This window comes from Paraflavitalea sp. CAU 1676 (genome assembly GCF_029223285.1).
Taxonomy (GTDB): Bacteria; Bacteroidota; Bacteroidia; order Chitinophagales; family Chitinophagaceae; genus Paraflavitalea.
Window position 1 is genome coordinate 230,686 of the sequence record NZ_JARHUJ010000002.1, and the last position, 57,671, is coordinate 288,356.

Here is a 57,671-nt window from a genome sequence, read left to right on the forward strand (position 1 = left end):
TGAATAATACGTTGTATTTTTATGCAGACGATGGCACGAATGGTCCTGAACTCTGGAAAAGTGATGGAACCGGCGGCGGCACACAAATGGTAAAGGATATTGTTGCCGGTGCTGCAGGAAGCGCTCCGTCCAACCTTGTCAACACCAATGGTACCCTGCTATTTTGTGCCACTACTTCAGCGGGCAGGGAGCTTTGGAAAAGCGATGGTACAGCTGCCGGCACGGTGATGGTGAAAGATTGTAATCCGGGCAGCGGCCATGGTATGACGGTGGGCAATGAGTATGTCGGTACGCTAAAGAACCAGTTATTGTTTACCGCCGATAATGGCATTGATGGCGCCGAACTCTGGATGAGTAACGGAACGGAGGCTGGTACCGCAATGGTAAAAAACCTTAATCCGCTTGCCAGCGTGAGTGGGTTCGAATCTTATACGGGGTTGTATCCTTTAAACGGTGTTATGTATTTTGTTGGCGACGACGGTATTCATGGCACTGAATTGTGGAAGTCTGATGGTACTGCAGCCGGGACTAAGATGGTGAAAGATATCAATTCGGGAGCAAATGGGAGCGGTCCTTCTTCCATTGTCATTTGGAATGGCTTTCTGTATTTTGCTGCATACGATGTGGTGAACGGACAGGAACTATGGAAGAGTGATGGTACGGAAGCCGGAACAGTATTGGTAAAGGATATATATCCAGGTTTGTCAGGCTCCTTTCCAGGGTCTATAACAGTTATGGGCAATGCGATCTATTTTAACGCCACCAACGGTAATACAGCCAATGGTACAGAGTTGTGGAAGAGTGATGGCACCGCTACCGGCACGGTGATGGTGAAAGATATCTATCCCGGTACCAATTCGGGATCGCCGGGTTACCTGACTGTGATAAACAATACCTTATATTTTGCCGCTACAGACGCCAATGGCAAGGAACTTTGGAAAAGCAACGGCACCGCTGCAGGAACGGTGATGGTAAAGGATATCTATCCCGGCGGAAGCAGTTCGCCCAAATACCTGGCCAATGTCAATAACCGCCTTTATTTTAATGCCACCACCGCTGCTGCGGGCAGTGAGCTTTGGTCGAGCGACGGCACTGCAGCGGGTACCAATATGCAGGTGGATCTTTGTCCGGGTACCTGTTCGGGCGATCCTCGTTATATAATTGAGCTGTTTAGTTTTCCCTTCTATGTAGGATACCACCCTTCTCAGGGCTATGAATTCCGTACGATCACTTCCTTTGAAAATGGTATCCTTCGGGATATTAATCCTGGTGCCGCCGGCAGCGATCCTGAAGACTTCATCAAGATTGGCAATACCATCTATTTTACGGCAGAAGATGGAGCCAATGGCCGGGGATTGTGGAAGCATGATGCCGTTACGGGCATTTCGCTGGTGAAAAACATTGCACCGAATCTTACTGGCGGGCCCAGTGCTTTATTTGATATCCAGGGGCGCGTCTTCTTTGCCGGTAGTGGCGGAGCTGCAGGTCCGGAGCCCTGGCGCAGCGACGGCACAGAGGCTGGAACAATTATGCTACAGGATGTGACTGCGAATGGAGGAAGCGACCCGGTGTCCTTTGCTGAGGCCAATGGGAAGTTATTTTCGATCATGACGGATGAAGCCCATGGTACCGAATTGTGGGTCGCCGATTTGATGGCTGCGCTTCCTGTATCGTTGCTGGAATTTAATGGCCGGCTTGTGCAGGATGATGCTTTGTTGCACTGGAAGACCACTGGCGAAGTAGGTACGCATTCTTTCGAGATCGAACGAAGCACCGATGGCAGGAGCTATTCGACAGTGGGGAGTGTAGCGGCCGCCAACAGTCCCGGTATTCATACCTATGCGTATGACGACCGCCACATTAACCTGCCTGGGGTAACCAAGCTTTATTATCGCCTGAAGCAAATAGATATTGATGGCCGTTTTACCTATTCGGGCATAGTGATGCTTTCCTTGACCAATACTCAGCCTACTGTATTGCTGTATCCGAATCCTGTTGTTAATGAACTCCGTGTCACCATTTCGGTGAACAGACCTGAAAAGATACAGGCGCGGGTTGTAGACAATGTTGGAAAGACGTTGATGCTGCAACAATGGAATTCTGATGCCGGGGCTACTTTGCGCTCGCTGGATATGAGTAAGCTGCCCAAAGGGGTTTATTTCCTGGAGCTGAAAGGGGAAACGATCAATGAAGTGAGGAAGGTGGTGAAGTAGGGGAGTGATTACCTGGGAGTGGACAATTATGGTCAATGGATATGTGATGTGTAATTGTTGTATTTATAAAAATCAATATTATGTCTGAAGCTATTCCTCAATTTGATCCTGTTAAGTATAAAAATACCACACACGACCAATGGCAGGCGGCAGCAGAAGCGTGGTATCGCTGGAGCCCAACGCTCAAGCAATGGCTGGGTAAAGCAACGGATAAAATGCTTGACATGGCAACGGTTAAACCCGGAGACCAGGTACTCGATATTGCTGCCGGAGCAGGTGAGCAGTCGATCACTGCTGCGCATAAAGTGGGAACTTCGGGGTATGTGCTTGCTACAGATATTTCTTCCAATATCCTGGAATTTGCAAAGCAAATGGCGCAAGAGGCCGGTGTAAAGAATATAGAAACGAAGGTAATGGACGGCGAAGATCTTACATTGGAGAATGAAACATTCGATGCTGTTATATCAAGGGTTGGGCTGATCTATTTTCCTGATCAGCAGAAAGCGTTAAAAGAAATGCTGCGTGTGCTCAAGCCGGGTGGCAAAGTGGCGGCTATTGTTTACTCTATGCCCGAGCATAATAAATTCTTCTCTCTACCTGTTTCTATTATCCGCAACCGGGCAAAACTTCCACCTCCATTGCCGGGGCAGCCTGGCCCATTCAGTTTGGGTGCGGAAGGTGTTATTGAAAAAGCGTTTACACAGGCCGGCTTCGTCAACGTGCAGTCCGAGCGAATCAACTCTCCTTTACAGCTTCCATCCGCCAAAGAGTGTGTTTTGTTTGAAAAAGAATCTTTCGGTGCTTTACATCAGATGATGAGCAGTTTATCCGATCCGGAGAAAGCTGCTGTATGGCAGGAGATTGAAAGCGAACTTAAACAGTTTGAGACAGCAGATGGTTTTACGGGTCCCTGCGAAATGGTGGTGGCTGTTGGAGAAAAACCATGAGTTTTAAAAGGTTCGCATAAACTTGCTTCCTCTCGATCGTTCTATTCAAATATCACTACGGTATTGGACGGCGGCATTTCGTGCCTGATCTTTTCGGGCCGGACCTTGTTGAAGGTTGCTTTTCCGAACTTGCTGAAGTCGGGATAGCGTCCAATCAAGGTGAACGTTTCAAAGATAAAGGGTAGTCCTTCTGCACCCAGTGGTGAATTGCTGTCGGCCAGATGCAGGTGCAGGTGCGGACCAGTCGTTTGTCCGGTGAACCCGAGCAGGGCAATCACCTCGCCTTTTTTGATCTTCTGTCCGGGTTTTACCTTTATTGAGCCTGGCTTCAGGTGTTCGTAGAATACATATCTGTTAGTTGTAAGTTTTAAGGAGATATAATTACCGGTAGCCTGTTCCGATCTGTAGACCGGATGGGCAGCCAGGGTGGCACTTTCGGGAAAATCGTCCCGAACGGAAGCTACTTCACCATCGGCAACCGCCAACACTTCTTCGGCGTAGCCAAGCCAGTTTTGTATGCTGTCTTCGTTACCTTCTGCATAATGGGCTGAGTCTATTTTAATGAAATCGATCGCGAAGCGGCCGGGAATGCGCTGTCTACCTTTTACTTCATACACCACACGGCGGTGGCCGCGTTGCCAGGAGGGGTCATAAACGGCCGTCCAGTTGCCTCCCTTTAGTGGATTGGCGAAGATCGTTGGCTGGGTGCTGGAGAGGGTAAGGGTATCGTGGTTCCTTTCCAGGTGATGGATAGAGTCGCCTGCTGCTTTGAAGCGAACGTGGTGAAAAATAGCCGGGAATTTACGGCGGCTTGTATTCGCCTCGATATACAAGATATGGGTAGCTGCGGGTTGTATGATGGCGCCCTTGCCTGGGTTATTGCGGGTGGCGATGGGCTGTAGGCGACTGTTCAATGCGGTTTGATCATAGTTTAGAAGGGTATCCTTATTGGCCAGGTTCAGTATGGAAAATCCTGTTATCTCCAGGTTGAGGGAAGAGGTGTTGGTGAAATGCATTTCATAAACGAGTGTGGGTTTATGATCGATTGTAACGGGTATGGGCTTTTGTAGTAGCTGTATTTGAAGGCTGCCGGGTGTAATGGTTTGTTGACCAAAGCTATACTTGGCGAGGCTCAGTATAAAAAAGGATAACAGGATAAAGTAGCTGCGATTCATCGCCAATGTTACGATTGTTTTTCGGCCGGGGCAAAAACGGTAAGAATAAGCTATTGGGTTTGCCGCCCGTAAACAGCCGTACGAATACGCATATTGCTGAATTGTGGGTGCCGGTGGATAGTTTACAGCGTCCGGCCGGCAATCCGGATATTCGCACTACGGCTGCGAATGAGGTATTGATCAGCAATGCCACTCCATCGTACACCAATTGGTTTAATAATTACATAATTTATGCGTATTACCATACGCTTACTGGTGCTACCGATTTTCACTATCCATGGACCAGGTTAGGCTATACCTTCGATTGGGCGCCTAATGGCCATGAAGTTGGGCTCAGCGAGTATGTATTGCGCGCGAAGACCGGTTGTTGGGTCAACAAGATGCGATCCGCCAGCAATTATTTCAAGGAGTAGAAAGCTGCCGGTACGAATTGTTGAACACTCAGCCGGGCAAGTTCCCTTTGTTGCCTTCTTGTTTCGTTGGTGTGCAGGCAGTTGAAATTACTACCGGACCTATTCATTACCCATTAGGAATGGCGGTGTATGTTTTTAGTTAACTTCAGTTAATGTAAACGTGCCAGAGTCAGCTTTTGGTGAAGTTGTTACATAAGTTCCGTTTGTAAGAACTCCGGTTGTTGCATTATAGGTAGCCGTAAAAGTTTGTACTGCTCCAATATTAGCCGCAAGTCCGTAGACACAGGTGGTAGTGCACGTCCACGTTCCGTTTGCGAGTTTCCAGGTGCCCACGCATAGTTGGCGTGTGCCAGCAATCACATTTTCGTAGGAGGCTGTGCCATCTGGTCTGATAGACCAGCTCCAATCTTGCCCGGAAGATGCATTCTGTTGCGCGCCAAGCCATAAACCTTGTATGGTTGGTGTGCACTTGAAAAGTGTGTCCGTTTTTGTAATTGGATCGGTGTCCTTCTTACAACTTGTTTGCGTTGTAAAGAGTATAAGGGTCAACAGCAGTGCGGAAAAGGAGCCCAATACTATTTTTTTCATGTTTGTTGTTTTACCCATCCAGTCGGGGTTGGTTTCCGGATAGGCGGATGAATGAATTTGAGTGCAAGTTAAGTAAGGGCGTATTTTCTTTTTGGACGAATGAGTAAGTGTGTAAGTTTTGTCCCTTTTTGTGTCAGTTCGGGCAGTAACTGCGCATTTCAGCGTAGCTAGAAGGCGTCAAATTGCTTTTTCATGGAACTTATTATAAGTGAGTTAAAATAACAAAAAACCGCAGCTTTTACTGCGGGCTGCTTGTTTCGTCGGGGATGCTGGAAAGACTTCGAACCTGTAGATAGTGGGTGCTTACTATGCATTGATCGGGACATTTGCCGGCAACTAAATCCAACGTTTTAAGGCAATCGTCGGGCCGTCGGATTGGGTTTACCTTTCAAATCGCCACTATTCGACGATATACGGCCCGCCAGTTTCGCCCCATCCCCACTTAGGCATAGGCTCATGCTGTTGTATGGGATTTTCGGGCAACCGGGAGTTGATAATGGCCAGTCTGCTTCCCCATTCCAGGTAACCAACAAAGGCCGATCTGAACTCCGGATCATTGGCCAGTCCTATTTCATCAGCTGTTTCGAGCAAGAGGTTTAACCAGCGTTTACGCAATTCTTCTGTAAGCATCTTACCCACATGATGGTGAACCATCTTTGCGTGACTGCCTCCATCCCCTTCGGTATAGAGCGCACCTCCACCAAATACTTCGGATATAAAATGCGCCACATGTTGCGCATGGGCCGGCGACATGTGCCGGAATACTTCCGACAGTTTTTCGTCTGCCTGGACCTTGGCGTAGAAACGTTCGGTGAGTTGTTCAAGTTTTTCGCGGCCTCCGGCCCATTCATAAAGTGTTGGGATAGGTTTCTTCATGGTGTTTACTTTTTCCAAACGATATCCGTCTGGTCGTAATGTTTCATTTCCTCAATATTATTATAAAAAGGTTTCACCAGGTTATAGAAAGGCCCAAATTCTTTGCTTTTCCTAAATCCCTGGAGGTGTTCGTCCTTACTGGTCCAGTGAATGATAACAATGTAGTTATTTGGCTGATCATTCCCGTGCAATAGGCGGTATTCGAGGCAATAAGGAGAAGCCTGCAGGTGTTTCGCTGCTTCGGCGTAGGCTTGCTCAAAAGCAGGGCCTTTATCGGCTGGAATGTTGTACCTGATCACCTCTACTGAAAAAGTCTTGTTGTTCATACTTTGTGTTTTATGATGCGATGCGGGCATATTCATATTGGTGCCAACTATTAGCAGCACGCTGAGTAAAGATTTCAAAAACATATATTTATTTTTACTGGCAAATTTGAGGGGAAACGGCTGCCGTAACAATACCTTACCAAAAAGTAGGCTTCGCTTCCTACTAGTCCATGAATTATGATACAATTAAATAATAAGACCTATACCTGTCCTGTTGATGTTACGCTTGAATTCATTAGTGGTAAGTGGAAGTTGTTGATCCTTTCTCATCTTCATCAGTTTGAGCGCAAAGGCTACAGCGCTATCCGGGAAAACCTGCCTGGCATTTCAGAAAAGATGCTGAGCCAGCAATTGAAGGAGCTTGAGAGGGACAAACTGATAGAGAAAGAAGTGCTTTCAAAAAAGCCGCTTCGGGTAGAGTACTATTTAAGTGCAGACGGGAAATCACTATCTCCGTTATATGAATTCATCAGTCAATGGGGTATAGATTTCCTGAAAAGGCACGGAATAGACTACGTTAAGGACCAGCATTTGTACAAATGACAGCTTGGTTGATTTCATTGCAAAGTTGCCCTCCAGTATTACCCAAGAAAACCCGCCCGATTTCATCGGGCAGTTTTGTTTTTTCGTGTGGACTGCTAGATTACCGGCGGTGATCTAGTCGCCCTTAGGTATTACCCAAGAAACCCTGTTTCGACTTCGTCGAAACTGTTTTGCTTTTTCGTCCACTCACCCGAGCAAGCTCGCTTCGTTGCCGAAAAAGCAAAACCCGCAGCTTTCGCTGCGGGTTTCTTGTTTCGTCGGGACGACTAGATTCGAACTAGCGACCCCTTGCACCCCATGCAAGTGCGCTACCGGGCTGCGCTACGTCCCGAAACCTTTTACAAAGTTACGAACTACGGGCTTCATCAGCAAGTAGTTACGATTGGGGGTGCAAATGTAATCCAATTTTTGATATTTCCCGAAAAAGGGAGGAATTTTTGCCAGAAAAAATCCCTAATTCTCTCTACTTCAGGCTGGAAGCGATTTTTCAACAGGCAAATAAATACTACTGCTTATAGCTTATTGTCTCGCCATTGTAGTCAATCTCATACTTGCCGCCGCTGAAGTCAGTTAATTCAATGTGGGAATTGTGCATTTTAAAGGGAGTTCCTCTATCAAGGCAAACAAAAATATCTGTTCCGCTATAACTCCAAAGCAAATTGCCTTTTCTGTCGATTCTTGCAACTGATATTTCTCCATGCGTAATGTATGAATCCTGATACTTGTGAATTGAAAAACAGGTGGCCCAGTCCGCTTCTGCCATCCAAATAAGATTAAGTTCAGGAATTGATAGGCAAAACACAGTATTACAACATCTGGTAATTAAATTGTCTCCGTCAATCAGGACTGCGTCGGACGTTACTGAAGTGGCACCAGCATCAGCGAGCAGAATGGCACTCGTAGTTTTTACACTGTCACGATAAATAATGATTGCATGTTGCGAAACTGACGTATAGCCGTTGCCAGCCCGATAAACTTTTTCGTATGACGTTGGGCTGTCTGAAGTTTCTGTGAACGAAGAATCGTCAAATACTTCAATTGTTAGATCCTTGTGTTGTAATGCCACTCTCATTCGTTCCCAATATAATGCCTACTTTATTATACTATTGTTCTTTTTTCACATTGTTGTTCAATACTTATAAAACGCTTTGATCTTACCGAGAAAGATGTCCTTTTTACGCCGGCTCACTTCCACTTCTTTATCATTGGACAGTATCACCGATCCTCCCTCACCGCGCAGGTACTCCTTTACATGCAGCAGGTTGATGAGATACGATTTGTGAATGCGCACAAACCCAGCATCCGACAGCAGCTCCTCGTATTCATGGATTGGTTTTGCAGATACCAGGTGATGCTCATCCGTGAAATAGAACCCGGTATAACTGCCCGATGCTTCGCAAAACAATATATCCTTCAACTCCACCACCTGAAATCCCTGCAAAGAGGGTATGCATAATTTCATTTCCTGCTGAGCAGGCGGTTTGTGCAGGTTGTGCAACAGCGTATGGATATTATCATTGATCGCATTGACAGAGATCCTTTTTATCGCCCTCTTTACCGCACCTATTAATAGATCTTCATCTATTGGTTTCATTAAATAATCTACCGCACTGTAGCGGAATGCCTGCAAAGTGTATTGGTTGTGCGCGGTAACGAAGATGATCTCAAATTGGATGGCTTCCAATTCGGCCAGTAAGTCAAACCCCGTTTTGCCAGCCAGGGAGATATCCAAAAATACCAATTGAGGTTCCAGCAGCTCTATTTTCTCTTTGGCCCCCTCTGCATCGGTACATTCCGCCACTACTTTTAACTCCGGGCAATATTCGTGCAGCAATTTGCGCAATGTATTTAATCCTCTTGGTTCGTCGTCTACCAAAATTGTTCGTATCATCGTGAACAGGTTAAAGGTTGAATTTCAAAATGGCAATGGTGCCGCTTTCGTTGCTTCCCGGGCTATCGGATCTATCTATCATTGAAAGTGATGCATTCATTTTATACTTTTCGTTGAGCACCGCCAGCCTCTCCTGTATATTGGCGATGCCCAGTGAACGATGGGCAGAAAGGTTGACTGTCTTTTTTTTCAGTGATTGCAGGTAACCCACGCCATTGTCCTCAATTTCGCAAATCAGCATACCGCCCGATCTATAGAAACGAATTGCTAGTTTTTTGTCGCCTTGTATTGGACGCACTCCATGCCAGATGGCATTTTCCACCAATGGCTGCACCAGCATCGGAGGCATTTGAACATGGTCGGGTATGTTGTTACTGGCATCGATGGTGTAGGAAAAATCAGCAAACCGCAGTTGCTCCATCTCCAGGTATTGCTGCAGGTGGTTGATACATTGGTTTACCGAGATGAATGTTTGCTGTGATTGTTCGAGATTGGTCCTGATCAATTGTGCAAATTTGCTGAGGTAGCGGCTGGCGTTTTGCTTTTCGTCGTCCAGTATCATTTCCTTGATACTGTTGAGCGAATTAAAGATGAAATGCGGGTTCATTTGGGCATGAAGCGCCTTTATCTCCAGTTCGGCCATCTGCGTATTGATCCGCGCTTTTTGCCGGATATCGTTGATCCTTTTTTTGTAAGCGAGCCATAGGGCCAACCCGGCCAGCGATGCAACAACAGCTAAAAACCACGCATTTTGCCAGAAAGGCGGACGGATGTACAAGTCTATTTCCCGTACCTGTGAGGGCCAACTGTTGTTATTGATAGCAACTTTTACCTGCAAGCGGTGTAAGCCCGGTGTAAGGTTGCTGATGATGATGCTTTGCTGTGAGCCTGTTTCATGCCACTCTCCGAACCTGTCCCGATCGGCGTCATTGTCGGCAAAGCGATAGGCGAACTGTTGCTGATAGGCATCGGTAAAATTGATGGCTGCCAGGTTTACGACTATACTGTTTTGGTTGTGGGATAGTTCTATTTTATTGCCAGGGTGGTGTATTATATCTCCTCCATGCGTGTCTATGCTTTCAATAAAGAAAGCCGGCGGCGCATTATTTTTGACGAGGCTGTCGGGATTGAACCGGACAATCGTATTATTGAATCCGCCATACAGTTGCCGATGGAGTGTATCGTAATAAAAGGAATAAGCGGTAAAGGCGCCTTCGGGCATATCATCGGCTATGCCAAATACTTCTATGTGTTTAGAGCGGATGTCATAACTGGCGAGCCCGCTTTCCGTGCCCAGCCATAGCTTGTTGCCGTGCAGGTGTACAGCTCTTATGGTATTATCGGGCAGTCCCTTGCTGCGGGTAATGTGCTCAATGATCTTTTGCGAAGGATCGTATATGGCCAGGCCGTTCCCGGCAGTAGCGATATATATGTTGCCACGCCCGTCAAAAGCCATCGCATTCACTTCTTTTCTGGCCGTCCTTATCTTCGGTAGTGTATCGATCAATGCATCAAATTGGGCTGTCCCTGCATTATACCGGCTGGCTCCATGGCCTGCGAACCAGATATTACCCCCGGGATCTTCGGTTATATACATTGGCGCAAGGATATTGAACAACCTATTGCCACTGTAATCGGCTTCGGTAAAGGTTTGCTCACCGGCCTTGCGGACATAAAATCGGTTATTCTTGTTGGCTGTTACATACCAGGTGCCGTTTGAACCATATAGTTGCCAGCTCACCCAGTTGTGGGCCATATCCCAATCCGGCAGGTTGACCTTTTTGTGTTGATAGTTATGGGTATTGATGCCGATCAGCGGACCGTACGTGCCTGCATATACACTATCGCCCCGCAACGACAGCAGATTAAAAACGATATTGGCATCATTGCCATATTGTGACAGGTCTATTCTTTGCACCGATTGCCCGCTACGCCGGTCGAACACATATACACCTTCGCCGGAAGAGGTGGCGAATATTTTATCATTGGCGATGGTCAGCATGCGTATCGCCGTATTGCTGCCGGCCGTTCGTTGATCGCGTTGGATGGCTATCTTTTCAATACTGCCGGTATTCTTTTTCTGCTGAAGCAAGCCATTATCGGTTCCAATCCATAAGCGGCCCTGCCTGTCGGTCAACATGGCTGTGCAGCGATATCCGGGTAAATACAATGCAGGAAGGATGGTGTAGGCGCTTGTCTTTTTATCGTAGTGCAAGCCGTAAAAACCTTTTTGTAAACCTGTAATGATCTGTGTTGAATCTGTAAGGCGGGTGATCTTGCTGCGCCAGCCAAAAAGTTTGTTTAACCCTGATAAGGCAGTTTGTATAGGGTGTTTTTTCTTATCCCGATGATCGAACCAGGCTAATTCGGTTGCCTGCTCTGCGATAACGCTAAATGCGTTGTTATCGCTGTGCATAAAATGCACCAATTGTTTTGCCGAACCGATCTGCTGGTATAAGGGGCTGTCTTTTTCTCCGATTGGGTGCCAGTCTTTTTTTGAAACATAGTAAATATAGGGCCCGGCTATGGTGGCTATTAATAACACTCCGGACTGTGGCGTAATGATACCGTCGCTGCGGCCAAATGGGGCATCCAGTTTTTCTGCGTCTTCCGGTTTGAAATGATCATACCGAAATACCAGTAGCCCGTTCTTATCAAAATGGTAGAAGCCTGAGGATGTGAGCACGAAGGTGTTGCCGGCCTCATCACCCGCGGTGCCGTAAACGTGGTTTTCAATATAAGGCCGGTTCAAAGGACCCGGGGGCACGATGAGGTTTCGTTGCTGCAGGGTCGTGGTATTAATGATGTGCAGGCCATTGCGGGTGGCCGCTGCCAGTTGATGGGGGCCTGTCCATTTCAGTTGCTTTACCTCATCGGCAGGCAGGCTATGCCGGCCGCTATCGGAATAGAATTTTAAGAAGTGGTTGCCATCAAAACGGTTCAATCCTTTCAGGGTTGCTATCCAGATGTATCCGTACGCATCCTGCGTAATGCCCAGTATGCGGTTGTCGCTGAGTCCGTCTTTGACTGTATAGCGGGTAAAGTCTTCTTCTTCAAAAGACTGCGCCTGCAATGAATTGCCTCCATACAACAGGATGAATAATATGATGATAAGACTGCGCAAGTTAGTTTAGTGGGGTGTCACCAATTGTGTCCTTAAATGTAGCCCGTTACCGGCAATCCTAAAACATTAAAAGGCCGTTTGCCGAAGAAAAAATGAAAGCCGCCGATGGTAAGATGGCGCGTTTTGCCCGGCTGGTTATACCATAGTTTTATTGGTATAGTCCCGTCCCTGCCATTATCAGCTAACTGTAAACCCTGCTTCACGATGCGTGTTGTTTTTGTTACCGACAAAAGGTCAATCGCCTGGCGGCTTGCCCTAACCGGAGTTCTCCTGGCAATTTCCCTGTTGTGTGCGGGCCAATTATATATAGGCCCCGGCGCGCAGTTGCAGGTTACCGGTAATGCGAGCCTTACGCTGAAGGATATGGACTTAGTTAATAACGGCCAGTTTTTGGCCGGGAACGGCACCTTCTATTTTTCAGGAGCAGGGAACTTTTCAGTTCGGGGTACGCAACCTGTACAATTTTATTCGATCCAGATCAATAAAGACCCAGGTGCCCGCGTCCTACTTCAGCGGCCCATTGGCATTTCCAGCCAGGTATTGTTTTCCCAAGGGCTGGTTGACCTCAATGGGTACGACCTTGACCTGGGCAGTACGGGACAGCTTGTGGGTGAATCGGAGAACAGTCGCCTTATTGGTGCCGCCGGAGGTGAAGTGTTGTTCACTACCACGCTCAATGCCCCGGCCAATAGCAACCCCGGCAATCTGGGTGCCCTCATCAGCAGCTCCAGGAACCTGGGCAGTGTACTGGTTAAAAGAGGCCACAAAGCTCAAAACCTCACCGGAAGTAGTTTACTACGTTATTATCATATAACCCCGACCAATAACAGCAACCTGGGCGCCACGCTCAGGTTCTCTTATTTTGATGGCGAGCTCAACAATCTTCCCGAAAACGACCTGGTTCTGTGGCGCAGCGTGGATGGCCTCAGTTGGCTTGATCAGCGGCGTACTGGTTTCAACGTTGCGCAGAACTATGTAGAAAAGACCGGCATCGATGCCTTTTCCATATGGACGCTGGCCGTTGCTTCGGTTTCGCTGCCGGTGGTTTTTACGGGCTTTCATGTTCAGTGCGACGATGGCCGGGCCCTCCTGCACTGGAAGACGGCGCAGGAAAGCAATAGCAGTCACTTTATTATTGAAAGAAACAGCGGTGCGGGGTGGATGGGGCTCGGTCAGCTTGTAGCAGCGGGTAATAGCAGTGTAGAAAAAAGCTATGCCTTTGCCGATCTTAACCCGGTGGAAAAAGCACAATACCGTATCGCGCAGTACGACCTGGACGGCCGGGTGACCTACACTTCGGCCGTTATTTTCAATTGTGCCTTGGCGGAAGTTTGCCAGGTTGGACCTAATCCCTTCCTACAGACATTTACCCTGCGCATCCAAAGTAGTCGCAACGACCAGGCCTATATAAAGGTGATGGACGCCAGGGGAGTGGTGGTAGTGAAGAGGTCGGTCAATTTGCTAAGGGGCGTCAATCAATTTGACGTGGACCTGCATCAAGCTGCTTCCGGAGCCTACCTGCTTACGATAGAATGGGTAAACGACCGGCAGTTAAAAACCATTCGCCTTGTAAAACAGTAATAAAACAACCAAGACCAAAACCCGGAGATATGAACAGAATACTGCTAGTGATGATGCTGACTATCGTTTCGACAGCAGGCATTGCCCAAAACGTTGGCATTGGTACAACCACCCCACATGCCAGCGCTGCCCTGGATATCAAAAGTACCGTAAAAGGATTGTTGATACCCACTATGACCGAAACGCAGCGCAACGCCATTCCTTTACCAGCCACCGGCCTGCTTATTTTTCAAACGGATGGCACCGCGGGTTTCTATTATAACAGCGGTTCTACGGCTACGCCCAGCTGGACAGGGTTCGGAGCTACCGGCAGCGGGTGGCAGATGACCGGTAACAGCGGCACCAACCCCACGATGAACTTTATCGGTACGACTGATCTGCAGCCACTTCGTTTCCGCATACAAAATGTGAATGCCGGCATTATCGACAGCGCTTCCAATAATACAGCCATTGGTTTCCGCTCGCTGGATTCCATTAGCACAGGCGTTCACAATACCGCTATCGGTATCAGCAGCCTGATCAGCAATGCTGTCGGCAGCTACAATACCGGACTTGGTAGCTTTTCATTGCGGTTCAATACCACCGGCGCCTATAATACCGCCAATGGTTATGTGGCTTTGCGTTCCAATACGACGGGTAGTTACAATACTGCGATGGGTGCTTTGGCACTTTATGCCGTTACAACGGGAGAATACAATAGCGCCAGTGGCTTTTCGGCGCTGCGGAATAACAGCACCGGCAGGGAGAATACGGGAACCGGCGCTTTTGCGCTTACCCAAAATACAACCGGCTACGGTAACACGGCCCTGGGGTATGGTGCATTGAGTGCCAATACCAGCGGCGCCAACAACACAGGCATAGGATCGTATGCGCTTTTTTACAACCAAACGGGCATCAATAATCTGGCTGCGGGCAGCAGGGCTCTTTTTGTCAATACGACCGGAAGTTCAAACTCTTCTTTCGGGAACTTTTCATTGATGTCCAACACAACAGGCGAGGGGAATATAGCGGTTGGCATATCGGCTTTAATGAACAATACGACCGGCAATAGAAATGTGGTCATTGGCAGCTATGCGGCCACTAATGGCAATGGCGACCTACGCGTGGCCATCGGCGATTCGTCGTTGTACAGCAATACTGCGGGTGCCAATGTTGCCATCGGCGCCCAAACTGCGCCGTATAATATCAACGGATCAGGAAATATTTTCCTGGGCTTCCGCTCTGGCTATGAAAGCACCGGTGGCATTGGTAATATTTTTGTTGGCAGTTATTCAGGACAGAAGGCCGGTTCCAGTGCAGCCTACAATGTAGCTATTGGACACCAGTCGTTGCAAAACAATACGGGCGGATATTACAATACCGTGGTGGGTAATGGTGCCGGACAAAATGTTTCAAGTGGCAATTCTAACACGATCATTGGAGACGGTGCCGGCAATGCTAATACCACCGGTAGTTTCAACACGTTCATCGGGCAGGGCGCTAATGTAAGTGATGGCAGTTATACCAACGCTACTGCCATTGGTGCACAGGCTACGATAACGGCGAGTAATTCCATGCGCCTTGGCAAAGCTAATATTGCTGTGTATTGTACCAGCCTGTTCCAAACCAGCGATGGACGGTTCAAGAAGAATGTTACCGAAGATGTGCCTGGTCTGGATTTCATCATGGGACTGCGGCCTGTTGCGTATCAATATAAAGCTTTTGAATTGGACAGATTTGCCTTACAAAAGAGCCCCGCCCGCCAGGCAAACCTGGTATCATCCGATTACACCGATGCAGAAAGGGTGGTACATACCGGCTTTATAGCCCAGGAGGTAGAAAAGCTCATCAACGATAAGCATATCAATTCGGGCATGGTGCACAAACCTGCCAGCGAGAATGATAGTTACAGCATTGCCTATGGACAATTGATAGCTCCTTTGGTTAAAGCCGTGCAGGAGCAGCAGCAGGTGATCGATCTATTGCAAAAGGAAAATGAAGCGCTGAAAAAGCGACTTGAGAAGATTGAAGCGCTGCTCCTGAAATAAAAAAGGGACCTGCATTCATGTTGTTTCCCGGGTGACCTCTCTGAAGTTTTTGCCGGCTACTTTCTTAAAGTACTTGCTGAAATGCGATTTGTCTTGAAACCCCAGGTCGTCGGCAACTTCTTTCAGGCTTGCGCCTGACAGCTTCGCTTTTTTTACAGCTTCCATTACAATTCTTTGCCTGATGAGCGTGCTGACCGATTTGCCGGTTTCCTGCTTGATCGTATTGTTCAGGTAATTAGGCGATATACAGAGCAGGGCTGCATAATCCGCTACTTTTTTGTTAGTCTTGTAGTGTTGCTCCAGCAAGAGATTGAATTTATGGAGGAGTGAAAAACGAGGTGATTGGAAGATGTTGAAAAAGCTGTCGCCAAGGCATCGTAGCAAGTAAAGCAGGAATACGTTCAGGAAGGCTCCTAATATTTCCATTCTTAAATGATGCTCGCGTCTGAACTCCTGCAACATCATCTCGCAAAGTCTGTTGCCTTCCTGTAAGAATGTGTCGCCGATCTGAACGGCCTTTTCGGCAAGGCTGCGGGAATGGAACACTGAAAACCAGGCGAAATTGAAATCTGCATTGGTTCCACACAACAAGGCCCGGTTGAAATGGATCGCATATCCCTTAGCGCCTGCTTTGATGCTTACCCGACGGTTTTCATTCAGATCGTTACAGTAGAGACTGTTGGGACCAACCAATACCCGACTTCCCCCGGCCTGGATTTCGACTTCACCATTCAATAGCAGGTACAATCCAAATACCTCATCTTTTGAGTCATTAGTATACAAAAGGGCGGTTTCCGTGAGGGTATCAATCCTGAAAAAGGCGCGTTGGTTTATAATCAATACTGACATGGCACAAGATTTACTCCATCTGTTTTGGAAAACCAGTTCTGTATCAGGATTTGTTCAAGCTGCTTGATCTCTCTGGCGTGAACCGACCTGTTCCGTTTGCTGCAATACAGCGTATTTTCAACATAAGGGCTTCCTTCCCAAGCGAGTTTGATGTGCTTGGTTTCGATCGCGTGCCGGCAAATGAAGTCGGGCATGACGGCAAATCCATGGCCATTGCGAAGGCAACGGAGAATTGATCCAAAATTAGGTACGATATAATTGGGCCTGAAATCGGGCTGGCATTCGAAATTGGCCAGCCAAAAATCCCGCAAATAACCCATATCCGCACCGGCCGTAAACCAAACCTGTTCTCTGAGCCATTGCCTTACATCCGCCCTCTTACCGGTAGATATCAGTACCTGCAATCCTTCGATGTCAGTGTCGGTATTACAAACGAGGACGACACGCTCTTTTGCAAAAGGAGTGTATTCAAGAGTGGATTGGTGCCCCTTTTGAGGTGTCAATACAAGATCGAGTGCACCGGTTTCCAGCGCGTGCAGCAGCTGTTCATATTCACCAAATTTCAAGATGAGGTTGAAGGGTAATTTAGCGATATGTTCTTCCAGTGTGTGGCCAAATGCATCAAATCCCATACCGATGCCGATAGTCGGTTTGTCTTCTTTAGAGTTTCTGCAGAATACCTGTTCTGCCTGCACGAGGTTGTTTAGCGATTCGATGATGTAATTGTACAGGATGGTCGCACGTTCGGTTGGTATCATCTTCCTGGTGTCGCGCTCAAACAGTCGATGGCCGGTATAAGTTTCAAGCGATCTTAAGTGCAGGCTTACGCCAGGTTGGGAAATGAAAAGTTCCTGCGCTGCTGCAGACAAGTTACCGGTTTCGTAAATAGCTTTAAAAGTTCTAAACCATTCGAGGTTCAACATAAATAAGCGTTTTAATGATCGATACCAGCTCTGATGTCAGGCGGTTAACAGCGTCTGCTATTGCTATGCCAGGGAAGATATTTCTGGAGTGTATTCGCGAAGAAATTTGCAATTGCTTGATATATAAATAATTCTGCGACCCGCTAGTAGACAAGGAGGGATGAGGCAGGAATTGAAACTCCAAAAGGATTGGAGCACGAAGTGTAGTAGCGTCCAATCTTGTTGGAGCTTGATGCCAATTACTGATTGGTAAATTCGTTTCTTTGTATGTTAAGCTTATGTATCCTGGCTTCCAGTGTAGTAGGTTTAAGGTTTAACAAGGCTGCTGCCCCGTTTGCACCGCGGATACGCCCGGCTGTCCTTTTGAGAATGGAAATAATATATTCTCTTTCCGATTCGATTTGAATACGTTTTATATCGTCAAGTGATTGAACATCCGCTTTCGGGGTTGATTCCCTGGCAGATCCCGTAAGACTTCGCTTCAGTTCCAATGCAGCGTTGCCGTCAGAAAGTATGATCGCCTGTTCTATGACGTTCTCCAGTTCACGGATGTTGCCCGGCCAGTCGTAAGCAATCATTTCTTCCATCATAGTTGCGGCGAAACCGTTGAATCTTTTATTGAACGCAGAGCAATTCTTTTGGGCAAAGTAGATTGCCAGGGCTTTTATATCACTTTTCCGGTCGCGCAGCGATGGTAATGTTATAGGGAAGACATTCAATCTGTAATATAGGTCGAGCCGGAAATTGCCTGCCGCTACTTCCTGCTCGAGGTTTCGATTGGTGGCTGCTATGATACGAACATCGACCTTGACAGGGGCCATGCCGCCCACGTATTCAATTTCCTTTTCCTGCAGAACACGCAACAACTTTACCTGCATGTCGAGGGGAAGTTCTCCAATCTCATCCAGGAAAAGAGTACCTCCTGCAGCCAGCTCGAACCGGCCCTTGCGTTTTTCTGTAGCGCCGGTGAATGCGCCTTTTTCATGACCAAACAATTCCGATTCGATGAGGGTAGGGGGGATTGCCCCGCAATTTAATTTTATAAAGGGGCCAGCCTTCCGGGAAGAAAGCAGGTGTATGGATTGTGCTACCTTTTCCTTGCCCGTACCGCTTTCTCCAAGTAGTAAAACCGATGTGTTGTAGGGGGCCACCTGGATGGCAAGATCCAATGCGGCCAGCAAGAGATGGTGTTTCCCGATGATATGGTGAAACTCCGGTCGCTCGGCAGCCTGCGTGAGTGACCCTGCTGTAGCGCCCGATGAGATATTGGAAGCCTGGTTACTTCCTTCCGTAAGCGCTTCAGCGGTTTTTGTAATACACGTTCCTAAACGGTTCAGCAAGGCAATATGATTATCAGTATATATACCTTGCTGGCGGCTGTAGAAAAAGTAATGGAACGATAACCCATTACCCATACTTACCGGGAATACCAGAAAGGACTTTATCTGAAAGGTATCGATCAGGGTTTTCTGCAGCGAAGGTACAGGTAGCTTCCCACTGTCTGTTTGCTCCTGGTAGATAACCGGCCTGGGGTCTGTATGGCTGTTGGCAAGTATGACAGAAAGGGCCGTCCTTTTTAGATTAGCAATGGTTAACAGTTCGTCTTCTCCGATAAATTGATATTCATTTAATCCAATACGCAGCCAGGCTTTGTCATTGAATGGCCCCATACTAAGCGGCCTAAGGCCGCTGGCGATGAGGTCGAATGGGATATAAGCCTGAAAGATCCTTGCAATCTCCAACATTTTCTGCTGGCTGTTCTGGCCCGCCTGGCTCGTCGCCAGGAGCTGTTGTTGCAACAGGTTTTCTTGTTGTGACTTTGCTTCGAGGCTTTGATAATGCCGGTACCAGGCAATATCCAACATCACCTGCAGGTCCTTTTTCCTGAATGGCTTCACGAGGAATCCATAAGGTTCTGTTTTCTTTGCCTCTTCGAGCACTTGCCGGTTTTAATTGGCCGACAAATAGATAAAACCAATATTCTCCGTTCTTAGCATCCTGGCTATATCGATCCCGGTTAGTTCTCCCTGCAGCCTGATATCAAGTAAAGCTAAATCAGGTCTGTCATTCCGGACGATCTCTGCTGCTTCTGCGGCTGTGGCCGCTATGCCCACCACTTCATAGCCAAATCGTGTTAACACCTGCCGCAGGTTGTTGGCTACGATGTATTCGTCCTCCACTATTAGCATTTTCTTCTTCATAGGCATTGGGTTAAGCTATGGCCAAAGAACCATGTAATAATTGATTCCTGAGCGCGGCAAATTTGATTGCAATACGTAAGCCCTGGTTACTTTCCATAGTAAAGCTGCCGTTCAATTGCCTTGTAAGTCCCTGCATGAGATCAAGCCCCAGTGATGCATGTGATTTGGGATCAAATCCTTCAGGAAGCCCTATGCCATTGTCAGCTATCTCCAACGACAGGGAGTGGTCTTCCGACCGGTGCAAATGGATCCTGACAACTCCTTTCCTGCCCATCGGAAATGCGTATTTGATGGCGTTGACAATACATTCGTTAATGATGAGGCCAAGCGGAATGGCCTGGGAAACATCGAGATCAATTGGTTCAACTGAGCGCTCAAAATGGATCTGGTTGCCTGTATCGAAGCTGTCCTGGGCATAATGAACGAGCTCATTAATGTACTCGGGCATGGCAATGGTAGATACATCTTCTGATTGATACAACTTCTGGTGGATAAGCGCCATGGCGTGAACACGCTGCATATTTTCTTCAATCGCGGCCAGCGCCGCATCGTTGTCGATATATTCAGACTGGGAGTCGAGCAAGCTGATAACGATCTGGAGATTGTTTTTGACGCGATGATGGATTTCTTTCAATAGCCATTCCTTGTCACTTAACAATTGCTGTAGTTGGCTGTTTTTCTCAGTGATCACTTCGTTGCTTTTCTTTCTCAGGCGATTTTGGCGATATAACAGGCCCGCTATGATCAATGTTCCTATAATGCCGGCGATCGTCAGATCTTTCATAATAGCTGCTTTCTCAGAATTGGCTTTTTCCAGTTTTGATTGCTGCATCAGGGAGGTGATCTGGTTTTCTTTTTCATTCATCTGGTAAACCACCTGCAGTTCTTCCGCCTGCCTTGTCTTGGATATTCTAAAACTGGAGTCAAGCAATTGAGCGTATTTCTTATAATGGCCCACGGCCGCCGCATGGTCTCCAAGTGCCGAGTCAATGTATATCAACGAGCGGTACAAACTAATACTGGAGACCAGGGCAGTACTGATAGGACGGGGGGAGTTAAATTGTTTTTCGAAATATTGGCGGGCTTTCAGGTACTCTCCTTTTGCCAGGAATAATTGGCCCCATTGCACATCGATCTCAAACCTTCGCATCGGACCGATATACATGGCTATGCCTTTTTCTAATTCATCCATTTTCCTGATCTCCATTTCTGCCTCATCGAGCAATTTCAGATTCAAATAGCAACTGGAAAGTAACAGGTGGTAGGCAAACCGATCCGAAAATGTGGTTGGATAGCCTATCTTATCTGCAATATCGCGAGCAAGGTCCAACGCTTCCTGACTACGCCCTCTTTTACCCATGTATTCGACTACATCATTTAGAATTCGATAGCCCGAAGGATTGCGGTCGGCGACAAATCGGTGCAGGGATCTTTGCGACCAATAGAAGCATTCCTCCTCCCTGCCTTCCAACTCCATCATGGCAGCCATCCGGGTATAAAAATAGCACCAGGCCAGGCTGTCGCGGGTGGCTTCTGCGGTCCTGATCGTTTGGTAAGTATATCTCAGAGGCTCTCCGAACTTTCCCTGGAAGAATGTAATCGTGGTAAGTGCCTGCGAATTATAATGTGTATAGGGGTACCCGATCTTTTCCGCCAGTTCGAGGGCTCTTGACAGAATATCATAGGCAGCCGGCAAATTGCCGGCAATAACCGATAAATAGCCGAGATCAGTGAGTGCATTGATCTCGCCTTCGAAGTTGCCAAGGCTATCGTATAAGGCGGCTGCCTGCTCCGCATCGTTCATCTTTTTCTGTATCGTGTTGGCCCTGGGTGGCGTGAACTTACTTCTGTAGGCCAATGCCCTGGCTTCCGTATCCCGGTCGCCGGCTATCCTGCATTGTTTGATCAATTCCTGGCAAGTCGAATCAGCCAGTTGTTCATTTCCTAGCGAATACACTTTAACCAGCAAGCCCAGGGCCACCCTGGTCAATTTATCTTCCCGGAGAGATTTACTTTCGTTGATAGCCCGTGTAAGGAAATACTCTACACTGTCTTTGTGCCTATAATAATTATAGGGTTGAAAAGCATAATAGGCGCCCAATAATAAAAGCTGGAGCAAATGTTTTTTGCCGGTAGTATTAGCCAGTAACCGTTTGCCTGTACCTGGATCCTGCCGGTCGAGCCAGTTAGATTGCGCGGCCAGGTCCGGATCGTCGATCCCTTCGGCCAGCAGGGAATAGCGGCTTATGCCCATGGTGCGACTGGCGACCTGTATACAACTGTCTATGTCTGCCTGCCCTTCTTTCGCCACAACCAGGTAGGTGGCCCCCAATAGCAGGTTCAATCTTTGCCAGGAGGGTTTGTCTTCACTTCGTGGATGGAAGGTGTAGCCCGGAATAGTAGATGGTGCTGGAATTGGAGCTTGTCCCATGAGGGACAGGATCTGGAAGAGAAACATGGAAAGGAGAATCACCCGGAACATAATATCCTTTTAATGGTCATCATACAAGGAAGGACTTTCAAAGGATGATCGATTTAAAGTACAATGATCAATTGGCAGGATAGCTCCATGGGTACAATTAGGGAAAGCTAACGAAAAATGTTTAATATTTTACTTTTTTCTTGTGCTTTCGACAATAATTCGCGCTGTTGAATGGAAAATTGTTATTCTCATTGACTTTTCTACATCTATTATCAGAATAATAAGAGCACCTATTACGCGACTTATTTGTTCCGGGAACAAGTTCTTGCCATTTTTGTCGTCAGGCTACGATTGCGTATTTCACCATCTATCGATTTTATTATGTTTCAACGATGGAGAAGGACTGTTTTATCCATAACAGCTAACCTAATAGGAACAGAATGCCGGGCTTCGGATGATCCAATGGCCGTGGTCTTGACACGATACCAGGTAAAGGCGGCTCGCCAGGACGAGTTTATGCAGGTGTTGAGGGGGTATGTTTCCAGCTCATTGCTGGAGGCGGGAAACGTGATGGCGGCCGCTTATTCCGAGCATGGAGACCCCTCTGTTATTTGGGTAGTGGAGCGATGGACCAATAAAGAATATTATGCAAAAAATGGAAAAAGCCCGGCAGCACAGGCAGTTACTTTATTAGCCAGGACCGGATTGTCTGCACGTGTGGAGAAGATGTATTTAAAAGACCTGGGCCTGTTTTCGGGAAGTGATGTCCACCGGGTTGCCGCGGGAGTAGAAAATCCATTGATCATTATGTTGATCGTAGACGTAAAAAGGAAAGAGGAAGATCAGTTCAGGCTCATCAATCACGCAGCGATAGCTACATTAGGCGCAGAACCTGGCTTACTCTCTTTTCGGTTTAGCCAGGATTGTAACCGTAAGGGAAGGTTCGTCATTCACAAGGAATTTCACGACAGACAGGCATTTCAAAGCCATTTGAAAAACCCTGGTATTGCACCGGTAATCAGGTTCCTGCAGCACTCTGTCAGGAAACCTCCCTTCGAGAAGAAATACCATCATCTCATTGAGTTGGCACCCCCGGACCTCCGCGTTAATCGTTAGTGCCACAAAAACAACTGAATGAACCTATGGGCGCCTGATCTTTAAAATTGCCAGGTACAGGCAATGAAAAACAGATTGAGCGGGCCTGCGTACCGGTCCTGTTGCCTTACGAAGGTTACATCAGCCAGCCACTTTGCATTGAGATCGCTGCTGATTCCGAAAGCAGCGCGGTTTCGCACAACACTTTTTACGTTAAACAGGTAAAACACCTCATCATAGGCATACAGCTTTGTGGTGGCTGACCAGGTTTTGAATGCCCGGTTGATCCGCAACCTGTTTCGATAATAATGTCTAGACTGAATGCCAGTTGTCCACCTGTTCCAGATCATATTCCTGTCCTCGATCAGGAGGTTGCTACTTTTCACCTGGAAGATCACGGCGTTCATGAGGTAGTGTTCCCAAACGCGCGGCACTGTTGGCCTTTTTTGCAAGGCATAGATATAGGCCGGGTTTAGTATGACATGCTTATTCAGCGTGATAAAGCCTTGCGGAAAAAAGATACCCATCCTGTAATAGTTATTGTACCCCAATTGGGCAACCAGCCGAACATTGTTGGCCGGCCGCCAACTGGCGGCCGGCATCAGCCAGGCCGCAGAAGGCGTGCGTTTCTGACCGGTAGCGCCTTGCTGCTTTACCAAGACCAGGAGTATGGACAATAAAATGGCCAGGAGCGGAGATTTAATCGAATAGCCCATGGCTGATCACCAGGTTAACTTACTTAATGAGCGGTACCTTATTCTGTTATCGGAATGGCGAGCGTAACTTCCCGCTGGTCAAGTAAGGGAACTATCTGTTCTATCACCAGCAACTTGAAGTGTTCGGAACTGGTATGCGCTTTTTGTGCCACTTCATCCGTATATCCCTCAAAAAGAAGCAGGGTGTTTTCGTCCGCCTTGCTTTGATGCACCATATAAAACAGGTTTCCTGGTTCCTGAATGGTCTGTGAACGTACCACCTTTAGCAGATCCAACACAATTTCGAGGTTTCCCTCCTTTACTTTCCATTGGGCAAAGACATGTATGGGTATTGTTGCCATGCTGTTAATTTTAGAGCTATTTGATGTATACCGTTTTAATGTTGACAAATTCAAGGATGCCGAAGGAGCTCAGTTCTCTGCCATAACCTGAATGCTTGATGCCGCCGAAGGGTAGGCGTGGGTCCGACTTCACCCGTTCATTGACATAGCTGGAACCTGCGTCGAGTTCAAAGCGGGCTATTTGTTCGCCCCGGATGGTGTTCCGGGTAAATACGGCTGAACCCAGGCCAAATTCACTATCGTTAGCGATGCGCAGCGCGTCGGCCTCATCCTTCGCAAGGATGATGGATGCTACCGGTCCGAAGAGTTCTTCGTCGTATGCCGGCATGCCGGGTTTTACATTGGTCAGGATAGTAGGCGGGTAATAAGCATGATTGCCCGCTGCTATAGTTCCGCCCAGGATACAGGTAGCTCCTTTTTCAATGGATTTGAGTACCTGTGCATGTAACTCATCCCGCAGATCGGCACGTGCCTGCGGACCAACATCTGTTGACCTGTCGAGGGGATCGCCGAGTACTTTACGTTGCATTGCATCAAGGAACAATTTAATAAAAGCTTCCGCTACCGGTTCAACTACAATGAATCGCTTGGCTGCAATACAACTTTGCCCGCTGTTGATGAGCCGGCTGTCGACACAGGTGGCTGCGGCCAGTTCCAAGTCTGCATCGGCCAGCACCACGTAAGCATCGCTACCACCTAATTCCAATACGACCTTTTTAAGTACCGAGCCTGCCTTGCCGGCCACCTGGATGCCGGCGTTGTTGCTGCCCGTTAATGTAACGGCCCTGATGGCAGGATGTTCGATCACCTGATTTACGAGGTTACTGCTGATGAGCAATGTTTGAAACACATGGGGCGGAAATCCTGCTTCTTGCACAATGTCTTCGATGATCAAAGCACAGCCAGGTACATTAGACGCATGTTTCAACACACCGCAATTGCCAGCTGCCAATGCTGGCGCCAGGAACCGGAATACCTGCCACAAGGGGAAGTTCCAGGGCATCACAGCCAGCACTATCCCTAGTGGTTGAAAGCTGGCGTAGCTTTTGGAAGCTTCTGTTTCAATGATGCGGTCCGCCAGGTGAACAGGTCCTTCCGCCGCATAATACGCGCAGCACTCCGCACATTTCTCCACTTCTGCAAGCCCTTGCGAAACAGGTTTGCCCATTTCGGTGGCCATCAAAATGGCCAATTCCTGGCTACGCTTTCTTAGTACGCCGGCCATATTATTAAGGTAAGTGCTGCGCGTTTCGTGGCTCGACCTTCTCCAACTCGCCCATGCATTTTGGGTCTGGTCAATCTTTTTGAACGTATCCTCGATCGTTAAGGTAGGGTAAGTCTTGATCTCCTGGCCATTGGCCGGATTGATGGAAACGATAGGCATACCAAATGGTTTTAGATTTTACAGAACTGTTCACTGCAAAGGCCCATGATCACTATTGTTCGCTGGCCGCCCGTAAGATGACTTCTGCAACTATTTCGGGTTTTGATAGCATGGCAACATGACTCGTAGGAAGATGATATGTTTTGGCTCCGATATTTTTTGCCATCTCTCTTTCAAGCTGGGGAGCAATGATATGGTCATTGTCGGACACGATAAAGTAGCTGGGTTTGTTTTTCCAGGCAGGATTGGACACTTTAGCGGAGATGGTGCTCACGTGAAACCGGCCCTGGCCAGCGGCTATGAGCTTCGCTTCCTGCTCGGGAAGGTCCTGTGCAAAATGATTGATGACGTCTTTCTCTTTTAGTCGTATAAATCCATCCGTTACTATTGGATCGGCCAGCCCCGGAACATTCTGTAACTTCCTCACTTCAAATGCATCTTTATTGATGCTCTCAATACTTTGCCCTTCATCCGGCGCAAAGGCAGCCACATAGACGAGTGAACTGACTTTTTCGTTGTTGCCAGCCTGTGTGATGACAACGCCTCCCCAGGAATGGCCTACGAGCACTACTTTGCCCTGCACTTCTCCGAGAGCCCGCTCAACGAAGGCTACATCATCTGACAGGGAAGTGAGTGGGTTTTGCACGGCGATCGCCTGGTAGCCATTTTTCTGCAAAATGGGGATCACTTTGTTCCATGACGACCCATCGGCAAATGCGCCATGCACCAGTACTATGGTTGGTTTGTTTGCTGTAGCTGAATGGAGCGTCATACGATTGTTGTTTTTGAAGGTAATAAATGACGAACTGGTTGCCAGCAGTACGGTGGCGGCTGTTAACACCAGGAAGATCTTCCTTGATTTCATATTCCCTGTTTTTTGGATTAATAATCTGTATTAAGGTTCATGAATGGCGGTTAGCTCATGCCTTCCAGTATAGCCACCACCTTTTCGCCGACACCCTTGGCAGAGGCTGGGTTTTGACCCGTTACCAGTTTTCCGTCGGCAACACTGTTGGCCGTCCAGGGTGGGGTAGTGTGGTATACAGCTCCTTGTTTGGTAAGCGCTGTCTGCAAATCGAAGGGAACATCGGCTCTCGCATAATTGTCCTCTTCCGCTGTCGTAAAAGAGGCAATGTTCTTACCTTTTACGAGATATGTACCGTCGCTAAGCGTAACATTCAGCAATGATACAGGGCCGTGACAAACTGCCGCAACGACTGCACCCCGGTCCCAGGTTTCTCTGATCACCTGCTTAAGAAGCGGCGCTTCCGGCATATCCACCATGGGTGCCAGTCCGCCCGGCATAAAGATGGCATCATAGGTACTGACATCCACATCGGAAAGTTTTTTAGCCTTTTGCATCGTGACCCAACCCTTTCCAACCAAGAACTTCAGGTTGTCGGGGTCGTCGGCGAGGTTCAGTGCATCCAAATAAGGAGTGTCGCCCGACAAACTGGCGAAGTCGATCTGGTAGCCGGCTTTGTCGAATTCCGCATAAGGATGTGCTACTTCTGAGAGGAAGTTGCCGGTTCTTCTGTTATGAGGACCTATCGTGTTGGCATTGGAAACGACGATCAGAATTTTCTTTTTCATTTTAGCTGATTTATTTATAGTCAATAGATACGGCGGTATGCGGCGAAGCCAGCAATCATAGCAAAACAGCTCCTTTCGGCTGGATAGGCTGGGGGATATCCGGCATGCCCAGCATCTGCAGCATATCGATCTCAATGGCGCGGCAAATGGCAAGCATGGGTGTGTCATTATGTAATCCTTCGAATGGGTTTTCGGAATAGTCGCCGATCATTTCCATGACGACATAGACCCATCCAACAATCGCCCCAGCCGGAATGCTGAGCCAAATGCCCGCATTGCCCAACTTGCTGAATTCGCCGATGATCCCAAAGGGGAGGAAGAATATGAAAATGCAGACGAACAGGAAGCTGAAGCTGGCGTATTTGCGGGGAAAAGGCGCCTGCTTGATCCTTTCTGCATTGCCCTGTAGCTCGTAGGTCGACTTAATGGTCGCTTCCAGATCTATTTGCTGGATCATATTGATGGCCTTGCGTTCGTAGAGCAGCTGGATCATTTCGGTTTGTTTGTCCAGTAATTGTGCTGCTTTGTTGTTGTAGCCGAGCAGGCTCACCTGTTCTTCATTCGTTAAATACTGTTGATGGGCGACCTCCGAGAGCTCTGCCGCGTATTGCTCGTTCAGTTTTGCGCGCCTTCGGCGGTTACAAGGGCCGCTGGTGCGGCTTTCGGGGCTCACATGTTCCCAGGGCGTTGGTTGCAGCAGCTGTTCCCTGAGCAGGTAGAGATAGGCAATGTGCCGGAATATGATCTGTTTTCTGATGGCTGCACCATCGTCAGCAGGCATTTCTTCCGTTCGATAGTGCTTGATCATCGTTGTGAGTTTTCTGCTTTCATTTACCAGGGCACTCCATATTTTTATCCCTCCCCATAACCTGTCGTAAGCATGGCTGTTCTTAAAACCCACGTAAAATGCTACGGCCGTGCCTATCAATGCCAGGGGTAGCCAGGGAAATGATAATTTACAATGGGTGAAATAACATATACCTGCTACCAGCGACATCCAGGCGGTTAACCACCATAAATGGTATCCGGCAAATTCATAGATGAACCTCAGCGTAAGCGTTTTCTTTACTATCATAGCGATGGGGTAAACAGTGAAGAAGACTTGCGGTTATTGCTTTTTTACCAGCCAGTCGGCCACCGCCCGGGAGAAATCAGCTACGTCGATGGGGTGCCTGCTGGTGATGAGATTACCATCTACCACCACCGGCTCGTCCGATAACTGGCCTCCCGCATTGATCAGGTCGGAATGTACATTCCAATACCCTGTGAGCTTCCTGCCTTTCAAAATATTGGCTGTTGCCAACACGACAGGGGCATGACAAATGGCTGCCACTAATTTTCCTGCCTGGTTGAATTGTTGTATGAAGCGGATCACGTCTTTGTCAAAGCGAAGGTTATCCGGATTCCAGGCGCCGCCGGGAATGAATATGGCATCGTAGTCCTCTACTTTTATCTGATCGGCGGTTCGATCAACCTTTATCCACCCCACGGGGTTGAGGTATTGAATAGCCATGATATGATCTTTTGCCATTTCGGGCATCGTGAGTCCGTACCTCTCAGGAGCTGGGTTGTATTTGGGAGCCACCACGTCGACTTTGGCGCCCAGTTCCCTGAAATACCACAAGGGCCCCAGTAGTTCAATTTCTTCGAAGCCGTCTGCTGCGATCACAGCCATTCTTTTTCCCTGCAGCTTCGTTTTGTTCCCGACGGGTGTGAGGAAAAAGCTTTTCAGCTTTTCGTTGCCCGGTGCATTCAGCATGGCCGGCATCGACAATCCCGCCACAACGGGCTGGGTCGATAGTTTCGTAAGCATGTCGAATTCTTTCGTTGCCGTATTTTGGGCGTTGCCTGACATAACAATGATTGAAACGGTGAAAAATAGTGTTCCTTTTTTCATGGCTAACTCCTTTAGTGGTTTTATCGTTTATAATAGCATGCTGTGTTTCAATAACTCCTATGTAGCGGAGCCAGTTCAATCAGCCTGTGTAGCCCCTTCTCAAAAGGCGGTGCTGTAATAGATGTTTGCAGGAATTGCAATACGGGTTCAACAGCGGATTCCTTCAGGTGTTCCCGGAATGCTTCCTCACTGCGGAATTTTTCATAAGTGATAAACTTTGTTTTGTCAGCTATCGACTGGCAAAGTTGATAGGTGATCACGCCTGGTTCATCACGAAATGCCGGCATGGCAGCGTGATAGAGCTTTTTGAAAGTATCTTCCGTACCCTTTTTAGTATCCACGAATAACATAATTGTCAATGGATGATCATGGGCGGCTGGCGTCCTGCGGTAGGCTTCATCGGGCAGCGGTTCCAGGTCTGCTACGAGGTAGGTTTGCGCTGGTGACTCCAGCCCTTCTTTAGCTAATGCCTTTATATGTCTCGCTACCGGGCTTTCTTCGTTTTTTTGAAGGGTTTGATTGTTGTCCCATCGTTCGATGATCCACAGGGTGGTTGAGTCTCCTTCCTCGTAATAGGCTTCCGACATAATATTGCCTGGAGTTTTCAAAGAGCTGAATACATACCTGGTCAATGCTTCCCAGAACACTTCCTGGTAAGCTTGTTTTACGTTGTATTGGATAAGTCGCACGGATGCCTGATAATCACGGAGCCCATGATTTCCCGTATCTTCTTGTACCAGGTCGGTCTTGTATTGTTCGCTTGATGGAGAACCGAAATCAGATGTGGCGAGTGAGCAGAGAGGCGCTTTGATCAACTCCACCAGGAAAGACAATGCCGCGATCCAACGTCCTGTAGAACTTTTAAGTGGAAAATAATTGCTGTGCATGTTGACTGATTTGACTACTCAAAATTGAAAATAACAGCAGTGCCAAACAAATAACCAGAGTTATAGGTGCCCTTACTTTTCTTATGGCTTTCGATTGCGGGAAAATATAGGATTGCTCTGTAGAGCGTGAACCGTGAATGTCATCGCTTTAGATATCGTCAATGCAGGGGCTTATTATTTTTTGGATACCTGCTATCAGCGATGTGATTTTAATATGCTGTCTCTGGATTTGATCTTTGACTGGGAAAGCGATTCATCGGAAAACAACTACTAAATCATAACGTACATGGAAAATCCACTACAAAACAAGGTGATCGTTATTACAGGTGCGAGCAGCGGACTAGGGGAGGCAACCGCAATATATCTGGCGGCAAAAGGAGCCAGCGTGGTATTGGGGGCGAGGCGGGCCGACAGACTGGAGGCGATCGTTGCTGACATTACTGGAGCGGGAGGAAAAGCGACGGCGCTTGTTACAGATGTTACCAGGGTGAATGAAGTGCAGAATCTCGTATTGAAAGCGATTGCAACTTATGGCAGGATCGATGTGATGATCAATAACGCCGGGATAATGCCTATCGCGCCAATGGTAGAGTTAAGAACCAGCGAATGGGACTCCATGATCGATATAAATGTTAAGGGGGTGTTGTATGGCATAGCCGCTGCCTTGCCTTTTTTTGAAAAACAAGCGGAAGGACATTTTATTAACATCGGTTCCGTTGCAGGGGTCAGGGTATTTAGTCCCGGTGGAACAGTATACAGTGGTACCAAATTCGCCGTCCGGGCCATCAGCGAAGGATTGAGACACGAGGTGCATTCAAAAGGTATCCGGACTACTGTAATTCAACCGGGAGCAGTAGACTCCGAACTGAAATTCAGTACCGCCCATCAGCAAAGTGCCAAACAGGTTGCTGAGTTTTATAAAATGGCAATTCCCGCAGATACCATTGCACGTGCCATCGCTTATGCGATCGAGCAGCCAGCCGACGTAGATATTAACGAGATCATCCTGCGGCCAACCGTTCAGGAGTTTTAAAACCCCGCTTTCATTCCCTTCCTTTTCAACGACTACCGTTAGCGAAACTCCGGCATTTCCGATGCCGGAGGGCAATGGATTGCGCATGCGTTTCTTAAACTGGATTATATCATCAAAACAGGAAAAAGATGTTACCAAAAAAGATGAAAGCAGCGGTGCTGCATGAATTTGGGAAGCCGTTAAGTATTGAAGAAGTGCCCGTAAAGCCGCCCAAGGACAATGAGGTGGTCGTAAAAGTAGTTGCTTGTGGTGTTTGCCACAGTGATGTGCATGCAGCCAATGGCGAATGGCCTATAAAACCCAAAATGCCACTGATCATGGGGCATGAATCGATCGGGTATGTGGCTGCTATTGGCGCCGATGTGAAGAACCTGAAAGAAGGGGATGTTGTGGGTATCCCCTGGTTGAACGGGGCCTGCAATTGCTGTCACTATTGTGGCCAGGGCAGGTCGGCGCTGTGCGTAGATCAGCAAAACAGCGGCTATACGGTGGACGGCGGCTATGCAGAATATGTTACAGCCAATGCAGCTTATGTGGCCCGCTTTCCCCAGGGTGGTTTCAACTTCACAGAGATGGCACCGGTGCTTTGCGCCGGCATCACCGTGTACAAAGGTCTTAAAGTATCGGGCTTGAATCCTGGTGAATGGGTGGGGATTTCTGGTATTGGCGGCCTGGGCCATCTGGCCGTGCAATATGCAAAAGCATTAGGATACAGGGTAGCAGCCATCGACGTGGATGATAGTAAACTGGCGCTTGCCAAAGAAGTTGGTGCCGACATTACGGTCAACGCCAGTAAGCAGTCGCCAGACGACTTCCTTAAAAAGGAGATTGGCGGTGTACATGGTATGCTGGTAACGGCAGTAGTGAACGAAGCCTTTAGCCAGACCCTCCGCGCGATTCGACCGGGCGGTACAATGACCATGGCCGGCATTCCCGACGGCGCATTGCCGGTCTCTGTTTTCGATGCCTGCATGGGGGAGATCATCGTGAGGGGAACACTTATCGGTACTAGGACAGAAATGCAGGAAGCCATTGAACTGGCTTTACAAGGGAAAGTTAGAACAAGAGCGACCGGAGCCAAGCTGGAAGACATCAACGATATCCTGCCCAGACTGCATCAGGGCAAGATCACAGGGCGTGTAGTGCTGGAAATATCGGATCCATTGTAGAGAACAAGGAGAGCCCGCAAGGTGATGACTAACTGTTGTCACCTTGTTCTTTTTGTTAATTGGGTGATATCGACGAATCCGGCGCACACTTATTCAAGCTGAACTTTGCCTCCTCAAACTTTACCCAGCATCCATCATTGGTGCTGTCTTGAACTTCCGTGTCGATATGCCTTACCAGGATGGGCACTGTTGTAAACCTGTAGAGCTCGTACGTTACCAGCTCGCCGCCTATTAAGTCCTGGTGCAGGACCTGGTTAACACGATAGCGGCCCGTGGCCCAGCGTTCTTTTGTCGTAATACTGCCAGCGAAAGCAGCACCCACAGAAACGATTCCTCCTACTACCAGGAGCGTTATCGATATCATTATGGAGGCGAGCGTCTTTCGTCCTATATCTGCTATCCAGATGGCAAACGCACAACTCATGCCTACGATGATAAAGATGTCGTAAATATGCGCCACTGCGTATTTGAGACCGAAAAGGGCCGGTAGTAGTGGAGCCAGGGAGCACCACAGCACTATTTTCAAATTCTTTCGTTGCACGAGGTTGTGCAGTAAGAGGCCAAGCAAAGGAAAAATAAAAAGCAGCACCTGCAAGCCGCTGTGCTCCATCATTGATTTCATAGTGGTTTAGTGTTAGGGTTTATCATTATGCCATCGGTTCCAGGTCTTCTTCCCAATATCTCTTCTCCATCAGTTTCCCGTCTACCATCAAATTGTACATACAGGTTTGCTCATTCATATGGTAAAAACGATCCATGATATAGCCGATCCGCAAGGTACGCACGCGGGTATTGAGGATCGTGCGTACTTTTTGTCCGATCGCGAATGCAAAGCGCGTTTCTGTATGGGGCGGTTCGAACAATTGCCCGATCTGTAAACAAACCGCTGCCGGCGCCGCCGCGGTGAGCTGGCGCATCACGTCGGCAAACAAGTCATCTCGCCATAGCTTGATTTTCCATAATGGGACAGCCTTCTGCAGGTTACCGGCGCCTCCGCGCTTCCTGTAGACTACCTGAAAGGGTATGCCATCCTGGCCTGACTCTCCTAATGTTATGGTTACGGCTCCTCCCCGGCAGGGAAAGACCTGCTCACGCTGTTCGTCGGTTATTCTGTTGTAGGGATCACTTAACTGGTTATAAAATGCAATAAGCTTTTTGAGGGGTAGGAGGTCGGTGCCTTTCCAGCTGATGGATTCGCCAAAACCCACCTGCATGGTGCCGGTACAGTACAATTTATCCTTCACTGTCCAAGTCGCATCGGGTCCTGATGCCCTATTGCCCCTTTTTATTTTGATTTCTATGCCTTCAAACATGGTGTACGGTTAAAACGGAAGCATTATTTATTTATTTTTATTGCAAATGGATCGCCGCCTGTGAATATCCCCCATCTACTGCCAGACGAGAAATTGCTGTTCGGTCAAATTGCCGACGGTGATGAAGCTGCTTTCCGCAAGCTGTTCCAGGCCTATATGCCCATGGTGTTCCCGATGATCGCGCAGGTCACCAAATCGGGACCGGCAGCCGAAGACATCATCCAGGAAACTTTTTTGCGTCTTTGGGTTCACCGCGACAAACTTAAAGAAATCCAACAACCGAGGGCCTGGATCCTTCGCATCGCCTATTTTCAGGCTTTTACCTACCTGAGAGACCAATCCATTCATTCTAAAGCCATCGATAAGCTGGCCACCGTTGATGAAGTGAACCAGGCGGATACCGACCTGCAAATGATGTTCAGGCATACGGAAGCCCTGGTACGCAGAGCAGTCGACGAACTGCCCAAGCAGCAAAAGCAGGCCTATCGGCTCAGCCGGGAAAGCGGCTACAAAACAGCTGAGATCGCCCGGGCCATGAACCTGTCGGAACAATCGGTGAAGAATACACTCGTGCGGGCCCTGAAATTCATCCGGGACTACCTGGAAAAGGCTGGCTATGCGCTGCTGGTGCTTTTTTTAATGAACAATAGGTACTAATAAGAAACAAACGCGTCTTTTATAACTGTAAAATCGTGCAGCAACATGTTAAGCGACCCTCAATTGAAGGAATTACTGGATAAAGCATTGGCCGGCAATGCCAGTGGGGAAGAATTGTCTTCCCTGGCCGAAGCTTTGAAACAGGATGATTCCTTTGTGCTCACCGATCAGCTGGCTGCACGGTTAAATAGCGCGACTACCACAATTGCCCTGCCCAGCCAGGAGCGCATGACCATGATGGCTGATGCGATCCTCTGCGCGGATAAACTGCCCGAACAGGAGACAGGCTCCAAGGGCCGCGTGATCGGCTGGTGGAAATGGACAGTCGCTGCAGCAGTGCTGGCAGCCGTTGCCATCACAACTTATTTCATGTGGCCTTCGGCGAAACCGGCTGCAGATCCTGTGGCTACAGCCGAACCGATCGTGGCACCCGGTATCCAGACAGGGAATAATAAGGCGCGTCTCATCCTGGCCGACAGCTCTTCTATCCTTTTGGACTCGATCGGCACTGGTAAAGTTTCGCGTCAGGGACAGGTGGAGATCGCCAAGCAAAAAGATGGTCAGCTCCTGTATTCGACCGCCGGTAATGCGGCAACTCCGGTTACTTCGGGGGAGCTGCTCTATAATACGATCGCTATTCCCCGTGGTGGTCAATATCAACTCATATTGGCCGACGGTACGAAGGTTTGGCTCAATGCCGCTTCTTCGCTTCGTTTTCCGGTGGCTTTTGCTGCCGGCGAGCGCCGGGTGCAACTGGATGGGGAGGGGTATTTTGAAGTGGCCAAAGAAGCCAACCGGCCCTTTATCGTGCAAACCAAAACGGCCGATGTGCAGGTGCTGGGCACCCACTTCAATGTATTCGCTTATGCCGATGAAGCCTGGAAGACGACGCTTTTTGAAGGTAGTGTAGCCGTAAAGCTCCTCAGTTCCCAAGCCATTCTAAAGCCGGGTAACCAGGCGATCGTTAAAGCCGGGGGCAATGATATTACTACCGTGAGGGATGCGAATACGGAGGAAGCCATCGCCTGGAAAGAAGGCTACTTTCATTTCAACGATGCAGATGTGGTCTCTATCATGAACCAGCTTTCGAGGTGGTATGATGTGGATATCATCTATAATGGGTCGGTTAAATCATCTCTCTTCACCGGTAAAGGACGCATCAACCGGAACATCAAGTTGTTGGGGGTGGTCAACGCCCTCAAGGAAGGGGGCATCAAATGCAAGATCGATCAAAATAGGCTCGTGGTATATCCTTGATAATTAACTTACTGCATTAACTGCTTGTCTGGCACAGGGCCAATGGACCATAAAATGGATGATTTTTTATGGTAACATGTCCAAAACATATAAATTGCTACCGCTGTACGAAATTTGTATTGTAAACTGCTGGAATGCGGGTCAATATTGCCTTGCTTACTACCTTACTACTGCTGCTCTCCCTGGACAATTATGCCCAGAAGATAACTATTGTGCAGAAGGGAGTTGCACTCGGTAAGGTGTTCTCGCTCATTCAACAACAAAGCGGCCTCTCGCTCTTCTATGACAGCCGCCTCTTCAAAGACGATAAAAAGATCGACATCGATGTGAAGGATGCTTCCGTAGAAACGGTGATGGATCATTGTCTCAAAGACCTCCCATTTACTTACGTCATTACCGACAATATCATTGTCATCAAGGAAAAGGTGGTGGCGCCTCCTGCAGAAACTAAATACCTACTGACCATTTCAGGAACGATCCGGGGTAAAGACAGTGTGGCCCTGCCCGGTGCTACGGTAATGCTTAAAGAGATCAAACGAGCTGCGCAAACCGATGGTGACGGCCAGTTTACGATCGAACATGTGCCGCCTGGTTCTTATACTGTATTGATCTCCTTTGTGGGTTACGAATCTATTCAGCGCCCGATCTCCGTTTCAGAACGTACGCCCGCCATTGTCGTTACCTTACCCAAAACGGAAGATCGTCTGGATGAGATCACCGTCACTGCGCTGGGGCTTACGCGTAAAACACGTTCGCTCACGTATGCCACCCAAAAAGTATCGGGCGAAGAGTTCAGTACCGTCAAGAACACGAATATCCTCAATAGCCTCAATGGTAAAGTGAGTGGGGTACAGGTGAATCGCACTACGGGTGGCCCGGGTGGTTCCGTGCGGATCGTATTGCGCGGTGATAAATCGACCCGCAACAGTCAGCCGCTGTATGTGCTGGATGGTTTGCCCATCGTGAACCCCACCGGCGGACCGGTGGCTGGTCTTTATAATGATGCGCCCGATGCCGGCGATATTATCAGCGCCATCAATCCCGATGATATTGAAAGCGTGAGTATATTGAAAGGGGCTGCTGCTTCGGCCCTGTATGGCAGTCAGGGGAGCAATGGGGTGGTACTCATTTCAACGCGCGGGGGCAACCCGGGTGCGGCCCGCATCAATTTCTCCAGCAGTGTTACCGCAGAACAGCCCATCGTTTTCCCGCAAACCCAGTTCAACTATAAGCAGTCGGCCGTAGGCGATGCTTCGAGCCCGGGTAGTGAAGACAGTTGGGGCGATGCGGGCGCTACGACGCCCAACCGGGATTATGTCAAAGACTTTTTCCAGACAGGCATTACTTTTATCAACGGCATCAACATCACCGGCGGTACGGCCAAGTCTTCGCAATACGTATCCTATTCCAACACCCGCAACAAAGGCATTCTGCCTACCAGCGATTTCAAGCAACATACTTTGTGCTTCCGGCAAACCGGAAAGTTCCTTAATGACAAGCTGGTCTTTGACGGCAGTTTCCTGGGCAGCATTCAAAATGCCCACAACAGGCTTACACCCGGCATTTACTATAACCCTTTAACGGGGCTGTACCTGATGCCCCGTGGTTTTGATTTCAACGATTTCAAGCAGTTCGAATACCTGTCACCTTCCCGTTACCTCTACGCGCAAAACTGGTGGAATATCAATTATGAGAAGGACCAGGCGAATGGCGGCGGTTGGGGCGGCCAGGATTACCAGCAGAATCCGTACTGGGTGATGAACCGCAATGTGGTGAAGACCCGTAACCAGCATGCCTGGCTTTCGGCCTCCTTAAAATATTACTTCAACAGTGCCCTTACACTCCAGGTTCGTGGTTATGTGAATCATTTCGTGAACGAGTATGAGCGCAATATCTACGCTACCACGCAGGCTACTTTGTCGCGTGTGAACGGGGTGCTGCACACGATCGAGACGGCGAACACCACGGCCTATGGCGATCTTTTATTGAGCGGCAGCAAGAACCTGAGTGCAGACTGGGACCTGAACTTTACAGGTGGCGCTTCGCTCCAGCATCACCAGGGGACTATGTTGTCGATTGCCGGTTCGCCCACCGTGCCCAATGTTTTCCTGGAGTCGGCGCTAGACAAGGCGACCATCGATATCCGCAACTTCAATGAAAAAACGAATAGTCCGGCCCGTAAGGAAGTGCAATCAATTTTTGGTACTGTGCAGGTGAGTTACCGGAACAAGCTATTCTTAGACCTCTCGAACCGGAACGACTGGTCATCGACGCTGGCGAACACGCCGTCGGAAAAGAGCGGGTACAATTATTTCTCCGCCGGTGCGGCCGTTGCCTTACATGAAATGTTTACGCTGCCGGCTGTGCTGGATTATTTGCGGGTGCGCGCTTCGTACGCCGTAGTGGGTAATGATATCGCGGCGTTCAGCAGTTACCCCCTGTATACGTTTACCCAGGGCAATGCGACGCCTCCGGGCAGTGCGCCGGTCCAGTTGTTGCCGGGCCATGCGCTGAAGCCAGAGACGAACCGGTCGCTGGAGATCGGTTTGCAATGGAAAACCCGTGAGAACAAAGTTCAGCTGGATGCCTCCTGGTATAAATCGAATATCGAGCACCAGTACTTTAAAGGGGTGGCGCTGCCGCCGGGCATTGGCTCTGGTGGGTATGCCGATATCAACAGCGGCAATATCCGGAATATGGGCATCGAGGGCAGCCTGCGCATCAATATTGTGCAACGGAAGGGTTTTGAATGGAATACGATCATTAATGTTTCGCACAACAGCAATAAGGTGATCGAATTGTTTGACCCGGCCATTGTGCCCAGCAATTCGCCCAACCAATTGTACCGGCTACAGGGAGGCACGGGAGGCTATGACGGCATTCTGAAGCAGGGTGGATCGTACGGCGATTTTTATGGCAGTGGTTATCAGCGCGACGCGCAGGGCCGCATTATCATGAACACGGTTTCGGGGCTGCCCCTGGTGGCGGATGACCTGTACCTGGGTAATCCGAACCCGAAGGTGATCGTGGGCTGGCAGAACAGCTTTACGATCAAAAACTGCACGTTCAGCTTCCTGATCGATGGGAAGTTTGGCGGGAGGGTGCTCAGCATTGCAGAAGCCTATATGGATCAATTGGGTATCAGCAAGCGTACGGGCGAGGTACGGGATAACGGTGGCCAGGTGTACCTGAAGGATGCGGTGAGCGAGAGCGGACAACCTTACAAGGGGGGAATCGACGCGGAGACTTATTATAAATATATAGGCGGAAAAACGCCGCTGGCCGAAGCTTATATGTACGATGCCACGGCCATCCGTTTGCGGGAGCTGTCGGTAGCTTACCGGCTGCCGCTGCGTAACAAGAAAATTGGCGATATCCGCCTGGGCCTTATTGGCTGTAACCTCTTTTTCCTGAAGCGGAATGCGCCATTCGACCCCGAGCAGGTGGCGGGCGTAAACCCCGGCGGGGTGGGGGTCGATGTTTTTGGGTTGCCTGCTTACCGGAGCTTCGGTATGAGCCTTCAATACACGCTTTAAAAAAAGGTTAATTTTTTTTGTGTACCGGTAGGTACTCTTTTTTTGCTGGTGAGTCATTTGGGAGGACAAAACATCAAACCTCTAAAATGATTGCTTATGAAACAATCTCTCCTTGGTTTCCTGCTGCTATTATTAACCCTTTCGGTTTTCTCCCAGAGCCGTATCGTTTCGGGTACGGTATCCGACGCGCAGGGGAAGGCCGTAGCTGCAGTAAGCATTAAAGCAAGACTCAGTGGCGCCGGCACGGTATCTAACGACAATGGCCGCTTTTCGCTGGCTGTATTGGAAGGTGATTCGCTCGATATTACCTCTGCAGGCTATGCGAAGATGGTGGTGCCGGTGGGCTCCGGCAGTTCGCTCAACGTTTCTTTGTTGACGGACGCCAAGAACCTCGAAACGGTGGTAGTAACGGCTTTGGGTATTACCCGGAAGTCCCGTTCACTCACCTATTCCACGCAAAGCGTGGGTAATGAAGAACTCAGTACGGTGAAAAATACCAACGTATTGAACAGTCTTAACGGTAAGGTGGCCGGTGTGCAGGTGAACCGTACCTCGGGTGGTCCCGGTGGTTCGGTGCGCGTCACGTTGCGGGGTGACAAATCTACCCGTAACAGCCAGCCGCTATACGTAATTGACGGTATGCCTATCGTAAACCAGATCGGTGGTCCCGATGCGGGCCTATATAATGGTGCGCCCGACGGTGGTGATATCTTAAGTACGCTGAACCCAGATGATATTGAATCGATGAACGTGCTGAAAGGCGCTTCTGCCTCGGCGCTGTACGGCAGCCAGGGCAGTAACGGTGTAATCCTGATCACTACCAAGAAAGGTAAAAATGGTACTGCCCGGCTCGATTTTTCGAGCAGTGTGACCATGGATAAAGTTTCTGTGTTGCCAGAATTGCAATATGAGTACGCTCAAACGACGCCCGGTACGGCTACTTCTCCCGGTAGTGAAGATTCCTGGGGGGCGAAAGGCGCTGTTAACAACTCCGGCGATTATGTAAAGGATTTCTTCCAGACCGGTATTACTTTCATCAACAGCCTGGCCCTCACAACAGGCAATGACCGTTCTACCAACTATCTGTCTTATTCCAATACAGACAACAAGGGTATTTTGCCTGGGAGCACGTTGAAGCAACATACGCTGACCTTCCGCCAAACGACCCGTTTGCTGCAGGATAAGCTGATCCTCGACGGTACATTTACCGGCAGTATCCAGAAGGCGCATAACCGTATGACGCCGGGTATTTATTTCAACCCGCTTACCGGTTTGTACTTAATTCCCCGCGGACAGGAGTTCAGTAATTTCAGGGACAACTACGAATATTTTTCTCCTTCCCGTTACCTGAATGCACAGAACTGGTGGAATATCAACTATGATAAAGACCTTGCCAACGGTGGCGGCTGGGGTGGACAAGACTACCAGCAAAACCCCTACTGGGTCATGAACAGGAATACTGTTGATACCCGTAACCAGAATGTATTTGCCGCCCTGAGTGCCAAATACCTGCTGAGTTCCTGGCTGTCGGTTCAGGTACGCGGTAATATCACCAATTTCATTGCCGAATACCAGCGCGATGTGTATGCTTCTACCCAGGGTACCCTTGCGCGTTTCAATGGTAACTACAACTCAACCCGCACTAATACTACCAACCTGTATGGTGACATCTTGCTGCTCGGTGATAAGCAACTGAGCCAGGACTGGGGCTTAAACTTTACATTGGGTGGTTCTATTCAGGATCAAAAGGGTAAGATGCTGATCGTAAATGGCTCGCCAACGGTGCCCAATGTGTTCCTGGAATCGGCGCTGGATAAGGCAACTATCGATGTCCGTAACTTCGACAATGGCAATCCGGCTCAAAGAAGGGTAAATTCGGTATTTGGATCACTTCAATTGAACTGGCGTAATAAACTGTTCCTGGACTTCAGCGACCGTAACGACTGGTCTTCGACGCTGGCCTGGACTCCATCCGAAACGAAGGGTTATAACTATTATTCTGTTGGTGTGAGTGCGGTGTTGAGCGATCTGTTCACTTTACCGGCTGTTATCAATTTTGCGAAGCTGCGGGCTTCTTACGCTGTGGTGGGTAACGATATTAATGCCTTCAGTTCAAATCCCCTGTACACTTTTAACCAGGGTGGTATCTCGAACCCTCCCGCCAGCCAGCCCATCAGTAATGCGCAGGGTGTCGATATCGACCTGAAACCTGAACGGAGCAAATCGGGTGAAATAGGTTTGCAACTGGGCTTTATGCAAAACAGGTTGACTGTCGACCTCGCCTGGTATAAGTCGAATACGTTTAACCAATACTATAGCGGACTTGGATTGCAGGCGGCTACCACTAAAACCGATATCAATACCGGTAATATCCAGAACTCGGGGTTAGAAGCTTCGGTATCCTACAAGGTGTTGCAGTCTAAGAAGCTGAGTTGGACTACCACTGTTAATTTCTCAAGAAATAAGAATACGATCGTTCAGTTGTTTGACCCGGCCGTGGTGCCCGGCGCCGACAAGAACTCAACCTACTACCTGGGAAGCAGTGGTAACTATACGGCACTGCGTCAGGACGTGCCATTCGGTTCCTTGTTTGGACGTACCTTCCAACTGGATCAGCAGGGTAGGATGATTGTGGATCCCAGTAACAAGTATCTGCCTGTATTCGTAGATAGTTTCTTTGCCAATCCCAATCCGAAGTTTATACTTGGTTGGAACAACAGCTTCTCGTTTGGACGTTTTGGCGCCAGTTTCCTGATCGATGGCAAGTTCGGTGGCGATGTATTGAGCATCACACAGGGCTACCTGGATCAGTTTGGTGTTAGCCAAAGAACGGCTGATGCAAGAAACAATGGCGGTAAAGTAAAGATCGAGAATGCAGTTGATAATGCAGGCCATGCCTGGAGCGGGGAGATCGATGCTGCTACCTATTATCGCCACATTGGTGGTAAAACACCTGCCGGTGCGGCTTATAGTTACAGCGCTACGGTTGTAAGAATGCGTGAAATATCTATTTCTTACCAAATACCTGTTGAAGGTAAAGTGATCAAGAGCCTGCGGGTGGCTGCCATCGGCAACAACCTGTTCTTCTTCAAGAAGGATGCTCCTTTTGATCCTGAGCAGGTGGCTGGTGTAAATGCCGGTGGTGTGGGTATCGATGCTTTCGGTTTCCCTGCTTACCGCAGTTATGGTCTTAGCTTAAAATGCTCTTTCTAAACCAAGGTATTTCTGAACCGATTAAATGAAACAACTATGTTAAAAACATCCCTATATAAATTTACTGCGGCCTGCTCTATTGCGGCATTGCTGGGAACGGGCTGTACCAAAGACTTCCAGGATATCAATACCAACCCGGCGGGGGTAACCGACGATGTTTTCCTGGCCGATTTCCAGGCTGTTATTCTGCCCCTGCAAAATGGTCAGCGCAACCTGGTGCATTATGTGAACTGGCAGTACCAGTTACAGCAAAACCTGAATGCCGATATCTATAGCGGCTATATGATGACGCCAACGCCCTTCAACGGTGGCAACAACAATAGCAACTATTTCATGATGGATGGCTGGAACGAATGGGTGCTCAACATCGCTTATGATGGTGTGATGCAGGCAACTTCCGACTTCAATAAATACAGCCTGGGTTATAAGACGGCCGATCTGTCGGACGCTGCGGCCATGGCCAAGATCATCAATGTGATCGGCATGCACAAAGCGGCTGATATATTCGGACCGATCATTTATACCAAATTCGGTAAACCAAACGCAGACCTTTCTATCGACTATGATTCGCAGCAAGGCGCCTACCAGGCTTTCTTTGCGGACCTCGATGTGGCTGTTGCCAACCTGAAGCCTTTTGTGGCCGGCACCAAGAAGGTGGGTACCGCTTTTAAGAAGGCTGATATGATGCTGGGCGGCGATCCTGCCAAATGGTTAAAGCTGGCGAATACCATGCGGTTGCGTCTTGCGCTGCGCCTGGCCTATGTTGATGCTGCTACGGCCAAAACACAGGGTGAAAAAGCTTTGGACCCTGCCAATGGTGGATTGCTATCTGCTGTTGCGGACAATGCGCTGGTAGTATACGGTACTGAAAGCCCCATTGGTGTGATCATCAATGACTGGGACGATATCCGCGCGGGTGCGCCTTTGAGTTCTTTATTGAACGGTTATAGTGACCCACGTGCTTCTCACTACCTTTCTACGGCTTCTGACGCGGCTGTTAGCGGCCAGTACATTGGTATCCGCAATGGCGTGGCCATCGATGCCAAAGCGCGTTACTCTGGTTATTCCAAGCCTATTGCCAAAGGGGCCAGTGCCGACTACTTCGATAAAGCGGGTGGCCGTGCCAAGATCGCTACTTCGGCTGAGGCCTGGTTTCTGCGGGCTGAAGCTGCGTTGCGTGGTTGGACCAATGCCGGTGATGCACAAACTGCCTATGAAACCGGTATCGACCGCTCTTTCGAAGAGTGGGGGGCAGGTTCTGCGGCTGCATACAAAGCAGACGATACGAAGAAAGCAGCTCCATATGTAGACCCTAAATCACAGGTAGCTGGTGCCAATAACGTGCCTGCTGGTAATGCCAACTTAAGCACTATTACTATTAAATGGGACGGAGGTGCCTCGAATGAACTGAAGCTCGAGCGCATCATTACCCAGAAATGGCTGGCTCTGTATCCCGATGGTCAGGAAGCCTGGAGCGAGTTCCGCCGCACAGGTTATCCTAAGCTGTTCCCGGTGGTGACGAATAACAGTGGTGGTACTGTAACTGGGTTCATTAAACGCCTCCCCATTCCTTCCAAATTCAAGAATAGCAATAAGACTGGCTATGATAAGGCCGTTGCTACGCTCGGTGGCCCGGACAATGCCGGTACCAAAGTTTGGTGGGATAAGAAACCATAATCACTCAACTCTATTGATCAAGTAACGGCGAAGCCCGGGCCTTTCCCGGGCCCGGGCTTCGCTTTGCTATTGGCTGAACTTTTAACCGATCTCTTCATATTAAAAATATATGGCCTATGGATCTACCCTTGATCGTGCCCTGGTACCTTATCTAATTCATCTTAAACCAATTTTATGGTAAACCTATTCTATCTGATCAGAAAAAACAGCCTTATTCTACTCCTCGCTACGATTGCTGTCTCAACGTATTCCTGTAAAAAGAACCTGCCCGGTGAAGACGCTGCCCCGATTGCCAGTGATGATGAAGTTGGTTTGAATGCCGTGGGTGTAAGCGGACCTAAAACAGTTGTTTATGTAGAAGTAAACAGTAACGATTTTGCCAATGTAGGAAAATATTCTCTCGCTACCGGTCAACCTTTATTCGATATCGGCATCATCTTCGCCGCCAATATCAATTATAATACTTCTACCCAGTCGGCCTATCTCTCTTTCAATACGCAGGTCACCAATGTGCTGAACAACCGCGCTACCACTATTCAACCACTGCAAGCCAAGGGGGTCAAGGTGTTGCTCTCCATTCTGGGCAACCACCAGGGGGCGGGTATCTGCAACTTCCCCAGCCAGGCCGCTGCACAGGCTTTTGCGCAGGAGCTGGCCAATGCGGTGAACACCTATGGCCTCGATGGTATTGACTTCGACGATGAGTATTCCGACTACGGCGTGAATGGCACCGGACAGCCCAACGCCAGCTCTTTCGTATATCTCGTAACGGCTTTGCGCAGCCTGTTGCCTACGAAGATCATTTCTTTCTATTACTATGGACCAGCAACCTCACGCCTGTCGTATAATGGGGTTACCGTTGGTTCGAAAGTTAACTATAGCTGGAATGCGATTTATGGTACGTGGTCGGTGCCCAATGTGCCGGGTTTAACGGCTGCCAACCTGGGGCCGGCTGCTGTTAACATCACTTCGACCAGTTCGTCGACTGCCGCTTCGCTGGCGACGCAAACGGTCAACAATAACTATGGCATCTACCTGACCTATAACCTGCCCAACAACGACGTGAGCAGCTACCTCAGTAGTTTCTCGAATGTATTATATGGTCAGCCGACGGTGTATAATGGCGGCGGCGGCGCTACAGGTGTGAAGTTTCACCAGCACACCAATTATGGCGGTACGGCCACCAGTAGTATCCCGAAAGGCAATTATACCTTGTCTCAGCTTCAGGCTTATGGTTTCGTGAATGACTGGGCTTCGTCGGTCACTATCCCGGCAGGCTGGACGGTGATCATGTATTCGAATAATAATTTCTCCGGCACTTCGTGGACTTTGACGAGCAGTAATGCCAATTTCCCCGGCTTATCGCCCAATGCGAACGATGTTGTCACTTCTGTAAGGATCCAATAATAGCAGTTATAGTAAGCAAGGCCCCGTGCGTCTGCACGGGGTCATTTTATTTGCATGAACCAGGGTGTGGCGGGCACCGGTCGTGGGTCTTCTATTTATTGACGGTTTTCAATACTTCATCATTCTTCAACAAGTCGGCAGCGCTGGTAGTAAACTCGTTGGTTACTTTTTGTTGTTGACCCAGTTCTACCACTTTCTTAAAGGAGGCAGCTGCGCGGAAGGGCGCTTCCAGATCGAGTAGTTGAAGAGACATCTGCCCCAGCCGATAATGCGCTTCGATCCAGTCGGGCTTGAGCTCGGTGGCTTTCATAAAGGCTTCTACGGCCTGGTTGAGCCGCTGGCTGGTTTCACCATCAAAGGGGCTGTCGTCTTCCTGTGGCTGACCGAGGACCATGCCCAGGCCAAAATGAGCCGCCGCTATTTGGGGATCGAGGTTAATGGCATTTCTGAATTGATGATGTGCCACATCCATATCGCCGTTTACCAAATCCGTTATCCCGGCTGTAGTATATAGATAAGCGTCATTGGAGTCGTTCAATTGTTCTTCGGTTGTTTGGGTGAGCATCTCAAATGCATTCCCATCCATCCCTGGATTTAAATCCAGCGACAGCAGCAGGCTATCGAGGGCCTTGGGGTATTGTTTCAGGCTGAGGTAAACGCTGGAGAGGTAAGCTGCTCCCATGGCGCCATTGCGGGGTTTGAGGTCTTCGGGTACCTGCTGTAAGAACTGCTCCAGGTGGTCGGCCGCTTTTTTGAACTGTTCTGTTCTTGCATAGAACATGCCCAGGTTTAAGAGAATGGGGTATTTCTCTTTGCAATTCTTCAACCCTTCCAGGTATGTATTTTCTGCTGAATCAACGTCGCCACTCATGGCCAATGCCATACCCAGGTTGCCGTATGCAGGTGCGTATCCGGCATCGGTGGAAATGGCCTGGCGGTAGAGGCCGATCGCTTCGTCGAGCTTTCCTTTTTGCATTAACTGATTGCCTTTGTCTTTCAATGCTTCTGCTGTTGTTGCCATATCGATATTGAGATTTTAGATGATACGGCGTGTAGTATAGAGATATTTTCAGCTTTTTGAAAGTGATATACGCTCAACTGGCAAAACCCTCGCCGGAACTGTCTTGAGGGATGGATGAGTGGATCGGCTTTAAAGAGTGGAGGATGAGACAAAAACAAACAGGATAGCCTGGGCCATCCTGTTTTGCAGTGGTACACTATGGTGTTTTCGTTTATCCGATCTTACGGGCGGTGTTGATGACATTGACGCCTTCGAATTTGGCGGTGGAAGAACCGTGAGATACGGCGCTTACCTGAGAGGGTTGCCCTTTGCCATCGTTGAAGGTGCCGAAGAGACGGTAGTCGCTTTGATCGGCAATATCCGTCATCGAATTCCAGAACTCCTGTGTATTGGACTGGTAGGCGACATCGTTGAGCATGCCGGCGATCTGGCCGTCTTTGATCTCATAGAACAGCTGGCCGCCAAACTGGAAGTTGTAGCGCTGCTGATCGATGGAGTAGGAGCCACGGCCGATGATATAAATTCCCTTCTTTACGCTTTTGATGATATCGGCCACGCTGCGCTTTTGCTTGTTGGGCATGAGCGATACGTTGGGCATACGCTGAAACTGCACGCTATCCCAGCTGTCGGCATAACAGCATCCCTGCGATGCTTTGAGGCCAAGGATATGCGCCTGGTCGCGGATGGTTTGGTAGTTGACCAGTACGCCATCTTTGATGATATCCCATTGTCCGCCGGGTACGCCTTCGTCGTCGAAGCCTACTGCGCCGAGTGAACCGGGCTGCAGTTTATCGGCTTGCACGTTGACGATCTTGCTTCCATAATTGAACTTGCCGGTCTTCCACTTGTCGAGCGTAAGGAAACTGGTGCCGGCGTAATTGGCTTCGTAGCCGAGTACGCGGTCGAGCTCGGTAGGGTGGCCGGTAGATTCGTGGATGGTGAGACCAAGGTGCGTGGGATCGAGTACGAGATCGTATTTGCCGGGCTCTACGCTTTTGGCAGTGATCTTTTCTCCCACGTGTTGGGTAGCAGCCTTTACATCTTCGAGCATATCATAGCGACCACGATACAATGTAGTGGGGCCACCGATGATCTTGTGTTCGGGTGATGCATACATATACTCATAGCCCATACCCATGGGGGCGCTGAGGGCGTCGCGTGTCTGGAACTTACCCGATGCTTTGTCGGTCTTCGTTACCGTGAAGGTGGGCCAGATGCGATGCACATCCTGGTCGATATAGGAGCCATCGGAGCTGGCGAAGTATTTCTGTTCGTTGACCATGAACAGGGCTGCATTGATGAAGTTGGCGCCGCCTTTGAGGGCTGCGTCGTTGACGCTGAGCAGCAGGTCTACTTTTTCTTTGACAGGTATTTCGAAGCCGTTCTTTTCGATGGGTGTTTTCCAGGTGATCTCGCCGAGGCCCTTTTGCGGAGCCAACTGTACAGGTTCGGTGAGCAGTTTGGCGTTGCCTTTGGCAATGGCTACTGCGAGTGCAGCGGTCTTGGCGATGCTGTCGTTATCGAGTTTTTCGGAGGCGGCGAAGCCCCAGCTGCCGTTGGCGATGACGCGGATGCCGATACCGTAGCTTTCGGTGTTGGCTACGTTCTGCACGCGGTTGTCGCGCGTTACCACGGCCTGGTTGAGGTAGCGGCCGATACGCACATCGGTATAGGTAGCACCTTTGCTGCGGGCGGCTTGCAAGGCGATGTCGGCCATGCGTTTCTTAGTGGCCGCATCGGCGCGCATCACCAGTGCTTCTGCTTCTTCAATGCTTCTACCCATTACCGGGAAGCCCTGCAACAGGGCGCCGGCTGCTCCCATGCCTGCCAGTCCGATAAAATTTCTTCTTTTCAACACTCAATGATTTCGTGGTTAATAATTTCCCTGGCGCCTGGTGGCAGAAAATGCTGCGGCCATCTGCATCGTTACCGATCGATGGCCACAGCGCAGGTGTATCTTGTCGTTAGATAGCGTCGGACAGGGAGGTGAAGGTGAAATCCCTGATCTTCATGGGTGGCAATATAGAAGAGCCGGTGCGCACGGGCTTGCCGAGTTCTTCCACGTTGTTGAGCATGATGATGGGGCTTTCGTTGAAACGGAAGTTCTTTACCGGGAACTTGATCTGTCCGTTCTCGATGTAGAAAGTTCCGTCGCGTGTGAGGCCTGTTTGCACCAGTGTTTGCTGGTCGACCATACGTATGTACCAGAAGCGGGTTACGAGGATACCTTTTTCGGTATTCTTGATCATGTCCTCGATAGAGGCTGTGCCACCGGCCATGATCATACCGCCACCACCAAAGCGTCCACCGCCGGGACCATTGAGTGCTTTGAGGCCTTTCTTCTGTGCCCAAAAGCGGCTGCAGGCGAGGTTCTTCACGATGCCGTTCTCTACCCACACTGTTTTTTCGATGGGGCTGCCATCGCCGCTCCAGGTGGCGCCGGGCAGGTCGGGGTTGAGGGGATCGCTCCAGATATTTACTTTTTCGTCGAAGAGTTGTTCGCCAAGGCGGGTGCCGCCGCCTTTCTTGCTCATGAAGCTACGGCCTTCATCGGCGGTGCGCTGTTCGAAGCCCCGTACGATGCCGCCAAGCATATCGCTGGCTGCGAGTGGCTCGAGGATCACGGTATAACGGCCCGGCTCAATGGCTTTGGCGCCTGCGGAGCTGGTGGCTTTGTTGGCCGCGATCTTTGTCAGGGACAAGGTATCGAGCTTGCTTACATCGTTGTAGCTGTGGTCTACATATCCCGAGCCGGTGCCTTCCTGGTTACGCACGGTAACGGAGAACGATACATCGGTGGCCTGGGTATAGGCATAGAGGCCTTTGGAGTTGGCGATGGCGCGGAAGCCTGCACTGTTTTGCAGGAAACCGGCTGATTCCAGTTTATTGTCTTTCGCTACTTTAAGACTCTTGGCCACCATCTCGGCCCGGGTATCGGGTGTCATGGCGGCGGTGTTCTTGTTGTAGCCGATCGATTCTGCGAAATTGGAGGGGCCGAGGAGCGGCATATACTCCGGATTTTCAGGAGCGAGGCGCGCGAGCTCTTCTGCGCGGCGCACTACTTTTTCGAGCGATGCATCATCAAACTCATTGATGGTGGCGTTGCCGGTCCTTTTACCAAAGGAAGAGCTTACGCTGAGGTTGAGGTTGCTTACTTCGCCGGCGGTAGATACGGCATTGCGGGCATACCGTATGTTGCCGCTTTGCTGGCCGCCCAGGCCTACTTCTGTTTCATCGGCTTTGGCGTAACTCAGCACTTTCTTCATGATCACTTGTGCTTCGTCTTTACTTAAGATAGCCATAGTTTTTTATTGTGCGTTTATGGTAGTTATTAATGTTTGGATGCTTGCGGTTGTTTCCGCTGCCTCCGGTTACCCGATCTTGCGACCGGTGTTGATGACGTTTACTCCGTTGAAGCGGGCCGTAGAACTGCCATGCGATACGGCGCTGCTTTGTCCGGGTTGTCCTTTTCCATCGTTGAAGGATCCGCCGAGGCGATAATCGCTTTCGTCGCAGATAGCGGCGCAGGAGTTCCAGAACTCCTGGGTATTGGACTGATACGCCACGTCGTTGAGCATGCCGGTGATCTTTCCGTTGGTGATCTCATAGAAAGTTTGACCGCCAAACTGGAAGTTGTAGCGCTGCTGATCGATGGAGTAGGAGCCGTCGCCGATGATGTAGATGCCTTTCTCTACGTTCTTGATCATATCGTCTACGCTCAGCTTTTGCTGGCCGGGGCGCAGTGATACGTTGGGCATACGTTGGAACTGGATATCATCCCAGCCCTGCGAATAGCAGCAGCCTTGCGACTCCTTGAGACCGATGATGTGTGCCTGATCGCGGATGGCCTGGTAGTTGACGAGGACACCGTCTTTGATGAGGTCCCACTCTTTACATTTCACGCCTTCATCATCCCAACCTACTGCGCCGAGTGAGCCTTTTTGTGTTTTGTCGGCTACGATGTTGACGTGTTTATTGCCGAAGTTGAATTTCTTCGACTGCCATTTGTCGAGGGTGAGGAAGCTCGTGCCGGCGTAGTTGGCTTCATAGCCGAGTACGCGGTCGAGCTCGGTGGGGTGGCCAACCGATTCGTGGATGGTGAGCCAAAGGTGTGATGGGTCGAGTACCACATCGTATTTACCGGGCTCTACTGATTTTGCTTTCAGTTTATCATCTACGTCTTTCGTGGCGTTCTTTACGTCTTCGAGGATATCATAACGGTCTTTGTAACGTGTTACGATGCCCTGTATCTTATCCTGCGGGCGGGCGTGCATGTATTCGTAGCCCATGCCCATGGGGGCGCTGAAGGCGTTACGCTGCATGAACTTACCGGCGGCGCGGTCTATCTTGGTTACGTTGAAGGTGGGGTAGATGCGATGGATGTCCTGGTCGATGTAGGACCCGTCGGTGGACGCGAAATACTTCTGCTCGTTCACCGCCGATATCATCGCCGTTACGAAGCTGGCGCCATTGGTGAGGGCGATGTCGTTCACCTGCAACAACAGATCGACCTTTTCCTTGATGGGCACTTCGAAGGCATTGATCTCGATGGGACATTTCCAGTTCACTTCGCCGAATCCCTTTTGGGGGGCCAGCTGTACGGGATCGCCCTGGATCTTTGCATTGGCTTTGGCCACGGCTACGGCCTGCTCGGCGCATTTGGCGATGGCGTCTTTGGTAACGGTATGCGTGGCGGCAAAGCCCCAGGCGCCGTTAACCAGTACGCGAATGCCCACACCATAGTTTTCGGTGTTGGCTACGCCCTGTACGCGCTTATCGCGGGTGGCCACGAACTGTCGCAGGTAGCGGCCAATGCGTACATCGGCATAGGTTGCGCCTTTTGATTTGGCGGCATTGAGGCCAATATCTGCCAGCTCGCGTTTTACAGCTGCATCAACACCTTGTAGTGCTTCGGCAGGGTCAATGTCGCGCGCAAAGGCCGACATTCCGGGAAGCATGAGTGAGCCAAGACCCAGTCCCGTGTACCTGATAAAATCTTTACGTTTCAAAGTAGATTCCTCCGCAGTTTTTAATGGTTGATAAATGAATACTATCTATCGTGATCCTAAAACTCTTTAATGTGCTGTTTCCGGCGTTGTTGTACCTCATGCCTGTGCCTTCTTTTCTTCCCACCACAAATAACCGGCAGCCAGCAGGAAGAGCGACCAAAACATGACCGGTGGTACCGGTCGCTGCTCCTGGCCGGGCGCGTCTTGTTTAGACGCCGGCATTCCTGTGCTTACTGCGCTATACTGTTTATTTAGCGTGATTCGTTGTGCCGCCTGCACCGTGCTCCAATCGTTGTTGCCGAATACATAGACGGACAAACTATCGACCCCTTCGTATATAGGCTGCCAGCCTGCCTTTACCGGCCACCAGGTGGCGGTATAGGTATGCGGTATGTGCCGGTATTGTTCAGCCTCTAAGCGACCATTGGGCGTTTCAATGCCGGGCAGCCCTGCACGGGTGCTTTCCATGACTATTGTTACAGGATTACCTACCGCCGGATAGGCGCTGATGGTTTGCCAGTTGATGACCAGCTGGCTGCGCCGGGCGGCTTTCTGGATCAGGAGTGACCAAAACCGGGCGTAATCCGGTTCATGACCTCCCAATACCCAACTATACGTATTATTTACGGTATTAACAACGAGTTTTCCATGACCGTACAAGCCGGCTGCCGCTACCACGGTTCCTTCGTTGTCGGTTACCAGTGGCTGCAACTGCGGATTGGCACTGATGGATATCCATTGGTCGGGCTGAACGGGCGCCGTGTTGCCGGATGTTGCAGGAATGATGAGCGGACGCGCATTGACCGGCGTGCGATTCTGTTTGGCAAGCTGCCACCCTGTTGTGAAAGGCGCGCTTAGTTGTGTGCTATCGGTTTGCAATATCAGCCCCAGTCCTTTTTCGACCTGTTGTTTTAAAGCGTTCCTTTCGGCGGGTGTGAGTGCTGCGAGCTGCGTATTATCGCATATCACCAGATCGATTTTCTCCAGCAAGCCTGGCGTTATGTTTTGAATGGTTTGCTTGTTGTTGTCCAGGAATTGACTGCTGTATTTGTTCCTGCTGACGGTGCTGCGCACAATCGCTTTATAGTGATTGTTGTGCAGGAAGGATAGCAGGAATTTATTGTCGAACCCGGGTGATGAGCTCAGGAGCAATACCTGTACTGTTTGTGCTGGCTGTACCTGCACGGGCAGTTTTTCGGTAGTGGTGGTGGCGGATGTTTCCAGTTCGTACAGGACCTGGCCGATATGGGCTGGTTTATTGCGCAGGTAAAACGGTTGGGTGGAGCCGGGGGCTATGGTGGCGGAATCGAAACGGGTGCCGAGTCCGGTAAGGATGATGCGAACGGTATCTTTTCCCGGATTGTTGTATTGGCCCTGCACGTCGAATGGCTGGCCCTTGTTCAGCCGGCGGGGCCAACTGACGGTGGTGAATCCTGCTGGCGGTGGTGCAGGATGGTAATATGTTCTGATACTTTTTGCAGCCAGTTGTTTCCAGGTGGCTTCCTCCAACCCATCGCCCACGATGTGTAGCTCGTTAAGGGGTGGGTGTTGCTGAAGGTAATAAAGCAGATCGGCCGTATAGTGAAGGCGATTGGTGGCGATGGCAGCGTCGGTGGTGATGGCGGGCATGTTGCGGAAGCGGGAGAGATCCTCTTGCCGGTAGCCCGCTGTAACTACCAGGATCGCCTGTTGGTCTTGTCCAGCTGTGCTGACGGTATATTCTGGTTTTAACAGCAGCGCCGTGATGGATGCTACAGCTATTACGCTGGCGATGATGCGCCAGGCCAGGTGCTGCCGGGCAGCTCTTTTCGTTTCTTTCCAGAGTAGGAAGAAAAGCAGTAATGCAGCCGCTATGCAGATTGCTATGGTGATCATGGGCGGCTGCTTTGAAGGTGTTTGTAATAAGCTTCGGACAAACTGCCGGCAGGTGCGCTGGCTTGCTTTTGCGGCAGGCTGTTGACGGGCTTCGCCAGTTTAACCAGTGCCGCCTGTACTTGGTTTATGTTGCCTATTGACGGTTTGCTCGTCTGCGCTGTTATGCTGCGAATGGCATTGAGGGCCGGCAGGTAATCGGCCGGGGCCCTGATGGCCTGTTCTGCTATTCGTTGGGTTGCCACGGTTAATGCCGGCATGGATGCGGCGCTTATTGGTTGTCCCTGTTTCAGTTGCTCGAGCAGGCCGATGGCTGTTTCGAGTGTGGCTGTCGTGTTATCGGGTGCCGGACTTTGTTTGGTTGTTGCCGGATCGCTTATTTTGTCGAGCTCTCCGGTAAGGCGCTTCTCGGGTTTGAGCGGTGGCATTTTGACCGATGTTTTACTTACATAAGCGCGCGACTTCTGTTGCATGTCTTTCAACAGGCGCAGGGCTTTGTAGGCGTAGGGCAGTGCTTCGCGCGGATAGTAGGTGCGCAACTTCAGTTCGCTGCTCCACATTTCGGTGAGTATGGTCTTGAGCTGTGCTTTTTGTGCGGGCTCGAGGTAGGTGGCGTCTTCTGCGTTGTCGTGCTTGTGGGCATACTGGTCTTCGATGGCTTTGATATCGCCGATGGGTACGGTTTGTTCTTCGTGGTGATCGTCTTCTTTATCGCCTTCTTTCTTTTCGTCGTGCCCTTCCCTTTCGTTGGCATGGTCGTGTCCATCGCCGGGATGGTGGCCACCGCTTTCCCATTCTTCGCCAACGAATTTGCCATAGCGTAAACGAAGCAGTTTCTGATCGTCGCCCAATACATTGCTCCGGGCATTGAAGGAGTCTTTGGGTATGGTGGCTTGTTGTTGCAAGAGTTTTTCAATGTCGATGATGATCTGCCGCTGGCTGCGGAAGTATTCGGGCACCTGGCTGATGCCTGATTCGAGGCCGGACATGCTGAGCAGCTTGGCCGTATCGGGCAGGCTGATGAAGTACATGTCGGAGCGGCTTTCCTGGTTGTGGTTGTCGATAGCCTTGATGTAGAAATAGAGCTCGTCGCCGGCTTTGAGTCCGAGGGCGTGCAGGTCGAGTTGTTTGTTCAACAACATTTCCCGGCGGTTGTCGAAGGTGGTGGGGAAGGTTAGTTGCTGCTCCTGGAAGCTGACGCTTTCGCCTTTGCCGCTGGCTTTGGTGGCGATGATGACGGCCTGGCGGATGCCGTAGTCGTCGGTGAGTTGTACGGATAGTTTGGCTATGGGTGCACGGCCGGGTTCGATGGCGCTGTATTGTGCGGGTGTAACGATGTGTATATCGACCGGCTGATCGGATATGGCTTCGAGTGTATATAATTGCGATGCCTGTCCGCCCAACACTACCTGGTAGAAACCTGTTTCGATGATATCCTTTTGCAAGATCCAGCTGGTGCTGTCGCTATTGTTTGGATGCAACTTAACGGTGTCGCGGGCATTGAATACGAGTTGTAATTGTTCGACGGGTTGATTGGTTTGGATATTCCATTGCAGGTGACTGCCTGCTTCTACCTTGAGGGTGAACTGTTGTTGTTGCCGAGGCTGTCGGCCAGTATAGGCCGGTGGTGTTACCTGTATGCTGTATTGCGTAATGCCTGGTAAGACCGTTTCCTGAACTTTGGGAACAGAGAGGCCGGCATCGTCGGTAAAAGGATGGGCGTTGGCCGGCAGCAAACTGGCGAGCGCTGCCAAGATGGCCGTGATGCTGAGACTGCCCACCAGCATGATGCTGCTTTTAATGAGCCCCTGATGCATGGCAGCGGGCGGTGGTATGGTTTGCAACACGGGACCGATCTTATTTACCTGCATTTGTTGCAGGAGGCTGAGCGATTGGGTGGGTTGCAATAACAGTTGCGTGCTTTCTTCGAGCTGGGGGTAGCTGCGGTTGAGGAAGCTCGCCAGGTGATCGGGCGTGAGCTTGCGGGGTTTCTTCATCAGGAAGACTACGGTGGCAATGAGCAGGAAGATCGTTGTGGTCAATCCCTCCAACAAATGCAAGCCGTAGTGCGCCAGCGTGGCCAGGGGCGCGCTGATGGCGATGCTGTTGCATACAGCGGCCACCAGGTTGTTCCTGCTCCACTTATGGGTAAGTGCCTGTATGATATGGGTGCTTTGATCAGGCATGTTGCGGTCGTTGTTGCCACCAGGCGAGGATGCGCTCGGCTGTAAATAGCAGCCCTGCGATGATCCCCAGTAAGGTTGTTAATGAATATTGGCTGGCATTGTGGCCATTGGTGTTGTTGATGGCGTTGTTCTTTTTCCCCGTGGCCGGTTGCGGTATTGCCTGCCGGTCGTCGAGGGCGCGCTGATCGTATGCGATGTCGATGTTGGTGACTGGTATGGCAAAGGGAAGGAGCAGTGCTGCAAACCCATCTTCCCAAACCAGGTCGCCCCAACCGGGATTGAACCGGCTTTTATAGTGATACGCTTGTTTGCCGGCTGTGTCCTCTACGGTGAGCAAGGGGAGGCCGTTGGCGAGTGTCCAAACCGGATGGCCTTCGGCGGGTCCGGTCACATACCGGTGGATCTTGTATTGATTGTTGCCCGGCGCTGCGGATGATGGATGTTGCAGGTAGCTGGGTTGGTCTATGACCTTACCGGTATCGTATTGAAAAAGTATACCGTTGGTGGTGAGGTTTTGCAATAATTGAGTGGCTGGTTGTTCATCCAGCCGGATAATAAGCTGTTGCGGCACCTGCGGTGTTTGGTTGCCCGTGAGACTGGTGATCTGAAATCTTTTGCCGGTTGCTTCGGCAATGGCTTCCAGTGCTGCTTTTACGTAGCGGGCATCGGCCAGGTTGTTGCCCGGATAAATGGTGATGTTGGTGGTGGCGCTATCGGCCCCGGCCGTGTTGGGGTTATAGGCTGTATTTTCAATCGGCGCATAACTGTGCCATTGGAGTGACAGGTGGGTGTTGGGCCTGGCGCCTGCATATTGCGAGAGGCTGTTGCTGGCGAATACCTGTACCGGATAGCCGGCGGGCAGACGGGTATCGAGTTCTTTGACGAGTGCCCAGGGGCGTACTTCTACTGGTTCTCCGGGGTCGTAGTATATGCGTGGTCTGCCGGCTTGTCCGCCTTGTTGCCATTCTACCGGAGCAGGGGAGGCTCCCAGCTCTTTGGGTGAAAGGTCTATAAAGCCATTGCCAAACTCATGCAGCTCCCATTGGGCGGCCAGCAATGAATCTATCTTTTGTTTGTAGGCTGCATAGGCGATGTGCTGTTCGGCGGCCGGTATCAGTATCCAGCCTTTGGCGTTTGCTTTAACGTCTTTTTGCCAAACAGGTGATGCCAATAGAAAGGCCAGGGTGAATATGAGCAAGCAGCGCAGTAAGAAGAGCGGCCAGTTGTGGATGCGCAGGCTGGTGGATCGTGTGCGTGCGCTGCCTTCGATGAGGGCGATGCTGCCGATGCGCAGTGTTTTTCCCTTGCGTACGCGCCATAGGTGTACCAATATTGGTATCATTACCGCGGTGGCGGCCAACAATCCTATGGGATTCAACAACTGTAGCAATGTTTTCTCATGTTTAAAAGGCATCGAGGCAATCCCGACATTCGTCGGGACATCGAGGCCTTTACCGGTTCCTTGCTTTCAAATAGTTTCGTAATGCCTGGTCTACCGGTTCATCGGTGATGAGGAGCCGGTAATCTATATTACGACCGAGTAATTCTTTTTTGATGTTCTCCAGGTGCGTGTTCAGCTTTTCCTGGTATTCTTTTTTGATGGCGGCTGTATCGACCTGAACGGTGTTGCCTGTTTCGAGGTCTTCCAGCGTGGTGTAGCCGCTATAGGTAAGGTCCATTTCATTGCGGCCCATCAGGTGCAGTACGATGATCTCGTGCCGCAATGCGCCCAGCAGATCGAGCAACGTGTATATCTCGTTGTTCTCCTGGTATAGGTCTGTTATGAATACCAGGAGTTCGCGTGTGCGGCCTCCTGCATAGATGTCTTTGTAATGGACGGGCTGGGTGAATTTGCCAGCCGGGCCTGCCTGTTCGAGCTGGTAGTACAGGCGGTTGAGGTTCTGGAATCCCTGCCGTGCCGCCAGCGAAAAGATACCATCTTCCCGCATCACATATAATCCTACGGCATCGCCCTGCATATTGGCCAGGTAGGCGAGGCAGGCGGCAAGGTAGCGGGCATATTCCATCTTGGTGTATTGCCCATCGCGGTGGTCCATCGAGGCGCTCGCATCTACGAGCAGGCGTACGCTGATATTGGTTTCGGATTCAGACTCCCTGATATAATAGCGGTCGCTGCGTGCATACATCTTCCAATCCATCCACCGCAGGTCATCGCCGGGCATATAACTTCTGTACTGGCTGAACTCCATACCACTGCCCTTGATAGCGCTTTTGTTGGCGCCCGTCATGAACCCATCGATGGTGGTCTTTGCCGCCAGCGACAGATTGCGCAGGGATATCAATATGTT

Annotated in this window: 45 protein-coding genes and 1 tRNA gene (2 of these 46 only partly in view); 15 read left to right on the top strand and 31 right to left on the bottom strand. The window is 49.8% G+C overall.

What is annotated here, in order from left to right; genetic code table 11:
• A protein-coding gene (locus tag P2H89_RS05700; protein ID WP_275825606.1) for an ELWxxDGT repeat protein crosses the window boundary here: on the top strand, window positions 1-2,213 show its 3' portion. Its footprint begins 997 nt before the window's first position; only the last 2,213 of its 3,210 coding nucleotides appear in the window; the start codon falls outside the window, past its left edge; the stop codon is at window positions 2,211-2,213.
• A gap of 80 nt (window positions 2,214-2,293) precedes the next feature.
• Window positions 2,294-3,160, top strand: coding sequence for a class I SAM-dependent methyltransferase (locus tag P2H89_RS05705; protein WP_275825607.1), 867 nt, complete (start codon window positions 2,294-2,296; stop codon window positions 3,158-3,160).
• A 41-nt stretch (window positions 3,161-3,201) separates the two neighbouring features.
• Here the strand turns inward: P2H89_RS05705 and P2H89_RS05710 are convergent, their stop codons facing one another.
• Window positions 3,202-4,335, bottom strand: coding sequence for a M23 family metallopeptidase (locus P2H89_RS05710; protein ID WP_275825608.1), 1,134 nt, complete (start codon window positions 4,333-4,335; stop codon window positions 3,202-3,204).
• A gap of 5 nt (window positions 4,336-4,340) precedes the next feature.
• Between P2H89_RS05710 and P2H89_RS05715 the strand changes: the two genes are divergently transcribed.
• Window positions 4,341-4,748 carry a hypothetical protein gene (locus tag P2H89_RS05715; protein WP_275825609.1) on the top strand — a complete coding sequence of 136 codons (408 nt, stop codon included), beginning with the start codon at window positions 4,341-4,343 and terminating at the stop codon, window positions 4,746-4,748.
• Between the two features lie 135 nt (window positions 4,749-4,883).
• On the opposite strand, the gene P2H89_RS05720 is transcribed toward P2H89_RS05715, so the two are convergent.
• The 3 genes from P2H89_RS05720 to P2H89_RS05730 all read right to left on the bottom strand — a co-directional run bounded on the left by P2H89_RS05720 (window position 4,884) and on the right by P2H89_RS05730 (window position 6,538).
• Entirely contained in the window at window positions 4,884-5,336 is a 453-nt protein-coding gene (locus P2H89_RS05720; RefSeq protein WP_275825610.1) for a hypothetical protein, read from the bottom strand.
• A gap of 399 nt (window positions 5,337-5,735) precedes the next feature.
• Window positions 5,736-6,212: a group II truncated hemoglobin gene (locus tag P2H89_RS05725; protein WP_275825611.1), complete on the bottom strand. Its 477-nt coding sequence runs from the start codon at window positions 6,210-6,212 to the stop codon at window positions 5,736-5,738.
• Window positions 6,213-6,217: 5 nt separating this feature from the next.
• Window positions 6,218-6,538, bottom strand: a complete 321-nt coding sequence (locus P2H89_RS05730) for an antibiotic biosynthesis monooxygenase family protein (protein ID WP_275825612.1) — start codon at window positions 6,536-6,538, stop codon at window positions 6,218-6,220.
• A 177-nt stretch (window positions 6,539-6,715) separates the two neighbouring features.
• On the opposite strand from P2H89_RS05730, the gene P2H89_RS05735 reads away from it, so the two are divergent.
• Window positions 6,716-7,081 carry a helix-turn-helix domain-containing protein gene (locus P2H89_RS05735; protein WP_275825613.1) on the top strand — a complete coding sequence of 122 codons (366 nt, stop codon included), beginning with the start codon at window positions 6,716-6,718 and terminating at the stop codon, window positions 7,079-7,081.
• A gap of 257 nt (window positions 7,082-7,338) precedes the next feature.
• On the opposite strand, the gene P2H89_RS05740 is transcribed toward P2H89_RS05735, so the two are convergent.
• From P2H89_RS05740 to P2H89_RS05755, 4 genes are all read right to left on the bottom strand, one after another.
• Window positions 7,339-7,412 (bottom strand) — tRNA-Pro (locus tag P2H89_RS05740).
• A gap of 174 nt (window positions 7,413-7,586) precedes the next feature.
• Window positions 7,587-8,153, bottom strand: coding sequence for a hypothetical protein (locus tag P2H89_RS05745; protein ID WP_275825614.1), 567 nt, complete (start codon window positions 8,151-8,153; stop codon window positions 7,587-7,589).
• Window positions 8,154-8,210: 57 nt separating this feature from the next.
• Window positions 8,211-8,972 carry a response regulator gene (locus P2H89_RS05750; protein ID WP_275825615.1) on the bottom strand — a complete coding sequence of 254 codons (762 nt, stop codon included), beginning with the start codon at window positions 8,970-8,972 and terminating at the stop codon, window positions 8,211-8,213.
• A gap of 10 nt (window positions 8,973-8,982) precedes the next feature.
• Window positions 8,983-12,096 (bottom strand): sensor histidine kinase, encoded by a 3,114-nt coding sequence (locus P2H89_RS05755; protein WP_275825616.1) that lies wholly within the window; start codon window positions 12,094-12,096, stop codon window positions 8,983-8,985.
• A gap of 204 nt (window positions 12,097-12,300) precedes the next feature.
• On the opposite strand from P2H89_RS05755, the gene P2H89_RS05760 reads away from it, so the two are divergent.
• Together P2H89_RS05760 and P2H89_RS05765 are read left to right on the top strand one after the other, a co-directional pair.
• Entirely contained in the window at window positions 12,301-13,677 is a 1,377-nt protein-coding gene (locus P2H89_RS05760) for a T9SS type A sorting domain-containing protein (RefSeq protein ID WP_275825617.1), read from the top strand.
• Window positions 13,678-13,706: 29 nt separating this feature from the next.
• On the top strand, window positions 13,707-15,704 hold the full coding sequence (locus tag P2H89_RS05765; protein ID WP_275825618.1) for a tail fiber domain-containing protein: 1,998 nt from the start codon (window positions 13,707-13,709) through the stop codon (window positions 15,702-15,704).
• Between the two features lie 15 nt (window positions 15,705-15,719).
• Here the strand turns inward: P2H89_RS05765 and P2H89_RS05770 are convergent, their stop codons facing one another.
• The 5 genes from P2H89_RS05770 to P2H89_RS05790 form a co-directional block, all read right to left on the bottom strand.
• Window positions 15,720-16,553 carry a helix-turn-helix transcriptional regulator gene (locus P2H89_RS05770; RefSeq protein WP_275825619.1) on the bottom strand — a complete coding sequence of 278 codons (834 nt, stop codon included), beginning with the start codon at window positions 16,551-16,553 and terminating at the stop codon, window positions 15,720-15,722.
• Complete coding sequence (locus P2H89_RS05775; protein WP_275825620.1) at window positions 16,541-17,476, bottom strand: LysR family transcriptional regulator; 936 nt, start codon at window positions 17,474-17,476, stop codon at window positions 16,541-16,543. Before P2H89_RS05775 ends, P2H89_RS05770 begins: the two co-directional genes overlap by 13 nt.
• Window positions 17,477-17,715: 239 nt before the next feature.
• Window positions 17,716-19,416, bottom strand: coding sequence for a sigma-54-dependent Fis family transcriptional regulator (locus tag P2H89_RS05780; protein WP_275825621.1), 1,701 nt, complete (start codon window positions 19,414-19,416; stop codon window positions 17,716-17,718).
• 9 nt (window positions 19,417-19,425) lie between these two features.
• Complete coding sequence (locus P2H89_RS05785; RefSeq protein WP_275825622.1) at window positions 19,426-19,677, bottom strand: response regulator; 252 nt, start codon at window positions 19,675-19,677, stop codon at window positions 19,426-19,428.
• A gap of 10 nt (window positions 19,678-19,687) precedes the next feature.
• Entirely contained in the window at window positions 19,688-22,159 is a 2,472-nt protein-coding gene (locus P2H89_RS05790; RefSeq protein WP_275825623.1) for a sensor histidine kinase, read from the bottom strand.
• 414 nt (window positions 22,160-22,573) lie between these two features.
• On the opposite strand from P2H89_RS05790, the gene P2H89_RS05795 reads away from it, so the two are divergent.
• Window positions 22,574-23,215, top strand: a complete 642-nt coding sequence (locus tag P2H89_RS05795) for an antibiotic biosynthesis monooxygenase (RefSeq protein WP_275825624.1) — start codon at window positions 22,574-22,576, stop codon at window positions 23,213-23,215.
• Window positions 23,216-23,256: 41 nt separating this feature from the next.
• On the opposite strand, the gene P2H89_RS05800 is transcribed toward P2H89_RS05795, so the two are convergent.
• The 8 genes from P2H89_RS05800 to P2H89_RS05835 all read right to left on the bottom strand — a co-directional run bounded on the left by P2H89_RS05800 (window position 23,257) and on the right by P2H89_RS05835 (window position 30,012).
• A complete protein-coding gene (locus P2H89_RS05800; protein ID WP_275825625.1) occupies window positions 23,257-23,910 on the bottom strand; it encodes a hypothetical protein in 654 nt (217 codons plus the stop codon).
• 38 nt (window positions 23,911-23,948) lie between these two features.
• Window positions 23,949-24,251: a putative quinol monooxygenase gene (locus P2H89_RS05805; protein WP_275825626.1), complete on the bottom strand. Its 303-nt coding sequence runs from the start codon at window positions 24,249-24,251 to the stop codon at window positions 23,949-23,951.
• Between the two features lie 16 nt (window positions 24,252-24,267).
• Window positions 24,268-25,635 (bottom strand): NAD-dependent succinate-semialdehyde dehydrogenase, encoded by a 1,368-nt coding sequence (locus P2H89_RS05810; protein WP_275825627.1) that lies wholly within the window; start codon window positions 25,633-25,635, stop codon window positions 24,268-24,270.
• A gap of 52 nt (window positions 25,636-25,687) precedes the next feature.
• Complete coding sequence (locus P2H89_RS05815; RefSeq protein ID WP_275825628.1) at window positions 25,688-26,500, bottom strand: alpha/beta hydrolase; 813 nt, start codon at window positions 26,498-26,500, stop codon at window positions 25,688-25,690.
• A 50-nt stretch (window positions 26,501-26,550) separates the two neighbouring features.
• A complete protein-coding gene (locus P2H89_RS05820; RefSeq protein ID WP_275825629.1) occupies window positions 26,551-27,228 on the bottom strand; it encodes a type 1 glutamine amidotransferase domain-containing protein in 678 nt (225 codons plus the stop codon).
• A 55-nt stretch (window positions 27,229-27,283) separates the two neighbouring features.
• Window positions 27,284-28,303 (bottom strand): bestrophin family ion channel, encoded by a 1,020-nt coding sequence (locus P2H89_RS05825; RefSeq protein WP_275825630.1) that lies wholly within the window; start codon window positions 28,301-28,303, stop codon window positions 27,284-27,286.
• A 33-nt stretch (window positions 28,304-28,336) separates the two neighbouring features.
• A complete protein-coding gene (locus tag P2H89_RS05830) occupies window positions 28,337-29,083 on the bottom strand; it encodes a type 1 glutamine amidotransferase domain-containing protein (protein WP_275825631.1) in 747 nt (248 codons plus the stop codon).
• Window positions 29,084-29,172: 89 nt separating this feature from the next.
• Window positions 29,173-30,012 carry an antibiotic biosynthesis monooxygenase gene (locus tag P2H89_RS05835; protein WP_275825633.1) on the bottom strand — a complete coding sequence of 280 codons (840 nt, stop codon included), beginning with the start codon at window positions 30,010-30,012 and terminating at the stop codon, window positions 29,173-29,175.
• 286 nt (window positions 30,013-30,298) lie between these two features.
• Between P2H89_RS05835 and P2H89_RS05840 the strand changes: the two genes are divergently transcribed.
• Together P2H89_RS05840 and P2H89_RS05845 are read left to right on the top strand one after the other, a co-directional pair.
• Entirely contained in the window at window positions 30,299-31,045 is a 747-nt protein-coding gene (locus P2H89_RS05840) for an SDR family oxidoreductase (protein ID WP_275825634.1), read from the top strand.
• Window positions 31,046-31,173: 128 nt separating this feature from the next.
• Complete coding sequence (locus tag P2H89_RS05845; protein WP_275825635.1) at window positions 31,174-32,214, top strand: zinc-dependent alcohol dehydrogenase; 1,041 nt, start codon at window positions 31,174-31,176, stop codon at window positions 32,212-32,214.
• A gap of 55 nt (window positions 32,215-32,269) precedes the next feature.
• On the opposite strand, the gene P2H89_RS05850 is transcribed toward P2H89_RS05845, so the two are convergent.
• Together P2H89_RS05850 and P2H89_RS05855 are read right to left on the bottom strand one after the other, a co-directional pair.
• The gene (locus tag P2H89_RS05850) at window positions 32,270-32,836 is read right to left on the bottom strand and encodes a hypothetical protein (RefSeq protein ID WP_275825636.1); all 567 of its coding nucleotides are present in this window, start codon (window positions 32,834-32,836) and stop codon (window positions 32,270-32,272) included.
• Window positions 32,837-32,861: 25 nt separating this feature from the next.
• Window positions 32,862-33,527, bottom strand: a complete 666-nt coding sequence (locus P2H89_RS05855; RefSeq protein ID WP_275825637.1) for a hypothetical protein — start codon at window positions 33,525-33,527, stop codon at window positions 32,862-32,864.
• A 60-nt stretch (window positions 33,528-33,587) separates the two neighbouring features.
• Here P2H89_RS05855 and P2H89_RS05860 point away from each other — a divergent pair, with 60 nt between their 5' ends.
• The 6 genes from P2H89_RS05860 to P2H89_RS05885 all read left to right on the top strand — a co-directional run bounded on the left by P2H89_RS05860 (window position 33,588) and on the right by P2H89_RS05885 (window position 45,274).
• A complete protein-coding gene (locus tag P2H89_RS05860) occupies window positions 33,588-34,184 on the top strand; it encodes a sigma-70 family RNA polymerase sigma factor (RefSeq protein ID WP_275825638.1) in 597 nt (198 codons plus the stop codon).
• 45 nt (window positions 34,185-34,229) lie between these two features.
• Window positions 34,230-35,441: a FecR family protein gene (locus P2H89_RS05865; protein WP_275825639.1), complete on the top strand. Its 1,212-nt coding sequence runs from the start codon at window positions 34,230-34,232 to the stop codon at window positions 35,439-35,441.
• A 134-nt stretch (window positions 35,442-35,575) separates the two neighbouring features.
• On the top strand, window positions 35,576-38,977 hold the full coding sequence (locus P2H89_RS05870; RefSeq protein WP_275825640.1) for a SusC/RagA family TonB-linked outer membrane protein: 3,402 nt from the start codon (window positions 35,576-35,578) through the stop codon (window positions 38,975-38,977).
• A 96-nt stretch (window positions 38,978-39,073) separates the two neighbouring features.
• Window positions 39,074-42,190 carry a SusC/RagA family TonB-linked outer membrane protein gene (locus P2H89_RS05875; RefSeq protein ID WP_275825642.1) on the top strand — a complete coding sequence of 1,039 codons (3,117 nt, stop codon included), beginning with the start codon at window positions 39,074-39,076 and terminating at the stop codon, window positions 42,188-42,190.
• Between the two features lie 36 nt (window positions 42,191-42,226).
• Window positions 42,227-43,867 (top strand): SusD/RagB family nutrient-binding outer membrane lipoprotein, encoded by a 1,641-nt coding sequence (locus P2H89_RS05880; RefSeq protein ID WP_275825644.1) that lies wholly within the window; start codon window positions 42,227-42,229, stop codon window positions 43,865-43,867.
• A gap of 174 nt (window positions 43,868-44,041) precedes the next feature.
• On the top strand, window positions 44,042-45,274 hold the full coding sequence (locus P2H89_RS05885) for an endo-beta-N-acetylglucosaminidase H (RefSeq protein ID WP_275825645.1): 1,233 nt from the start codon (window positions 44,042-44,044) through the stop codon (window positions 45,272-45,274).
• A gap of 91 nt (window positions 45,275-45,365) precedes the next feature.
• On the opposite strand, the gene P2H89_RS05890 is transcribed toward P2H89_RS05885, so the two are convergent.
• From P2H89_RS05890 to P2H89_RS05925, 8 genes are all read right to left on the bottom strand, one after another.
• On the bottom strand, window positions 45,366-46,295 hold the full coding sequence (locus P2H89_RS05890; protein WP_275825646.1) for a tetratricopeptide repeat protein: 930 nt from the start codon (window positions 46,293-46,295) through the stop codon (window positions 45,366-45,368).
• A 211-nt stretch (window positions 46,296-46,506) separates the two neighbouring features.
• Window positions 46,507-48,150 (bottom strand): TldD/PmbA family protein, encoded by a 1,644-nt coding sequence (locus P2H89_RS05895; protein WP_275825647.1) that lies wholly within the window; start codon window positions 48,148-48,150, stop codon window positions 46,507-46,509.
• A 109-nt stretch (window positions 48,151-48,259) separates the two neighbouring features.
• Window positions 48,260-49,597, bottom strand: a complete 1,338-nt coding sequence (locus P2H89_RS05900) for a TldD/PmbA family protein (RefSeq protein WP_275825648.1) — start codon at window positions 49,595-49,597, stop codon at window positions 48,260-48,262.
• Window positions 49,598-49,666: 69 nt separating this feature from the next.
• Entirely contained in the window at window positions 49,667-51,304 is a 1,638-nt protein-coding gene (locus P2H89_RS05905) for a TldD/PmbA family protein (protein WP_275825649.1), read from the bottom strand.
• Between the two features lie 96 nt (window positions 51,305-51,400).
• On the bottom strand, window positions 51,401-53,179 hold the full coding sequence (locus P2H89_RS05910; RefSeq protein WP_275825650.1) for a hypothetical protein: 1,779 nt from the start codon (window positions 53,177-53,179) through the stop codon (window positions 51,401-51,403).
• Window positions 53,176-55,362, bottom strand: coding sequence for a hypothetical protein (locus tag P2H89_RS05915; protein WP_275825651.1), 2,187 nt, complete (start codon window positions 55,360-55,362; stop codon window positions 53,176-53,178). Before P2H89_RS05915 ends, P2H89_RS05910 begins: the two co-directional genes overlap by 4 nt.
• Window positions 55,355-56,743: a BatA domain-containing protein gene (locus P2H89_RS05920; protein ID WP_275825652.1), complete on the bottom strand. Its 1,389-nt coding sequence runs from the start codon at window positions 56,741-56,743 to the stop codon at window positions 55,355-55,357. Before P2H89_RS05920 ends, P2H89_RS05915 begins: the two co-directional genes overlap by 8 nt.
• Before the next feature lie 70 nt (window positions 56,744-56,813).
• Window positions 56,814-57,671: the 3' portion of a DUF58 domain-containing protein gene (locus P2H89_RS05925; RefSeq protein ID WP_275825653.1), read on the bottom strand. The gene runs 18 nt beyond the window's last position; only the last 858 of its 876 coding nucleotides appear in the window; its start codon lies beyond the right edge, outside the window; it ends in the stop codon at window positions 56,814-56,816.

Excerpts from the sequence above, each read along its gene's own strand:
- P2H89_RS05705 (WP_275825607.1), top strand. The coding sequence starts at position 2,294 with ATGTCTGAAGCTATTCCTCAATTTGATCCTGTTAAGTATAAAAATACC.
- P2H89_RS05710 (WP_275825608.1), bottom strand. The coding sequence starts at position 4,335 with ATGAATCGCAGCTACTTTATCCTGTTATCCTTTTTTATACTGAGCCTC.
- P2H89_RS05715 (WP_275825609.1), top strand. The coding sequence starts at position 4,341 with ATGTTACGATTGTTTTTCGGCCGGGGCAAAAACGGTAAGAATAAGCTA.
- P2H89_RS05720 (WP_275825610.1), bottom strand. The coding sequence starts at position 5,336 with ATGAAAAAAATAGTATTGGGCTCCTTTTCCGCACTGCTGTTGACCCTT.
- P2H89_RS05725 (WP_275825611.1), bottom strand. The coding sequence starts at position 6,212 with ATGAAGAAACCTATCCCAACACTTTATGAATGGGCCGGAGGCCGCGAA.
- P2H89_RS05730 (WP_275825612.1), bottom strand. The coding sequence starts at position 6,538 with ATGAACAACAAGACTTTTTCAGTAGAGGTGATCAGGTACAACATTCCA.
- P2H89_RS05735 (WP_275825613.1), top strand. The coding sequence starts at position 6,716 with ATGATACAATTAAATAATAAGACCTATACCTGTCCTGTTGATGTTACG.
- P2H89_RS05745 (WP_275825614.1), bottom strand. The coding sequence starts at position 8,153 with ATGAGAGTGGCATTACAACACAAGGATCTAACAATTGAAGTATTTGAC.
- P2H89_RS05750 (WP_275825615.1), bottom strand. The coding sequence starts at position 8,972 with ATGATACGAACAATTTTGGTAGACGACGAACCAAGAGGATTAAATACA.
- P2H89_RS05760 (WP_275825617.1), top strand. The coding sequence starts at position 12,301 with ATGCGTGTTGTTTTTGTTACCGACAAAAGGTCAATCGCCTGGCGGCTT.
- P2H89_RS05765 (WP_275825618.1), top strand. The coding sequence starts at position 13,707 with ATGAACAGAATACTGCTAGTGATGATGCTGACTATCGTTTCGACAGCA.
- P2H89_RS05770 (WP_275825619.1), bottom strand. The coding sequence starts at position 16,553 with ATGTCAGTATTGATTATAAACCAACGCGCCTTTTTCAGGATTGATACC.
- P2H89_RS05775 (WP_275825620.1), bottom strand. The coding sequence starts at position 17,476 with ATGTTGAACCTCGAATGGTTTAGAACTTTTAAAGCTATTTACGAAACC.
- P2H89_RS05785 (WP_275825622.1), bottom strand. The coding sequence starts at position 19,677 with ATGAAGAAGAAAATGCTAATAGTGGAGGACGAATACATCGTAGCCAAC.
- P2H89_RS05790 (WP_275825623.1), bottom strand. The coding sequence starts at position 22,159 with ATGTTCCGGGTGATTCTCCTTTCCATGTTTCTCTTCCAGATCCTGTCC.
- P2H89_RS05800 (WP_275825625.1), bottom strand. The coding sequence starts at position 23,910 with ATGGGCTATTCGATTAAATCTCCGCTCCTGGCCATTTTATTGTCCATA.
- P2H89_RS05805 (WP_275825626.1), bottom strand. The coding sequence starts at position 24,251 with ATGGCAACAATACCCATACATGTCTTTGCCCAATGGAAAGTAAAGGAG.
- P2H89_RS05810 (WP_275825627.1), bottom strand. The coding sequence starts at position 25,635 with ATGCCTATCGTTTCCATCAATCCGGCCAATGGCCAGGAGATCAAGACT.
- P2H89_RS05815 (WP_275825628.1), bottom strand. The coding sequence starts at position 26,500 with ATGAAATCAAGGAAGATCTTCCTGGTGTTAACAGCCGCCACCGTACTG.
- P2H89_RS05820 (WP_275825629.1), bottom strand. The coding sequence starts at position 27,228 with ATGAAAAAGAAAATTCTGATCGTCGTTTCCAATGCCAACACGATAGGT.
- P2H89_RS05825 (WP_275825630.1), bottom strand. The coding sequence starts at position 28,303 with ATGATAGTAAAGAAAACGCTTACGCTGAGGTTCATCTATGAATTTGCC.
- P2H89_RS05830 (WP_275825631.1), bottom strand. The coding sequence starts at position 29,083 with ATGTCAGGCAACGCCCAAAATACGGCAACGAAAGAATTCGACATGCTT.
- P2H89_RS05835 (WP_275825633.1), bottom strand. The coding sequence starts at position 30,012 with ATGCACAGCAATTATTTTCCACTTAAAAGTTCTACAGGACGTTGGATC.
- P2H89_RS05840 (WP_275825634.1), top strand. The coding sequence starts at position 30,299 with ATGGAAAATCCACTACAAAACAAGGTGATCGTTATTACAGGTGCGAGC.
- P2H89_RS05845 (WP_275825635.1), top strand. The coding sequence starts at position 31,174 with ATGTTACCAAAAAAGATGAAAGCAGCGGTGCTGCATGAATTTGGGAAG.
- P2H89_RS05850 (WP_275825636.1), bottom strand. The coding sequence starts at position 32,836 with ATGAAATCAATGATGGAGCACAGCGGCTTGCAGGTGCTGCTTTTTATT.
- P2H89_RS05855 (WP_275825637.1), bottom strand. The coding sequence starts at position 33,527 with ATGTTTGAAGGCATAGAAATCAAAATAAAAAGGGGCAATAGGGCATCA.
- P2H89_RS05865 (WP_275825639.1), top strand. The coding sequence starts at position 34,230 with ATGTTAAGCGACCCTCAATTGAAGGAATTACTGGATAAAGCATTGGCC.
- P2H89_RS05870 (WP_275825640.1), top strand. The coding sequence starts at position 35,576 with ATGCGGGTCAATATTGCCTTGCTTACTACCTTACTACTGCTGCTCTCC.
- P2H89_RS05875 (WP_275825642.1), top strand. The coding sequence starts at position 39,074 with ATGAAACAATCTCTCCTTGGTTTCCTGCTGCTATTATTAACCCTTTCG.
- P2H89_RS05880 (WP_275825644.1), top strand. The coding sequence starts at position 42,227 with ATGTTAAAAACATCCCTATATAAATTTACTGCGGCCTGCTCTATTGCG.
- P2H89_RS05885 (WP_275825645.1), top strand. The coding sequence starts at position 44,042 with ATGGTAAACCTATTCTATCTGATCAGAAAAAACAGCCTTATTCTACTC.
- P2H89_RS05890 (WP_275825646.1), bottom strand. The coding sequence starts at position 46,295 with ATGGCAACAACAGCAGAAGCATTGAAAGACAAAGGCAATCAGTTAATG.
- P2H89_RS05900 (WP_275825648.1), bottom strand. The coding sequence starts at position 49,597 with ATGGCTATCTTAAGTAAAGACGAAGCACAAGTGATCATGAAGAAAGTG.
- P2H89_RS05910 (WP_275825650.1), bottom strand. The coding sequence starts at position 53,179 with ATGATCACCATAGCAATCTGCATAGCGGCTGCATTACTGCTTTTCTTC.
- P2H89_RS05915 (WP_275825651.1), bottom strand. The coding sequence starts at position 55,362 with ATGCCTGATCAAAGCACCCATATCATACAGGCACTTACCCATAAGTGG.